The sequence below is a fragment of the Gordonia sp. 'Campus' genome (assembly GCF_022206305.1).
Taxonomy (GTDB): domain Bacteria; phylum Actinomycetota; class Actinomycetes; order Mycobacteriales; family Mycobacteriaceae; genus Gordonia.
This window is the reverse complement of sequence record NZ_JAKOIW010000013.1, coordinates 57672-115342: the sequence shown is the minus strand read 5'-3', so window position 1 is coordinate 115342 and position 57671 is coordinate 57672. Positions and strand designations below refer to the sequence as shown.

At 69.5% G+C, this 57671-nt stretch carries 53 protein-coding genes and 1 riboswitch (2 of these 54 cut by a window edge); of the genes, 18 read left to right on the top strand and 35 right to left on the bottom strand.

Translation table 11 applies throughout. From position 1 onward, the window contains the following. Both MAY35_RS15150 and bfr read left to right on the top strand, forming a co-directional pair. Positions 1–10 carry the 3' end of a bacterioferritin-associated ferredoxin gene (locus MAY35_RS15150; RefSeq protein WP_238422162.1) on the top strand. 173 nt of this gene lie to the left of the window's left edge, so only the last 10 of its 183 coding nucleotides appear in the window; its start codon lies beyond the left edge, outside the window; it ends in the stop codon at positions 8–10. Positions 11–108: 98 nt separating this feature from the next. Further along, positions 109–594 (top strand): bacterioferritin, encoded by a 486-nt coding sequence (gene bfr / locus MAY35_RS15145; protein ID WP_238422120.1) that lies wholly within the window; start codon positions 109–111, stop codon positions 592–594. A 71-nt stretch (positions 595–665) separates the two neighbouring features. Here the strand turns inward: bfr and MAY35_RS15140 are convergent, their stop codons facing one another. Both MAY35_RS15140 and MAY35_RS15135 read right to left on the bottom strand, forming a co-directional pair. Beyond that, a complete protein-coding gene (locus tag MAY35_RS15140; RefSeq protein ID WP_374237963.1) occupies positions 666–1883 on the bottom strand; it encodes an MFS transporter in 1218 nt (405 codons plus the stop codon). Positions 1884–2052: 169 nt separating this feature from the next. Further along, positions 2053–3843, bottom strand: coding sequence for a PE-PPE domain-containing protein (locus MAY35_RS15135; protein ID WP_238422118.1), 1791 nt, complete (start codon positions 3841–3843; stop codon positions 2053–2055). Positions 3844–4130: 287 nt separating this feature from the next. After that, positions 4131–4250: riboswitch (SAM riboswitch) on the top strand. A gap of 61 nt (positions 4251–4311) precedes the next feature. Between MAY35_RS15135 and MAY35_RS15130 the strand changes: the two genes are divergently transcribed. Next, positions 4312–5649, top strand: a complete 1338-nt coding sequence (locus MAY35_RS15130; RefSeq protein ID WP_238422117.1) for a bifunctional o-acetylhomoserine/o-acetylserine sulfhydrylase — start codon at positions 4312–4314, stop codon at positions 5647–5649. A gap of 16 nt (positions 5650–5665) precedes the next feature. Next, the gene (locus MAY35_RS15125) at positions 5666–6820 is read left to right on the top strand and encodes a homoserine O-acetyltransferase (protein ID WP_238422116.1); all 1155 of its coding nucleotides are present in this window, start codon (positions 5666–5668) and stop codon (positions 6818–6820) included. Between the two features lie 60 nt (positions 6821–6880). Here MAY35_RS15125 and MAY35_RS15120 read toward each other — a convergent pair whose 3' ends face one another. The 3 genes from MAY35_RS15120 to MAY35_RS15110 form a co-directional block, all read right to left on the bottom strand. After that, the gene (locus tag MAY35_RS15120) at positions 6881–8464 is read right to left on the bottom strand and encodes a hypothetical protein (protein WP_238422161.1); all 1584 of its coding nucleotides are present in this window, start codon (positions 8462–8464) and stop codon (positions 6881–6883) included. A 141-nt stretch (positions 8465–8605) separates the two neighbouring features. After that, positions 8606–8869 (bottom strand): DUF3017 domain-containing protein, encoded by a 264-nt coding sequence (locus tag MAY35_RS15115; RefSeq protein WP_238422160.1) that lies wholly within the window; start codon positions 8867–8869, stop codon positions 8606–8608. A 107-nt stretch (positions 8870–8976) separates the two neighbouring features. After that, entirely contained in the window at positions 8977–9849 is an 873-nt protein-coding gene (locus tag MAY35_RS15110) for a bifunctional methylenetetrahydrofolate dehydrogenase/methenyltetrahydrofolate cyclohydrolase (RefSeq protein ID WP_238422115.1), read from the bottom strand. 112 nt (positions 9850–9961) lie between these two features. Here MAY35_RS15110 and MAY35_RS15105 point away from each other — a divergent pair, with 112 nt between their 5' ends. Both MAY35_RS15105 and MAY35_RS15100 read left to right on the top strand, forming a co-directional pair. After that, complete coding sequence (locus MAY35_RS15105) at positions 9962–10900, top strand: serine/threonine dehydratase (RefSeq protein ID WP_374237961.1); 939 nt, start codon at positions 9962–9964, stop codon at positions 10898–10900. Between the two features lie 75 nt (positions 10901–10975). After that, entirely contained in the window at positions 10976–11440 is a 465-nt protein-coding gene (locus tag MAY35_RS15100; protein ID WP_238422114.1) for a tRNA (cytidine(34)-2'-O)-methyltransferase, read from the top strand. Positions 11441–11455: 15 nt separating this feature from the next. Here MAY35_RS15100 and MAY35_RS15095 read toward each other — a convergent pair whose 3' ends face one another. From MAY35_RS15095 to MAY35_RS15080, 4 genes are all read right to left on the bottom strand, one after another. Beyond that, entirely contained in the window at positions 11456–11683 is a 228-nt protein-coding gene (locus MAY35_RS15095) for a DUF167 domain-containing protein (RefSeq protein WP_238422158.1), read from the bottom strand. A 64-nt stretch (positions 11684–11747) separates the two neighbouring features. Beyond that, positions 11748–15035, bottom strand: coding sequence for an error-prone DNA polymerase (locus MAY35_RS15090; RefSeq protein ID WP_238422113.1), 3288 nt, complete (start codon positions 15033–15035; stop codon positions 11748–11750). Positions 15036–15094: 59 nt separating this feature from the next. Beyond that, positions 15095–15895, bottom strand: a complete 801-nt coding sequence (locus tag MAY35_RS15085) for an enoyl-CoA hydratase (RefSeq protein ID WP_238422112.1) — start codon at positions 15893–15895, stop codon at positions 15095–15097. A gap of 31 nt (positions 15896–15926) precedes the next feature. Next, the gene (locus MAY35_RS15080; RefSeq protein WP_238422111.1) at positions 15927–16286 is read right to left on the bottom strand and encodes a metalloregulator ArsR/SmtB family transcription factor; all 360 of its coding nucleotides are present in this window, start codon (positions 16284–16286) and stop codon (positions 15927–15929) included. A gap of 142 nt (positions 16287–16428) precedes the next feature. Between MAY35_RS15080 and MAY35_RS15075 the strand changes: the two genes are divergently transcribed. From MAY35_RS15075 to MAY35_RS15065, 3 genes are all read left to right on the top strand, one after another. Further along, complete coding sequence (locus tag MAY35_RS15075; RefSeq protein WP_238422157.1) at positions 16429–18315, top strand: heavy metal translocating P-type ATPase; 1887 nt, start codon at positions 16429–16431, stop codon at positions 18313–18315. 173 nt (positions 18316–18488) lie between these two features. Beyond that, positions 18489–20429 carry an SDR family oxidoreductase gene (locus tag MAY35_RS15070; protein ID WP_238422110.1) on the top strand — a complete coding sequence of 647 codons (1941 nt, stop codon included), beginning with the start codon at positions 18489–18491 and terminating at the stop codon, positions 20427–20429. Then, on the top strand, positions 20426–21535 hold the full coding sequence (locus MAY35_RS15065) for an alanine racemase (RefSeq protein WP_238422109.1): 1110 nt from the start codon (positions 20426–20428) through the stop codon (positions 21533–21535). Before MAY35_RS15070 ends, MAY35_RS15065 begins: the two co-directional genes overlap by 4 nt. A 9-nt stretch (positions 21536–21544) precedes the next feature. Here the strand turns inward: MAY35_RS15065 and MAY35_RS15060 are convergent, their stop codons facing one another. The 3 genes from MAY35_RS15060 to MAY35_RS15050 form a co-directional block, all read right to left on the bottom strand. Next, positions 21545–23224 (bottom strand): DNA polymerase Y family protein, encoded by a 1680-nt coding sequence (locus MAY35_RS15060; RefSeq protein WP_238422108.1) that lies wholly within the window; start codon positions 23222–23224, stop codon positions 21545–21547. Continuing rightward, positions 23224–23958, bottom strand: coding sequence for a hypothetical protein (locus tag MAY35_RS15055; protein WP_238422156.1), 735 nt, complete (start codon positions 23956–23958; stop codon positions 23224–23226). The genes MAY35_RS15060 and MAY35_RS15055 overlap by 1 nt, the downstream gene beginning before the upstream one ends. Before the next feature lie 407 nt (positions 23959–24365). Continuing rightward, the gene (locus MAY35_RS15050) at positions 24366–25391 is read right to left on the bottom strand and encodes an Rv2578c family radical SAM protein (protein ID WP_238422107.1); all 1026 of its coding nucleotides are present in this window, start codon (positions 25389–25391) and stop codon (positions 24366–24368) included. A 78-nt stretch (positions 25392–25469) separates the two neighbouring features. Here MAY35_RS15050 and MAY35_RS15045 point away from each other — a divergent pair, with 78 nt between their 5' ends. Next, on the top strand, positions 25470–26747 hold the full coding sequence (locus MAY35_RS15045; RefSeq protein WP_238422106.1) for a serine/threonine-protein kinase: 1278 nt from the start codon (positions 25470–25472) through the stop codon (positions 26745–26747). 12 nt (positions 26748–26759) lie between these two features. Here MAY35_RS15045 and MAY35_RS15040 read toward each other — a convergent pair whose 3' ends face one another. Both MAY35_RS15040 and MAY35_RS15035 read right to left on the bottom strand, forming a co-directional pair. After that, positions 26760–27479 (bottom strand): response regulator transcription factor, encoded by a 720-nt coding sequence (locus MAY35_RS15040; RefSeq protein ID WP_281063140.1) that lies wholly within the window; start codon positions 27477–27479, stop codon positions 26760–26762. An 8-nt stretch (positions 27480–27487) separates the two neighbouring features. After that, complete coding sequence (locus tag MAY35_RS15035; RefSeq protein WP_238422105.1) at positions 27488–28804, bottom strand: ATP-binding protein; 1317 nt, start codon at positions 28802–28804, stop codon at positions 27488–27490. Between the two features lie 178 nt (positions 28805–28982). Between MAY35_RS15035 and MAY35_RS15030 the strand changes: the two genes are divergently transcribed. Both MAY35_RS15030 and MAY35_RS15025 read left to right on the top strand, forming a co-directional pair. Further along, the gene (locus tag MAY35_RS15030) at positions 28983–30452 is read left to right on the top strand and encodes a PspC domain-containing protein (RefSeq protein WP_238422104.1); all 1470 of its coding nucleotides are present in this window, start codon (positions 28983–28985) and stop codon (positions 30450–30452) included. Then, a complete protein-coding gene (locus MAY35_RS15025; RefSeq protein ID WP_238422103.1) occupies positions 30449–30673 on the top strand; it encodes a hypothetical protein in 225 nt (74 codons plus the stop codon). Before MAY35_RS15030 ends, MAY35_RS15025 begins: the two co-directional genes overlap by 4 nt. A 79-nt stretch (positions 30674–30752) precedes the next feature. On the opposite strand, the gene guaA is transcribed toward MAY35_RS15025, so the two are convergent. Then, on the bottom strand, positions 30753–32345 hold the full coding sequence (gene guaA, locus MAY35_RS15020) for a glutamine-hydrolyzing GMP synthase (protein ID WP_238422102.1): 1593 nt from the start codon (positions 32343–32345) through the stop codon (positions 30753–30755). A 157-nt stretch (positions 32346–32502) separates the two neighbouring features. Here guaA and MAY35_RS15015 point away from each other — a divergent pair, with 157 nt between their 5' ends. Genes MAY35_RS15015 through MAY35_RS15005 form a run of 3 tightly spaced genes read left to right on the top strand, consistent with a single transcriptional unit; the run spans position 32503 to position 34430 of the window. Beyond that, positions 32503–33135 carry a biotin transporter BioY gene (locus MAY35_RS15015; RefSeq protein ID WP_238422101.1) on the top strand — a complete coding sequence of 211 codons (633 nt, stop codon included), beginning with the start codon at positions 32503–32505 and terminating at the stop codon, positions 33133–33135. Between the two features lie 21 nt (positions 33136–33156). After that, positions 33157–33831, top strand: coding sequence for an energy-coupling factor ABC transporter ATP-binding protein (locus tag MAY35_RS15010; protein WP_238422100.1), 675 nt, complete (start codon positions 33157–33159; stop codon positions 33829–33831). Continuing rightward, entirely contained in the window at positions 33828–34430 is a 603-nt protein-coding gene (locus MAY35_RS15005; RefSeq protein WP_238422099.1) for an energy-coupling factor transporter transmembrane protein EcfT, read from the top strand. The genes MAY35_RS15010 and MAY35_RS15005 overlap by 4 nt, the downstream gene beginning before the upstream one ends. Before the next feature lie 69 nt (positions 34431–34499). Here MAY35_RS15005 and MAY35_RS15000 read toward each other — a convergent pair whose 3' ends face one another. The 4 genes from MAY35_RS15000 to guaB form a co-directional block, all read right to left on the bottom strand. After that, the gene (locus MAY35_RS15000) at positions 34500–35444 is read right to left on the bottom strand and encodes an epimerase (RefSeq protein ID WP_238422098.1); all 945 of its coding nucleotides are present in this window, start codon (positions 35442–35444) and stop codon (positions 34500–34502) included. Between the two features lie 114 nt (positions 35445–35558). Then, positions 35559–37322 carry an FAD-dependent oxidoreductase gene (locus tag MAY35_RS14995; protein WP_238422097.1) on the bottom strand — a complete coding sequence of 588 codons (1764 nt, stop codon included), beginning with the start codon at positions 37320–37322 and terminating at the stop codon, positions 35559–35561. A 169-nt stretch (positions 37323–37491) separates the two neighbouring features. Next, entirely contained in the window at positions 37492–38649 is a 1158-nt protein-coding gene (locus MAY35_RS14990; RefSeq protein ID WP_238422096.1) for a GuaB3 family IMP dehydrogenase-related protein, read from the bottom strand. 100 nt (positions 38650–38749) lie between these two features. Further along, positions 38750–40261, bottom strand: a complete 1512-nt coding sequence (gene guaB, locus MAY35_RS14985) for an IMP dehydrogenase (protein WP_238422095.1) — start codon at positions 40259–40261, stop codon at positions 38750–38752. A gap of 147 nt (positions 40262–40408) precedes the next feature. Here guaB and MAY35_RS14980 point away from each other — a divergent pair, with 147 nt between their 5' ends. Beyond that, positions 40409–40798, top strand: a complete 390-nt coding sequence (locus MAY35_RS14980; RefSeq protein ID WP_238422094.1) for a DUF5319 domain-containing protein — start codon at positions 40409–40411, stop codon at positions 40796–40798. A 143-nt stretch (positions 40799–40941) separates the two neighbouring features. Here MAY35_RS14980 and MAY35_RS14975 read toward each other — a convergent pair whose 3' ends face one another. The 3 genes from MAY35_RS14975 to MAY35_RS14965 form a co-directional block, all read right to left on the bottom strand. Continuing rightward, a complete protein-coding gene (locus MAY35_RS14975; RefSeq protein WP_238422093.1) occupies positions 40942–42027 on the bottom strand; it encodes an anti-sigma-D factor RsdA in 1086 nt (361 codons plus the stop codon). Further along, entirely contained in the window at positions 42011–42598 is a 588-nt protein-coding gene (locus MAY35_RS14970) for a sigma-70 family RNA polymerase sigma factor (RefSeq protein WP_238422092.1), read from the bottom strand. The genes MAY35_RS14975 and MAY35_RS14970 overlap by 17 nt, the downstream gene beginning before the upstream one ends. Before the next feature lie 171 nt (positions 42599–42769). Further along, positions 42770–43681, bottom strand: coding sequence for a hypothetical protein (locus tag MAY35_RS14965; protein WP_308192462.1), 912 nt, complete (start codon positions 43679–43681; stop codon positions 42770–42772). Between the two features lie 474 nt (positions 43682–44155). Here MAY35_RS14965 and MAY35_RS14960 point away from each other — a divergent pair, with 474 nt between their 5' ends. Further along, positions 44156–44452 (top strand): WhiB family transcriptional regulator, encoded by a 297-nt coding sequence (locus tag MAY35_RS14960; RefSeq protein ID WP_238422091.1) that lies wholly within the window; start codon positions 44156–44158, stop codon positions 44450–44452. A gap of 96 nt (positions 44453–44548) precedes the next feature. Here MAY35_RS14960 and groL read toward each other — a convergent pair whose 3' ends face one another. The 8 genes from groL to alr all read right to left on the bottom strand — a co-directional run bounded on the left by groL (position 44549) and on the right by alr (position 51948). Further along, positions 44549–46165 (bottom strand): chaperonin GroEL, encoded by a 1617-nt coding sequence (gene groL / locus MAY35_RS14955; RefSeq protein ID WP_238422090.1) that lies wholly within the window; start codon positions 46163–46165, stop codon positions 44549–44551. A gap of 165 nt (positions 46166–46330) precedes the next feature. Next, positions 46331–46630, bottom strand: a complete 300-nt coding sequence (groES, locus tag MAY35_RS14950; protein ID WP_004019185.1) for a co-chaperone GroES — start codon at positions 46628–46630, stop codon at positions 46331–46333. Between the two features lie 193 nt (positions 46631–46823). Beyond that, positions 46824–47870 (bottom strand): tRNA (adenosine(37)-N6)-threonylcarbamoyltransferase complex transferase subunit TsaD, encoded by a 1047-nt coding sequence (tsaD, locus tag MAY35_RS14945; RefSeq protein WP_238422089.1) that lies wholly within the window; start codon positions 47868–47870, stop codon positions 46824–46826. Beyond that, positions 47867–48376, bottom strand: a complete 510-nt coding sequence (rimI, locus tag MAY35_RS14940) for a ribosomal protein S18-alanine N-acetyltransferase (protein WP_238422088.1) — start codon at positions 48374–48376, stop codon at positions 47867–47869. Before rimI ends, tsaD begins: the two co-directional genes overlap by 4 nt. After that, entirely contained in the window at positions 48373–49146 is a 774-nt protein-coding gene (tsaB, locus tag MAY35_RS14935; RefSeq protein WP_374237960.1) for a tRNA (adenosine(37)-N6)-threonylcarbamoyltransferase complex dimerization subunit type 1 TsaB, read from the bottom strand. The genes rimI and tsaB overlap by 4 nt, the downstream gene beginning before the upstream one ends. Beyond that, positions 49128–49634 carry a tRNA (adenosine(37)-N6)-threonylcarbamoyltransferase complex ATPase subunit type 1 TsaE gene (gene tsaE / locus MAY35_RS14930; protein WP_238422087.1) on the bottom strand — a complete coding sequence of 169 codons (507 nt, stop codon included), beginning with the start codon at positions 49632–49634 and terminating at the stop codon, positions 49128–49130. The genes tsaB and tsaE overlap by 19 nt, the downstream gene beginning before the upstream one ends. Beyond that, positions 49634–50770 carry an alpha/beta fold hydrolase gene (locus MAY35_RS14925; RefSeq protein ID WP_238422086.1) on the bottom strand — a complete coding sequence of 379 codons (1137 nt, stop codon included), beginning with the start codon at positions 50768–50770 and terminating at the stop codon, positions 49634–49636. The genes tsaE and MAY35_RS14925 overlap by 1 nt, the downstream gene beginning before the upstream one ends. After that, on the bottom strand, positions 50767–51948 hold the full coding sequence (alr, locus tag MAY35_RS14920) for an alanine racemase (protein WP_238422085.1): 1182 nt from the start codon (positions 51946–51948) through the stop codon (positions 50767–50769). Before alr ends, MAY35_RS14925 begins: the two co-directional genes overlap by 4 nt. Before the next feature lie 183 nt (positions 51949–52131). Here alr and MAY35_RS14915 point away from each other — a divergent pair, with 183 nt between their 5' ends. Next, positions 52132–52587 (top strand): hypothetical protein, encoded by a 456-nt coding sequence (locus MAY35_RS14915; protein WP_238422084.1) that lies wholly within the window; start codon positions 52132–52134, stop codon positions 52585–52587. Here the strand turns inward: MAY35_RS14915 and MAY35_RS14910 are convergent. The 5 genes from MAY35_RS14910 to MAY35_RS14890 all read right to left on the bottom strand — a co-directional run. Then, positions 52535–54004 carry an NAD(P)H-hydrate dehydratase gene (locus MAY35_RS14910; protein ID WP_238422083.1) on the bottom strand — a complete coding sequence of 490 codons (1470 nt, stop codon included), beginning with the start codon at positions 54002–54004 and terminating at the stop codon, positions 52535–52537. The two genes, MAY35_RS14915 and MAY35_RS14910, sit on opposite strands and share 53 nt — an antisense overlap. 10 nt (positions 54005–54014) lie before the next feature. Next, entirely contained in the window at positions 54015–55877 is a 1863-nt protein-coding gene (glmS, locus tag MAY35_RS14905; RefSeq protein WP_238422082.1) for a glutamine--fructose-6-phosphate transaminase (isomerizing), read from the bottom strand. Between the two features lie 100 nt (positions 55878–55977). Further along, on the bottom strand, positions 55978–56961 hold the full coding sequence (locus MAY35_RS14900) for an alpha/beta hydrolase (protein WP_238422081.1): 984 nt from the start codon (positions 56959–56961) through the stop codon (positions 55978–55980). A 10-nt stretch (positions 56962–56971) separates the two neighbouring features. Next, positions 56972–57232, bottom strand: coding sequence for a hypothetical protein (locus MAY35_RS14895; RefSeq protein WP_238422080.1), 261 nt, complete (start codon positions 57230–57232; stop codon positions 56972–56974). Next, on the bottom strand, positions 57229–57671 hold the 3' end of the coding sequence (locus tag MAY35_RS14890; protein WP_238422079.1) for a hypothetical protein. Its footprint extends 736 nt past the window's final position; the window shows 443 of its 1179 coding nt (coding positions 737–1179); its start codon lies beyond the right edge, outside the window; it ends in the stop codon at positions 57229–57231. The genes MAY35_RS14895 and MAY35_RS14890 overlap by 4 nt, the downstream gene beginning before the upstream one ends.

The window sequence follows — 57671 nt, the reverse complement described above, 5'->3', positions numbered from 1 at the left end:
CGCTGCATGATCTGACCCCGACCTTCCGACCTCGCGCGAGGACGCGCGCGGGGCTATTTGTCGTGTTACGGTTCGACCGGACATATACGGCGAACGGGAGGCTGTCACATGCGTGGCGACGACGAGGTCATCGAACTACTCAACGAGCAGCTCACCAGCGAGCTGACCGCGATCAACCAGTACTTCCTGCACGCGAAGATGCAGCAGAGCTGGGGTCTGACGGAGATCGCGGCCAAGACCCGCGCCGAGTCGATCGAGGAGATGACGCACGCGGAGCGGCTGACCGACCGCATCCTCTTCCTCGACGCACTCCCCAACTACCAGCGTCTGCTGCCCCTGCGCATCGGGCAGTCGATCCGTGAGCAGTTCGAATCCGACATGTCGATCGAGGTCGAGGTGGTCGAGCGACTCCGCCCCGGCATCGCGATGTGCCGGTCGAAGGGCGACATCACCAGCGCCAACCTCCTCGAGGAGATCCTCGCCGACGAGGAAGAGCACATCGACTACCTCGAGACGCAGCTCGAGCTGATCAACAAGCTGGGCGAGGCGCTCTACCTGTCGAAGACGATCGCGACGCCGCCCACAAACGCCTGAACAATCACGTAAGCACCACCGACGACGAGGGGCCGACCGGATTTCCGGTCGGCCCCTCGTCGTCGGTCTCGTCAGGCCCGACGCTTCGCCGCGACCAGGGCGACGCCGGTGACGGCGATACCCGCGAGGGCGAGGAACACGCCGACCACCGAAGGTGCGAGGTAGCCGTAGCCGGCGCTGACCACCACACCGCCGAGCAGCGCGCCGGCGGCGTTGGCGATGTTCAGAGCGGAGTGGTTCAGCGCCGCAGCGAGTGTCTGCGCGTCGGCGGCCACGTCCATCAGCCTGGTCTGCAACGCCGGGAGCATCGTCGAACCGGTCAGGGCCACCAGGTAGGTGAGGACGAGCGCGGCCCACGCATGTCCGGCGAACAGCGCGAATGCCCCGAGGCTGAGCGCGCTGGCCGTGAGGCCGCCGAGGATGGCCGCTGACACGTTGCGATCGGCGACGTAGCCGCCGACGAAGTTGCCGGTCACCATGCCGAGGCCGTACAGCATCAACGCGAACGGGACGATCGCGACCGACAAGCCGGTGTCTGTCGTCAGAGCCGAGTTCAGATACGTGTAGAACGCGAACATCCCGCCGAATCCGACGGTGCCGATGACGAGGGTGAACCACACCTGGGACCGCTTGAGCGCGCCGAGTTCGGTGAGGGGGTCGGTCGTCTTCATCCCGGTCAGGGCCGGCAATGCGCGCACCAGCGCGAACACCGTGGCCAGGCCGATGACGACGACGATCGCGAAGGCCGATCGCCAGCCGAAGGTCTCGCCGAGCCAGGCCGCGGCGGGCACCCCGAACACATTGGCCACCGACAGGCCGAGCATCACCTGACCCACCGCCTTCGCCCGGTTGCGCGGACCGGCCAGGTGGGCGGCGACGAGCGCCGCGACACCGAAGTACGCGCCGTGCGGCAGCCCGGCGACGAACCGAGCGACGAGCAGGAGTCCATAGTCCGGCGCCACGACGGTCAGGAAGTTGCCGACGGTGAACGCGACCATCAGGCCGATCAGCAGGGTGCGGCGCGACATCCGCGCGGTGAGCGCGGCGATGAGGGGCGCTCCGACGACGACGCCCATCGCGTAGGCGGAGATCACGTGGCCCGCGGTGGGCTCCGAGACACCCAGGGATCCCGCGATGTTGGGGAGCAGGCCCATCGCGACGAACTCCGTGGTACCGATCCCGAAGCCGCCGAGGGCGAGTGCCAGGATCGTCCAGCGTCGAATGCGGCGAGACACCCCGGAAGCGTCGACGGAACGGGCGGGGTCGACGGGAGCGGTGTGCGAGGACACGTCGTCCGCCGGTCGGCCCGAGAGAGTCAGGTCGTCCGGCGCATCGGTTGTGGTCGAGAGAGCATCAGGCACGATTCATGCCAACCCTGGCACGGCGTCGCCGATTCCCCGCTCGGTCGTGAGTTGACGCACAGGGTCCGGCGGAACCCTGCCCGGCGAGCGGAGTGGGTCAGGCGTCGGGCTCGCTGCCGGAGTGCTCGTCCGGGCCGGTGCCCGAGTCCTCTCCTGTTTCGGCATCCCTGCGCCCCGTGTCCTCGTCGGGTGCTTCGCTCTCGTCAAGTTCGCCGGGTACATCGCTCTCGGTGCCGGCGTCCGTACGCACGGGGTCCGGCCCCCCGTCCACCGGCTCTGGTTGTCCCGGCTCTGGTTGTCCCGGCTCTGGCTGATCCGGCTCTGGCTGAACCGATTCCGGTGGGTCGGTCGGTACGGACACGGGGCCATCCGCCGGCACGGTGCCCGCCCCCGGACCCGCGTCATCGGACTCGTCCGCGGAAGGCGTTGTCGCACCCGAGGATCGATCTTCGGCCCCGTTCACCGCGGCGTCGACGACCGGCTCGCCCGCCGCGTTGTCGGCGAGGCGGATCATCGACGCCCGTGACGGACCGGTGACATCCGAGACGACCGCGGTTCCCTGCTGCGGCACGGTGATCCGGGGCCCGACGAGCGCGCCGGTCCAGAACCGCACGAACCCGACCGGGAGGAGCACGATGCTCCGGACACTCGCCGCGAGAGCGGTCACCCCCTCGGCGAACCGCGCCGGGGACAACGTCACGATGCCGTGCAGGATGTCCTCGAACACGAAGAGATCCGGCAGATATGCGCCGTACCCGAGCCGCGGCAGCGGCGGGAGCAGTCCCTGGATGAGCCGGACCACAGGCTGCAGATTCGCCAGCTCGATCCCGAAGGGCACAGAGAGCGTCGGCCGTCCAGCGAGCACGTTGCCGAGGTCGCCGGTGATCCCGAGGTCGCGCACCCACCCCCGCACGAGTTCGGCGACGGCGGAGTCGGCGCCGACCGTGCACGTGGTCCCCGGGTCATCGCACTCCACCGGGCGGGTGGACCACTGCGACGACGGATCGCGCCACATGGCGTACGGGTACAGATTGTGCTTGGTGAAGTAGCCGAGAAGACCGTCCATCGCACCGATCGGGTCATGGAGCGGGTCCGGCAGGTCGCAGATCGGATCCCCCTCGACACAGACCGACACCACGTCGCCGTCGAGGACGCCGAAACCACGGTCGGTACCCGTCCCGGACCGGGGTCCCGACATCGTGAGACCCGGAATGATCCCGATCAGGGACAGTTCGATGCCCCGGCCGGTCTTGTCTCCGGCCTGGCGCGGGTCGGCGTACAGCTCGCCGGAGAGGTGCTCGATGCTGACGAGCACGTCGTCGGACGGATCGCCCGGCGTTCCGGCGACGTCGACGAGACGGAAGGCGCCGTCGGCGGTCTCGTTGCCCGCGGCGTCGACGGGAGTCGAGGTCCCGATGTCGGCGAGCACGTCGCCCGCCACCCGCGCTCCCTGCGAATATCCCGCTACCACAACGGGTTTGCCGCCACAGTCGGCCTGGTACGCCGAGATCGCACGGGCCGTCGAAGCGATGCCCTGAGCGGTGCTGTCGTCGTATCCGGCAGCACCGAGCGGCCAGATCGTCGTCGGATAGTCCGCGTGGACGACCCGGTAGCGTCCGGCCCCGGAGTACCTCGGGTCGTCGTCGGCGGTCCCGGCCCGGTTGTCGGGGCCGATACCGGTGTAGCGCTGCTCGACGCCGATCAGGTGCCGGGCCTCCGGGTCGTTGGTGCCGCCGACGATGAACACCGCACCGCCGCCGCAATCGAGGTCGTCACCCCGCGCGGGGGCCGTTCCCGACAGGCACAGCGCTCCCGCCACCGCGATCCCGGTGACCGACGCCGTCAGCACCGTGGCCCGGGGAGATCGGAGATGCGCCATCGCGGCCATGGGTGCTCCTCTGCGAACCCGGACCGTGAGGACCGAACCGGCACGACCGGCTCGACGACCGGCACCGCCGGGGCTGCCCCGAACCCTAGGTCTGCGACCCCGGATCGACCAGGACGCTGAGAGCTGCTAACGAACCTGACCAGGGCTTTCACTCTCCGGAAGTGTCGATTTCACCCGGTCGGGTGACACCGGAGATGTACCCGCCCGAGCAGGACTGCGCAGGGTTGCGGTCGCGGTGAACGGGAGGGTTCTCAGCCCCTCACATACGTGTTATATCCTTGTCGCCAGGTCATGAGTATCAGTGCGAAGCCCCGGCTGGCTGATCGGCAACCCTCCATCCGCGGTGGGGTGCTCCGGGTGATGACCGGGTTGTGGGATCGCCGTGCGATCCCCGGCAAGCGCGGGTCCGAAGGTCGGACCCCACCAGGGTCGATGTGCCCTGCCGACCGTAGAAAGTGATCAATCGTCATGTCTGACGCACCTACCGGCGAGTCCGCCGACGGCACCAATCCAGTCGACAACTGGAGCTTCGAGACCAAGCAGATCCACGCCGGCCAGGCCGCCGACGCGTCGACGAACGCCCGGGCGCTGCCGATCTACCAGACCACGTCGTATGTCTTCAACGACACCCAGCACGCGGCCAACCTCTTCGGTCTCGCCGAGCCGGGCAACATCTACACCCGCATCATGAATCCGACGCAGGACGCCGTCGAGCAGCGGGTTGCCGCACTCGAGGGCGGGGTCGCCGCGCTTCTCGTGGCGTCGGGTCAGGCCGCCGAGACCTACTCGATCCTCAACATCGTCGAGACCGGCGGTCACGTCGTGTCGAGCCCGCGCCTGTACGGCGGGACGTTCAACCTGTTCCACTACACCCTGCCGAAGCTGGGCGTCGAGGTCTCCTTCGTGGAAGACCCGGAAGACCCCGCGTCGTGGCAGGCCGCCGTGAAGGACAACACCCGCGCGTTCTTCGGTGAGTCGATCTCCAACCCCAACAACGAGATCCTCGACATCAAGGGCATCTCGGAGGTCGCGCACAGCAACGGCATCCCCCTGATCGTCGACAACACCGTCGCGACGCCGTACCTGATCAACCCGCTCGCCCACGGCGCCGACATCGTGGTGCACTCGGCCACCAAGTACATCGGCGGGCACGGCACCGCGATCGGCGGCGTCATCGTCGACGGCGGCACCTTCGACTGGCGCGTCCAGCGTGACGGGAAGGACCTCTTCCCCGGCTTCACCACCCCGGACCCCAGCTACCACGGCGCCGTCTTCGCCGACCTCGGCGCCCCGGCCTTCGCGCTGAAGGCCCGCGTCCAGTGGTTGCGCGACACCGGTGCGGCCATCGCGCCGTTCAACGCCTTCCTGCTCTCGCAGGGACTCGAGACCCTGAGCCTGCGCATCGAGCGCCACGTCGCCAACGCCCAGAAGGTCGCGGCGTTCCTGGAGAAGCACGCCCAGGTCGAGTCCGTCGCCTACGCGGGCCTCGAATCGTCGCGCTGGTACCAGCGCGGCCAGGAGCTGGCACCCAAGGGACAGGGCGCGATCGTCGCCTTCGAGATCGCCGGCGGCGTCGATGCGGGCAAGAAGTTCGTGGATGCCCTGAGTCTGCACAGCCATGTCGCCAACATCGGTGACGTGCGTTCGCTCGTCATCCACCCGGCGTCGACCACCCACAGCCAGCTGACCCCCGAGGAGCAGCTCGCCGCGGGTGTCACCCCGGGCCTCGTCCGCCTGGCCGTGGGCATCGAGGGGATCGACGACATCCTGGCCGACCTCGAACAGGGATTCGCGGCGGCCAAGTGACACAGGTGAGGCAGCATTGTCGGTGAGTATCGACCTGAACGCGACAGCGTCTGATCAGCCCGACTGGGAGTCACTCCCGGACGGGCAACTCGTCGGCATACCCATCGGCTCGCTGCCTCTCGACAGCGGTGAACGGATCGACGACGTCACCCTGGCGTTCCAGCGCTGGGGGACGTTGTCGCCGTCGCGCGACAACGTCATCCTCACGCTCCACGCACTGACGGGTGACTCGCACGTCACCGGACCGGCCGACGCCGGACATGATTCCGCGGGTTGGTGGGACGGTCTCATCGGCCCGGGTATGGCGATCGACACCGACGAGTGGTGTGTCATCTCCGCCAACGTCCTCGGCGGATGCAAGGGGTCGACCGGACCGGGTTCGCCTGCGCCGGACGGCCGTCCGTGGGGTTCGCGCTTCCCGCAGATCACCGTGCTCGACCAGGTTCGCGCCGAGGTGGCGCTGATGGATCGCCTCGGAATCCGAAGTGTCGGAGCGGTACTCGGCGGCTCGATGGGCGGGGCGCGCGCCCTGGAATGGGTGATCGAGTATCCCGACCGGGTACGCAGTGCACTGGTCCTCGCGGTCGGCGCACGTGCGACCGCCGATCAGATCGGCATCCAGTCCGCACAGATCGCCGCGATCAAGGCCGACCCGGACTGGTGTGGCGGAAACTACTACGAGACCGGCCGAATTCCGTTGCAGGGCATGGGTATCGCACGGCGGATCGCCCATCTCATGTACCGCAGCGAACCCGAGCTCGACGCGCGGTTCGCCAACCACGCCCAGGGCGACGACGACCCGCTGACCGGCGGGCGCTACGCGGTGCAGAGCTACCTCGACCACCAGGCGTCGAAGTTGATGGCGCGCTTCGATCCGGCGAGCTACGTCGTCCTGACCGAGGTCCTCAATCACCACGACGTCGGCCGGGGCCGGGGCGGGGTCGCGAAGGCGCTCAACGAGTGTTCCGTGCCCGTCATCGTCGGCGGTATCGACTCAGACCGGCTCTACCCCTTGCGTCTCCAGGTCGAGCTGGCCGAGGAACTCGGCAACTGCGTCGGCGGTCTGCAGGTCGTCCGGTCGGAGACCGGTCACGACGGCTTCCTCACCGAATTCGACGCCATCAGCGACCTGCTCAAGCGCACCGTCGATCTCGCGCGTCGCGACGCCTGATCAGCGGCGCCCGGAGACAAGACGGCTCCCAACATCAGGCCGTCCGGACGAAACCCTCTCTCAGCGCGCGGCTGACGCCGACGGCACCGGACTGCTCGGCGGCCCCCATTGCGACGGCGGGTTCGCTTGTCCGTCAATCGGTTTCCCCGGGTCTGACGGGGCAGGGACGGCGGTCACGCCGGCACGCGTGCTGCTCGGCCGGGCCTGGCCGCCGGGACGCGTCGTCGTTGTCGTCGAGTAGGTCGGCGGCGGCGGGGTGGGTGCCGCGGTCGGCGGACGGAGGCCGGGCGGCAACAGGTCCGGTGGGATCGTCGGGGTCGACCCGGGCGGGAAGGTCAGGTCCGGCCACGGGAACGGCGACAGGGTGCGGGTGCTGGTGCCCGTCGACGGACGCGTCGGCGGAAGCTCGGTGGTGGCCCAAGCCGGAGGGTCGCCCCAGCCCGCGTCGGGCGCCGGCTGTTGGGTGGGTGTCAGCGTCGGCGGGACCAACGTCGGCGGCAGCGGCGCCACCGGGGTCCGGGTCGAGGGTTCGGTGACGGCGGGAGTGGGGGCCGGACTGTCCTCGCTTGTCGCAGCCGCGGCGGGCACGCTGCTCACCGAGGGTTGCGGCGCCGGGACCTGACGGTCCGCGAACGACGAACTGACCGCGTAGATCGTCATCAGCGTCGCGGCGATGACCGCTCCGGCGACCGCGATCGGCGTCGCGGACAGCCACTCGCGCTGCGGTTTACCGCCGATGAAGGCCAGCCGCGTGGTGACCGAGTAGTCCTCGAGGGCGAGCAGCGCCGCACCGGTCGCCACGACGAGTTCTGGTGCCGCGGGGCTCACCATCTCCAGGTCGTGGCCTGTCGCGATGCTCCGCACGAGCGGGAGATTCGCCAGTCCGCCGACGAAGACCACCGCGTCCGGACGAACTCCGCGCGCTGCGATCGCCGCGACATACCGGGCAAAGACCTCTCGTGCGTCGCGGACCATCGGCTCGAGGGCCCGGTCGACGTGGGATGCGTTCAGAGCGACGCGGCCCAGGCTTCCCGACAGCGTCACCCCGGCGACGTCGGACACCGAGGTCCCGTAGGCGATCTCCTCTTTGGCGGTCCGGCACGCACTGCGGAGCTCACTGCGATCGGCACGTGTGCGCGACATCTCCCCCAGCGACGGATTGTCCGCGATCAGTTGCTCGGCGATCGCGCGATCGAGGCGGCGTCCACTGAGCACCGTGGAGTGCTCGGGATCGCTGACACGCCCGTCACGCGGGTCGACGGTGTAGAGCGACATGCCGGAATCACCGCAGTCGACGACGACGGCAGCGGAGAACCTGTCGATCTCACCGGTGTCGGTGAGGTAGGCGAGCACGGCCTCGTCCTCGCCGGCGAGCCGCACCTGACGGCGGGGCCCGGTGCCGCGAGAACGCAGCTGCCGGCGCTGCCCGGTGGTACGGGCGGCGACACCGATCGGGCCGACGCGCGTGCCGGTTTCCCGTGCTGCGGTGAGCATCACGTCGATGCCGGCGTTCACCCGTCCGGCGGTGTCGAGGCCGTCGGTCGGGTCGACGTCGATGACACGTGAGTCGACCACGCTACGTCCGAGGTCGTCACGCGTGAGCAGGACGTAATGAATCATGCCCGCGCCCGCGGACACGCCCATGGACGTCACTTCGCTGACGGAATCGTCGGTTGGTGATGCGGTGATACAAACTCCAGCGGTCGGTGTCGGCTGCCGAGCAGCAGAATGGTGCAGGTCACGCGACCATGTGGACTCAAGGTCACGCTCAGGTCTCTATTGTAATCAATCCGTGCCCAAAGAGTCGATCGACGCTGCCAGCCACAGCATCACGCCGCCGACGGTCGCCATCACCGATACATCGAATGCCTTGCCTCTGACCTGCAACAATCCCGCCTGCGACGACGGGATGAACGCCCGCAGGACCGCACCGACGATAAGTGCGGCACCGAAGACGAACGAGCCGCGTCGCCAGCGATCGAACATCACAAGGAGCGCGGCCGCCAGGACACCCAGCATGACCAGCAGATATGGGATCTGCATGAGCACGGCGCGGAGCCGTCGGTCATCCGCCGTCCCGGTCTTCGGCCCTCCGGCCGGGGCACCGTGATCGGCTACGTCGCTGTGAGCAGGCTCACTGTCGCGCTCGTCCGCTGTCACGAAGTGCCGCCGCCTCCGGCCGCCAGCATCTGCTCGGCACGCTCGACGACGTTGACCAGGAGAAAGGCCCGGGTCAGCGGTCCGACACCACCGGGGTTCGGGGACACATGACCGGCGACCTCCCAGACGTCGGGATGGACGTCGCCCACGAGGCCGGCGTCGGTCCGGCTGACGCCCACATCGACCACGGCGGCGCCGGGCTTGACCATGTCGGCGGTGATCAGGTGCGGGACGCCCGCAGCCGCGATCACGATGTCGGCGCGCTCGACCTCCGACCGGAGGTCGGCCGTTCCCGTGTGGCAGAGCGTCACGGTGGCGTTCTCACTGCGACGGGTGAGCAGCAGCCCGATGGGCCGGCCGATGGTCACACCGCGACCCACGACCGTGACGCGGGCACCCGCCAGCGGAACGTCGTAGCGGCGGAGCAGGTGAATGACGCCGCGCGGGGTGCAGGGCAGCGTCGACTCCTTGCCGAGCACCAGACGACCGAGATTGATCGGGTGCAGACCGTCGGCATCCTTCAGCGGGTCGATGCGTTCGAGGGCAGCGTTCTCGTCGAGATGCCGGGGCAACGGCAACTGCACGATGTACCCGGTACAGGCCGGGTTGGCATTGAGCTCGTCGATCGCCGCGTTGAGCTGTTCGGTGGTGGCGTCGGCGGGGAGGTCCTTGCGGAGCGAGGCCACCCCGATGCGTGCGCAGTCGGCGTGCTTGCCCTTCACATAGGATTGCGAACCCGGATCGTCGCCCACCAGCACGGTGCCGAGGCCGGGGGTGACGCCAGCCAGCCGGAGCTTCTCCACCCGCTCGGCCAGATCAGCGAAGATCTCGTCGCGCGTCGTCTTGCCATCGAGTCGTATCGCGGTCACGCCCGACATTCTTCCACTCGTCCACCCGGATTCCGTCATCGACGGACATCGTGCCCGTGTCGGTGCCGCCGGTCGGCCGTGATCGGGCGCGTGCGCGACTAGTGTCGGTGCCGTGACAGTGACGCCGACCGACGTTCAGCACGCGCACTCGGCGATCGCCCCGCTTCTCCGGCACACGCCGGTGTCGCGCGCGGTGCTCGACACCGCCAACGGCCCGGTCGACGTCGTGTTCAAGCACGAATACCTGCAGATCGGCGGCTGTTTCAAGCCTCGCGGCAGCTTGTGGGCGACCCTGCACGCCCGGGCTCGGGGAACGCTGACCGAGGCAGGTGTCCTCGTGGCCTCCGGCGGTAACGCCGCGATCGGCGCGGCATGGGCGGCGCGCATCGTCGACGTCCCGGTGACCGCCGTGATCCCGGAGAACGCACCGCAGGTGAAGGTCGACACCCTGCGGGCGATCGGTGCGCGTGTCCATCTCGTCGGCAACCGCTATCAGGAGGCTGCCGACGCCGCCGAACAACTCGCTCTCGAGACCGGGGCCCTGGCACTGCACGCCTACGACCGTCCCGACATCGTCGCCGGGGCCGGCACCATCGGTCTCGAACTCGCCGACGACGTGCCCGGACCACTCACGACGGTGGTCTGTGTCGGTGGTGGCGGCCTGCTCGCCGGCATCGCCGCCACCCTGCGACCCGGCGACCGTCTCGTCGGGGCCGAACCGATCGGCGCATCGTGTCTGCACCAGGCGCTCGCGGCCGGGACCCCCGTTCCCGTCGAACTCGAGAGCATCGCCGCCGATTCCCTCGGCGCCACCCGGGTGGGCGATCTGTGTTGGCAGACGGTCGCCGGCAATCCGGCGGTCGGCAGCGTGATCGTCGCCGACGACCAGATCATCGCCGCGCGACGCATGCTGTGGGAGTCGCACCGCGTCTTCGTCGAACACGGGACCGCCACTGCGGTCGCCGCGGTGGTCACCGGCGCCGTGACACCGCCACCCGATTCCACCCTGTGCATCGTGCTGTGTGGGGCGAACACCCCGTTGGCGCTCTGAGAAGACGCGCCGCGCCCCGGCGGGGACCGGAACCGAGCGGGGACCGGAACCGTTCGGCGCTACGCTGATCCCATCATGTTCCGAATCATGTTCTACCAGCCGTGCATCCCGCCGAACACCGGCAACGCGATCCGGTTGGCCGCCAACACCGGATGCGAACTCCACCTGATCGAACCGCTCGGGTTCTCCATGTCCGACGCGCAGGTCAAACGCGCCGGCCTCGACTATCACGAGATGGCCAACGTCACCGTGCATCCCAACCTGGTGACCGCCTTGACGACGCTGAAGCCCGAGCGCGTCTTCGCCTTCACCGCCCACGCCGAGCGGTATCACACCGACGTCGATTATCAGCCGGGCGACGTGCTGCTGTTCGGCCCGGAACCGACCGGGTTGCCGGCGGAGGTCCTCGACGAACCCGAGGTCACCGACCGGGTGCGCATCCCGATGCTCGCCGGTCGTCGATCACACAATCTGGCCAACGCCGCGAGCATCGTCGTCTACGAGGCCTGGCGCCAGCACGGCTTCACCGGTGCTGTCTGAGTCTGGGCCGTCTGGTCAGTCGACGCGGTAGCGCTTGGTGCGGGCCGTCGCGCCGCCGATGAGCGCCACCTTGCTCTTGGGGACACCGAGGTGGGCGGCGAGCAGTTCGGAGACCGCCTTGTTCGCCCGGCCCTCCGTCGCGGGTTCACGGACGTACACGGTGATCGCGCCGTCGGGCCCCGTCTCGACCAACGGACCCTTGCTGCTCTTCGGTTTGACGGTCACCACGACCTGGTGCGGCATCTGCTCTTCCTCGATCGGTTCTCTCACATCCGGCGATCCGTTCACGGGCACCGGCCCGCAGACGTCACTGCCAGTCCCTGGATCTGCTTCCCACGCGAAGATCCATGCGCTGCAAACGATCTGCGACGACGGTCACCGCCCCCTCGGCGTTCTGCACCCGTCCGCGGACGAGTAATGCGGGCGCCGTTTGTGCCAGTACACGGTACCGCGCCCACAGCCCGACCGAACACACCACGTTCACCATGCCGGTCTCGTCCTCGAGGTTGATGAAGGTCACCCCCGATGCGGTGGCGGGACGCTGACGGTGGGTCACCGCACCACCTACCAGCACGCGTGACCCGTCCCGCACCGCGAGCAGACGGTCGGCCGCCAGCACGCCCATGGCGTCGAGACGGGGACGGAGGAACTGGGTCGGATACGACGTCGGGGTGATTCCCGTCGCCCACGCGTCGGTGGCCGCCAGCTCGATGTCGGAAAGCCCGGGAAGCGTGGGGGTCTCGGTCGCCGAGCGCAAGGCCAGTTGATCATCGCGGACCGTCGCCGCTGCCCCCGCCTCCCACAGCGCCTGTCGCCTGCTGAGTCCGAAGCTGTCGAAGGCCCCGGCACCGGCGAGTCCCTCGAGTTCCTTGGCGCTCAGGCGGGCACGTCGGGACAGATCGGTGATGTCCCGGTACGGGCCGTCGGCCCGGTGGTCGACGATGCGCTGTGCCGCGTCGCCGCCGACCCCGCGGACACCGTCGAGGCCGAGCCGCACGTCGAGGCCCTCGTTCTCCAGCGTGGCGTGCGCCAGGGAGGCGTTGATGTCGGGACGATGCACCGCCACGCCGTGCCGCCGGGCGTCGGCGACAAGTGTCTGCGGCGAGTAGAAGCCCATCGGTTGCGCCCGGATCAGCGCGGCGCAGAACGCCGCCGGGTGATGCAGCTTGAACCACGAGGAATAGAACACCAACGACGCGAAGCTCTGCGAATGACTCTCCGGGAAACCGAAATTGGCGAACGCGGCCATCTTCTCGAAGATCCGGTCGGCGGCGTCCCCGGTGATGCCGTGCAGGTTTTCCATACCCTCGTAGAAGCGCTGCCGAAGCCGTTCCATCTTCTCCGGTGACCGCTTGGACCCCATCGCCCGGCGCAGCTGGTCGGCCTCGGAGGCATCGAAGCCCGCCACGTCAACCGCCAGTTGCATCAACTGCTCCTGGAACAGAGGCACCCCCAGGGTGCGCTCGAGTGCCTTGTTCATCGACGGATGCTCGACGGTCACCGCCTCGTCGCCGTTGCGCCGCTTGATGAACGGGTGTACCGAGCCGCCCTGGATGGGGCCGGGCCGGATGAGGGCGACCTCGACGACGAGGTCGTAGAAACAGCGCGGCTTCAGACGCGGAAGGGTCGCCATCTGGGCACGGGATTCCACCTGGAACACACCGACCGAGTCTGCGCGACAGAGCATCTCGTAGACGGCGGGTTCGCCGAGGTCGAGGGTGGCGAGGTCGACGTCGAGGCCCTTGTGTTCGGCGACCAGGTCGATCGCATAGTGCAGTGCCGAGAGCATGCCGAGGCCGAGCATGTCGAACTTGACCAGCCCGATGGCCGCGCAGTCGTCCTTGTCCCACTGCAGCACGCTCCGGTTCTCCATCCGCGCCCATTCCGTCGGACAGACGTCGGCGATCGGCCGGTCACAGATCACCATCCCGCCGGAATGGATACCCAGATGCCTTGGCATGCCGAGGATCTCACCGGCCAACTCGGCGACGTCAGCGGGAGCGGTGTCGGGCATCTTGGCCCAGGCGTCCTGCTGACCAGGGGCATACCCGAGCGCCCGGGCCATGTCCCGGATCGCCGACTTGCCGCGATAGGTGATGACGTTGGCGACCTGCGCGCTGCGGTCGCGACCGTAACGGCGGTAGACGTACTGGATGGCCTCTTCGCGGCGATCGGATTCGATGTCGACGTCGATGTCGGGCGGGCCGTCCCGCTCGGGTGCGAGGAAACGCTCGAAGAGCAGCTTGTTGGCGACGGGATCGACGTTGGTGATGCCCAGGGCGTAGCAGACCGCCGAGTTGGCCGCACTCCCCCGCCCCTGGCACAGGATGTCGTTGGCCTTGCAGAAGTCGACGATGTCGGCGACGACGAGGAAATAACCGGGGAAGGTGAGGGTTTCGATGATGGCGAGCTCGTGTTCGATCTGCCGGTAGGCCTGCGGATGTTCGGCGGCGGTGCCGTAGCGGCGCCGGGCGCGGGTCATGGTGAGTTCGCGCAACCAGCTCGCCTCGGTGTATCCCTCGGGTACGTCGAAGGGCGGCAGCTGCGGCGCGATCAGACCCAGGTGGAACGCACAGTCCGCGGCGATGCCGACCGCGTTGTCGATGGCGTCGGGATGCGCGGGCAGCAGCCGGGCCATCTCATCCCCGCTGCGCAGGTGCGCGCCGGCCACCCCCGGCATCCATCCGGCGATGGTGTCGATGTCGGTGCGCGCCCGGACGGCGGCCATGGCCATGGCCAGCCGGCGACGCCGAGGGGCGGCGAAATGTGCGCCGGTGGTGGCCACGGTCGGGAGTCCCGCCCGGGCGGCGATCCCGGCGAGCTGCGCGTTGCGCTCGTCGTCGTCGGCCATGCCCTGCGCGGTCAGTTCGACCACGACGTTGTCATGTCCGTACGTCTCGATCAGCTCACGCAGGGCGTGCTCGGCGGCCGGGACGCCGCCGCGGTCCAGAGCACGCCGGACCGCGCCCTTGCGGCAGCCGGTCATGATCAGCCAATGACCGCCACCGGCGCCCGCGAGGGCCTCGCGGTCGTAACGCAGGAGACCCTTCTCTCCCGCGACCATGTGGGCGTCGGCGATGGTCCGCGACAACCGGCGGTAGCCCTCCCCGTCCCGGGCGAGCACCAGCAGATGCTCCCCCGGGGGGTCGTTCTGGCCGGTTCGGGCGACGTCGGGCTCCAGCGACAACTCCGCGCCGAAGACCGTCGGCATGTCGAATTCCCTTGCCGCCTCGGAAAATCGCACGACCCCGTAGAAGCCGTCGTGGTCGGTGACCGCCAGGGCACGAAGACCGAGACGCTGGGCCTCCTCGACCAACTCCTCCGGCATCGAGGCACCGTCGAGAAAGCTGTACGAACTGTGCGCGTGGAGTTCGGCGTAGGGCACCGACGACGAGCCGAGGGAGATGTCATCGGCGTGATAGGCACCGCGTTTGCGGGACCACGCCGGGCTGTCACCACCGTCGCCCGGGAAGGGCGCCCACTCGCTGAGGTCGGGGCCGAACTCGGTGCCGGGCCGATCGGCCTCCCCCGGCGCACGACCGGAGAGCACCCGCTCCATCTCCGACCATGTCGGTGGTCCCTGATCCCAGCCCACCTCCGCAGTTTATCGAACATGAGTTCGATGCGACAGCGGGCGTCTCCCGCCACCGCGAGTCAGCTGTTGGCCCGGCCGCGTTCGACGATGCCGGACCGACGACCGGCCACCCGAGCGGGGTCGAAACCTGCCATCCACTCCACCGAGGTGGAGTGCTCGGCGTCGAGCGCCGGATCGACGAGATGCTGCTCGGCGCGCCGGTACGAGTCCAGCATGGTGCGGACCGCGAGTTGGTCACTCCCGGCGATGGACACCGCGAGGTCCATCGCCGAGTCCATCAGCCGCTCGTGTGTCACCACCTCGGTCACCAGACCGACCCGGAGCGCCGTCTGGGCATCGACGAACTCGCCGGACAAGCTCATGCGGCGCGCGAACCCTCGGCCGACCGCCTCCGGCAGTCGGGACGTCAGACCCCAGCCCGGCAACACCCCGACCCGCGAGTGGGTGTCGACGAAGCGGGCCCGTTCGGACGCGATCAGCACGTCGCACGCCAGGGCGATCTCCAGGCCGCCGGTGGCGGCGACTCCGTTGACCGCGCCGATGATCGGCTTCGAGATCGGGCGCCACGGATGCCCGAAGGGCACGTCCGCGTGATCGAGCAGCCGAGCGCTCTCGGTCGACGAGCCCAACTCGGCCAGATCCAGGCCGGCGCAGAACGCCGATCCCGCACCGGTGAGGATGACCACGTCGACGTCGTCGGCGCGGTCGGCATTCGCCAACTCGGTACGGAGAGCGTCGATCAGGCCGGAGCTGAGCGCATTCCGGACGTCCGGGCGGTTGAGAACCAGCGTTCGCACCCCTTCGGACTGCGCGGTCAACAGCAGCGGTTCCCCGGACGCGGACGTTCGATCACTGGTCATGCGGTGCCTTCCGTTCCTCAAGTGCCGCGGATCAGCCCGCCGATCGGGGCCGATCGGCGAGACCCAACCGCAGATGCTCGCTGTGATACACCGCCTCGTCGAGGAGCTGAGCGACGTGCGTGTCATAAAGGCTGTAGCTGATCGACCGCCCCGCCCGCGTTCCGGTGACCAATCCGAGATTCCGTAGCAGCCGGAGCTGGTGGGACACCGCGGACTGCTCCATGCCGACCGCATCGGCCAGATCGGTCACCGACCGCGGACCGGAGCGCAGCTCGGTGAGGATCAGCAGCCGGCTCGGGGTGGCGAGGGCCTGGAGCGTGGTGGCGACGTGCGCGGCGGAGTCCGGGTCGAGCCGCGCAGCGGGCCGCCCTGCCTCCATGCCGTGTCCCATGCAGCGGAATGCTACCGCGTCCGACTCATATGAAAGKCTCTTCATATGAACTGGTACCGTCCCATCAACGACTTCTCACAGGCGGGAGCAGACCGTGCGCACGGCACAGGAGCAGATCACCGATCGCGACACGACATCGGCGGTGACGGGATCGACGTCCCGGACCATCGCCCCCGCATCGATCTTCCGGACCGGGTTGCGACTCCCCGAGGTGCGCTGGGCGTTGGTCGCCCTTGCCCTGTTCCTCCTGGGATGGGCGCTTCAGCTCGCCGATGCACCTGAATGGTGCTGGTGGACCGCCTATCTCGCGTGCTACGCCACAGGTGGCTGGGACCCGGCGCGAGCCGGACTGGCCGAGCTGGCCGATCGGCGCCTCGACGTCGACCTGCTGATGATCGTCGCCGCCGTCGCCGCCGCTTCGATCGGACAGGTCTTCGACGGAGCGTTGCTCATCGTCATCTTCGCCACGTCCGGCGCCCTCGAGGTCGTCGTCACCCAGCGCACCGCCGACTCGGTGACCGCCCTCCTCGACCTGGCACCCGAACAGGCCACGCTGCGCGCCACCGACGGCACGACCCGCGTGGTGAACTGCCGGGATCTCGAGGTGGGCGAACACATCCTGGTCCGTCCCGGGGAACGGGTCGGCGCCGACGGAGTGGTCGTCGAGGGGCGCAGCGAGGTCGATCAGCAGGCGGTGACCGGCGAGTCGATCCCCGTGTCGCGGGCGGTGGGTGACGACGTGCTGTCCGGCACCGTGAACGGCACCGGCGCGCTCGTCGTCGAGGTCAGGCGCCCCGCCTCGGAGTCGGTGATCGCGCGGATCGCCGCACTGGTCGCCGAGGCATCCGAGACCAAGGCGCCGACCCAGCTGTTCATCGAGAAGGTCGAGCAGGCGTACTCGGTCACCGTCGTCATTGCGACACTACTCGTCCTCGGTGTACCGATGGTGTTGTCCGACAGCACCTTCGACGAGGCCCTGTTGCGCGCCATCGTGTTCATGATCGTCGCGTCCCCGTGTGCGGTGGTCCTGTCGACGATGCCGCCGCTGCTCGCCTCGATCGCGAACGCCGGCCGCAATGGGGTTCTGGTGAAGTCGGCCGCCGTGATGGAAGCGGTAGGCCGCACCACCGTCGTGGCCTTCGACAAGACCGGCACCCTGACCGAGGGACGCCCAGAGGTGGTCGATGTGAGCGCCGCCGACGATCGGACACCTGATGAGGTCCTGGCGCTCGCCGCGACCGTCGAACACCCCAGCGAGCACCCGCTGGGTCGCGCGATCGTCGCGGCCGCCACCGCCCGCGGTCTCGAGGTCGGCGCCGTCGAAGGATTCCGCGCACTTCCCGGGCTGGGGGTCACCGGGATCGTCGGGGACCAGCGCGTCACCGTCGAGCGTGCGGACACCCCCACGGCCGGCACCGTGGTCGGTGTCGCGGTGGACGACCTCGTGGTCGGCCGGATCGAACTCGTCGACCGGCTCCGCGACGAGGCCGTCGAGTCGGTACGACGAATCCGGGAGTTGACCACCGAGCCGGTCGTACTGCTGACCGGAGATCGGCATTCGGTGGCGGCCGAGGTCGCCGAGCAGACGGGCATCGACGCGGTTCATGCCGAGCTGATGCCCGAGGACAAGGTGCGCGCGGTCCGCGCCACGCGGGGTCACGTACTGGTCGTCGGTGACGGCATCAACGACGCGCCGGCCCTCGTGGCCGCGGACACCGGGATCGCGATGGGTCGGCGCGGATCGGACCTGGCCGTGCAGACCGCGGACGCGATCATCGCACGCGACGATCTGGCCGCCGTGCCCGCGCTCATCGGGCTGTCCCGCCTGGCACACCGCTACGTCGTGGCCAATCTGTGCATCGCGGCGACCATGATCATCGCGCTGGTCACCTGGGATCTGGCCGGGACACTCCCGCTCCCATTGGCCGTGGCCGGTCACGAGGGCTCTACCGTTCTCGTGGCCCTCAACGGTGCGCGGCTGCTCCGGAGATCCGCATGGTCGGGTTCTCGGGGTGCACAGTCGACGTAATCGGACGCACAGTCGACGTAATCGGGCGCACAGTCGACGCGCAACGCTGAACCAACGGAACCGTTGCCTTCCCCGCAGTTAAGTGTCACTCTGAGTACCAGACACTTCGCGGCCCTGTGGGACGCGGACATCCAGCGGGCCGTCGGACCCGCCCACATGATGGGATTCCTTCCATGACGAGCTACTTCATCACCGGAGGCAGCGGATTCATCGGACGCCGCGTTCTCGAGCGACTCCTGACCGTCTCCCCGGATGCGACGATCCACGCACTGGTCCGCGAGTCGTCGCGCGCCGCATTCGTCGCGATGATCGACGAACTCGGCGCAGGTGACCGGGTGACACCGGTCACCGGAGACCTCACCGCCCCCGGGCTCGGCGTCGACCCGGCCGCGGTTCCGGCGATCGATCACGTCGTCCACCTCGCCGCGATCTACGACATGGCCGCCGACGCCGACTCGCAGCGTGCCGCGAACGTCGTCGGCACCTCGCGCGCCGCCGACTTCGCGATCGCCCACGACGCCTTGTTCCACCACGTGTCCTCGATCGCGGTCGCCGGCGACCATCGCGGCCGCTTCACCGAGTTGGATTTCGAAGTCGGACAGGGTTTCCCGACGCCCTACCACCGCACGAAATTCGAAGCGGAGCGCGTCGTGCGCGAGCGCCAGGGCCTGCGGTGGCGTGTCTACCGCCCGTCGATCGTGGTCGGCGACTCTCGTACCGGTGAGATGGACAAGATCGACGGCCCGTACTACTTCTTCGGCCACCTCCGACAACTCGGCCGACTGCCCTCGATGCTGCGCCTCCCGATGCCCGATCTCGGCACGCTGAACATCGTCCCCGTCGACTATGTCGCCGAGGCGATGGTGGCGCTCATCGCCGTGAACCCCACGCGCAGCGGTCTGGTGTTCCACCTCGGTGATCCGCAGTCGATGTCGACTACCGAGCTGTACAACTCCCTGGCACCGGCGTTCGACGCACCACGCGGTTTCGACGCCATCCCCCGCGCCGCGATCGAACCCGTGATGGCGTTGTCGGGCATGGGGATCGCGCGTGTGGCGCGCGACCTCGTGGCCGCCCAGCAGGGCATCCCGGGCGCCCTGCTCGATGCGGTCACGGTACCCGTCGACTTCCGGTCGGACACGACCGTCGCCGTCCTGCACGATCTCGGCATCACCGTCCCCGACTTCGCCGAATACGCACCGCGGTTGTGGCGCTACTGGGCACGCCATCTCGATCGGTCCCGGAACCGCCGGCTCGATCCGCGGGGTCCGCTCGTGGGCAAGAACATCCTCATCACCGGCGGCTCGAGCGGTATCGGCAAGGCCACCGCCCGGATGTGCGTCGCACGGGGAGCCAACGTGTTCATCGTCGCGCGCAACGGAGACGAGCTGGATTCGGCTGCCGCGGAATTGAACTCGACGACCAGCAAGAAGGGGATCCCGCCGGGTCACGTGACCGCCTACCAGTGCGACATCACCGACGAGGAGTCGGTCAACGCCCTGGTGAAATCGGTCCTCGCCGAACACGGGCACGTGGATGTACTCGTCAACAATGCGGGCAGGTCGATCCGCCGGGCAACGCTGACATCGGTGAACCGGTCACACGACTATCACCGGGTGATGGCGGTCAACTACTTCGGGGCGGTCAATCTGGTTCTCGGCCTTCTGCCGCACATGGTGGACAGGCAGTCGGGTCACGTGGTGAACGTGACGTCGATCGCGGTGCAGTCGCGGGGTCCGCGCTTCGGTGCCTACGCGGCGTCGAAAGCGGCACTCGAGGCGTTCAGCGACGTGACCGGCACCGAGACGCTCTCAGATCACGTCACCTTCACCAATGTCCGCCTCCCCCTGGTGAAGACGCGGATGATCGCGCCCACGGAGGCGTATGACAATCAACCCGGTGCGTGGCATGTCGACCGGGCCGCGGCACGCGTGCTGCACGCGATCATCGACCGGCCCAAGCGCGTCGACTCCGTGGTCGGGATCGTCGCCGAGCTCGGCCACCGCGTCACCCCGCGCCTGACCACCCGCATCCTGCACCAGGAGTACCTCGTGTTCGGCGAATCCGCGGCAGCCCTGGGGCGCACGCGTGCCGGCGATGAGAACGACACGTGATCGACACCCCGTACCTCGAGGTCGACGTCGACCGGATGGAACGCAACCTCACCGGGGTCGCCGCCCTCGCACGGTCGGCCGGGGTCGACCTACGTCCGCACGCCAAGACCCACAAATGCGCCGAGATCGCGCGAGGGCAGATCGAGCGGGGCGCGGTGGGGCTGACCGTGGCCACCATCGGTGAGGCCGAGGCGTTCGCCGATGCCGCCGGGATCACCACGTGCACAGACATCTTCATCGCGTTCCCGCTGTGGCCGACCCCGGCGAAAGCCGCCCGGCTCTGCGCCCTGGCGGGCCGGGTGTCGTTGCGCGTGGGTGTCGACTCGGTCGAGGGCGCGCGTCATCTGGGCGCCCTGCTCGCCACCGCGTCCGCGTCGGCACCGGCACCGGTCCGGCGGATCGAGGCCGTCGTCGAGGTCGATTCCGGCCAGCATCGCACCGGAGTCGTGCCGGAGCGGGCCGGGGAGGTCGCCGTCGCCGGCACCGATGCGGGACTCGACGTGGCAGGCGTGTTCACCTTCCCCGGCCACGGCTACGGCCTCGGGGACACGCGGCAGCGAGCGGCCGCGCAGGAGGTGACCGCCCTCGGTGAGGCCGCGGCGAGCCTGCGGACCCGCGGCATCGAACCCCGAATCCGCAGCGGCGGCTCCACTCCCACCGTCGACTTCCTGGATCGGATGGGCCGTTCCGGAGTCCTCACCGAGATCCGGCCCGGTGTCTACCCGTTCAACGACGCCCAGCAGATCGAGATGGGGTCGTGCGGCTTCGACGAGGTGTCGTTGACCGCGGTGTCGACGGTCGTGCGCTCCGAGGGCAATCGGATCGTCCTCGACGCCGGCAGCAAGATCCTCGGTGCCGATCGCGCTCCCTGGGCCACCGGCCACGGCCGGCTCCTCGACCATCACGACGCCCGCATCGTGCTGCTGTCCGAACACCATGCCGTCGTCGAGTTCCCGCACGGCGCCGCGAACGTCCCCCGGCTCGGCGACATCGTGCGGGTGGTGCCCAACCACGTGTGCACCGCGGTGAACCTCGTCGACGAGCTGGTCGCCATCGACGGCTCGGACAGTCGTTGGCCGGTGATCGCGCGGGGCGCCAACAGCTGAATCGGCCACCTACTCATAGACGCCCTCGACGATCCACTCCCCGGCTCGATAACACAGCAGCAACGCCCGCGAATCGTCGAGCAACACCTGTGCCCGAGCGATCAGCCCGGGCTCGGCGGTGCCCTGCTCCGGCCGCTCGGCGGTACCCGTCGCCGACCGTGGGATGCTGCCGACCGGCCAGGGACCGGCCCACCAGCACAACCCCCAACTCGACCGTCTGCTCCGGGACGAGGCCAGCGCGACGGTCACCGGTTCGGCGGTGAAGGCCCCGCGGTCGGTCACCTTCACCGGTTGACCCAGCGCATCGAGCACGTGGATAGCGGTCTCCACCAGCAGCGTCGGGCTGGGCTGAGGGAGACGGCCGGGCCATGGCGCCGACGGGTCGCGACGCGGCGAGAGCTCATCGCCGAGAGAGACCATCGTGATGCGCTCGGCGGGTCCGCGTCCCCCGCTCAACACCGGGATGCGGACGGCATCGCCACCGAGCAACCCCTGTATCCGCACCAGCGAACGGCGCGCGCGTTCTTCTCCATCGGGTTCGCCGGCGAGTCCGCCCCGAGAGAGTTCGTCGGTGAGCTGATAGTGCAGGGCACCGGCCTCGACGACCTCGACCGGCTCGAGCCGTAGTCGCACGATCGGCGAGTCGGGACGGGAGTCCCGGGCGCCCGCGCCGCGTCCCGCTCTCCTCCCCTGGCGCGCCGGGCCGGTCAACCACCCTTCCAGCTGCCACCGGATACGGTCGGCGGTCGTCTCCGGGGTGAGCGGTTGTGCGCATCGCCAGGTACGTGAATGCTGTTGTCCGCGTTCGGTGGTCGCGATGATCGTCAACCGCGTACAGGCCACCGCGGCGTCGCGCAGGCGCCGGTGCAGGGCATCGGCGAGACTGCGGCCGATGAACGCCGCGACATCGATGCGATCGACGGGCGGGTCACAGGCGTGATCGACGTTCAGTTCCGCAGGCACCCCCCTGGTCGACGGTACTCGGCCCGGCAACGCGTTGGCGAGGCGGTGCGCTGTCACCGCATCCCTGGCGAACCGGGTGGCCACGTCGGTCACGGACATCTCCGCGAAGGCGCCGATCGTGCCGATACCCAAGCGCCGCAACAGATCCACGAGGTCGCCGCGCGAAGGATCACTCATACTGGGTTCGACGGCGAGATCGGCGACGGGCCGGCCGGCGAGGTAGTCGCGATCGCCCCCGGGCTCCACCTGGTGCCCGTGCCGGGCGGCGAGGACCGCGGTGAAGATCTCATCGGCCATACCCACCTGCGATTCGATGCCGCAGGCGGACACCACGTCGACGAGTTCCTCCGCCAGCGCCTCCATGCCGCCGAAGTAGCGCGCGGCGCGGTCACCGGAGATCACCAGAAGACCTGGCCGCAACACCTCGAGGGCGGGAATCACCTCGGCCACCGCGGCCACCACCGGTTCGAACAGCCGTCCGTCCCGGTGTTCGTCGGCAGCGACCACGGTCATCTCCGTGCACATCGCCTGGGCCTGGCGTTTGCGCATCCCGCGTCGGACCCCGGCAGCCCGGGCCGAGGCCGAACAGGCGACCACCCGGTTGGCCGACAGCACCGCCACCGGATGCAAGGGCGGCAGGTCGGCCTCCGCGGCGGCCGCCATCGCCGGCCAGTCCGGACACCAGAGCGCCAGGATCCGACGGGACCTCGTATCCGCGTCGGACATCAGTTCGCCACCGCCAGCGCTGGTCGTGCGCGCCGGGCCGCGACCATCTCGACGGTCCGGTCGGCGCCGTGGCCGCCCGTCAGCAACTCGACCTCGGCGCTCTCGGGCTGCCGGCCCCTGCTCGACGCCGTGACCTGCAACCGCATCCCGCCGATGCGGCCGTATCCGCTGCGCGCGGCGTCGAGGTCCGTGGCCGCCGCCAGGATCGGGCTGTGCCGATAGGTGAGGACGCGCGCCTCGACGGTCAGCTGGGCGCCGGGCCACATCCCACCGGTCACCAGCAACACCGCCGACTGTTTGCGCACGCGACCCATCACCACCCGGGCGCGCGACGGGGCCACCGCTTCACCGCGGGCATGCATCTGTTCACCGCCGCTCCCCAGATCGAGGACGACGAGATCCATGCCGTCGAGCAACACCGCCGCCACCTCGACCGGGTCGGGACCCGGTTCGGGAATCGTGGCGATGCGGGACAGGTCCGCACCCATCTCGGCCGCCGACAGCAGACTCAACCGCGGCAACCCGACGATCCCCACCTGACCTCCGGCGCGCGTCACCGACGCGATCATGGCGACCAGCACCGAGTGCGCGCCATCGAGGAGGGCAACGGTACCCCGGGGAATCCCTTTGTGTGGCAACACCTCCGACAACGCGTCCGGCACCGGGAGTACCGCCACGGACCGGTCACGGACCTCGACCGTGCGTTGATCGGGCCGCCCGGACATGGCTGCCATCCGCCGCCGCAGCCCGGCCAGCTCGTCGGCCCGGCCGGAGGCGTCCGCAGCGCCACGATCCGATCCGACCGCACGATCCGACCCGACTGCACGACCTGACACAGCAGCATGACGTGACAAATGCATGACACCCTCCAGTCGACATGTGGTACTCGAGCGAGCCGGGAAGGTGCGCGCCATCGTGGTCTCGAAACAGCCGTGCGAGTGATCCCGAGGGTGACCTCGTCCGCCGATCATTCGAACATTGTTTCGATGATCTGAGAGTAGAACCAACCACCGACAAGCGTCAACCGAAGGTGAATTCCGTTGGGACGCAGTAGATGATCGTCCGATCACGCCGAAACGCCGGTCACGGACAGAACCGCGGCCGAAGCCGACGATCTGCCCGCAACCGGCGAATCGGGAGGTCAGAACAGGGTGAGCGCGTGCTGCAGTTCGGGCTCGGCCACCGTCGACGACGCGTCGCGTCCCGACTGCCGCAGCCCACCGGAACCGGCGAGTCCATGACGGTGGACGAGGGGTTTCATGCGATCACGCAGCCAGGACGAATATTCGGGAGTGACATAGGCGCCACGCCCGTACAGCCCCCGGTATCGCCGGATGAGCGCCGGATGTTCCTCGGCGAGCCATTCGAGAAACCAGGGCTTGGTCGACGACCGCAGATGCATCGGGAAGGCCGTCACCCCGGCCGCCCCGGCATCGGCGAGCGCCTCGAGCAGAGCATCGAGATGGGCGGTCGAATCCGTCAGATACGGGATCACCGGGGCGACCATCACGTGCGGCACGATGCCGGCGTCGGCGAGCTCACGGATCACCGTGAGCCTCGCCTGCGGCGACGGCGTCCCGGGCTCGATCTTCTTCTGCAGGTCCGGGTCGAGGATCGCCAGCGAGATCCCCACGCTCACCGACACCTCGCCTGCCGCCTGGCGCAACAGCGACAGATCCCGCCGGATCAGCGTGCCCTTGGTGAGGATGGAGAACGGCGTCCGCGACTCGGCGAGCGCGGAGATCACCCCCGGCATGAGCCGATAACGCCCCTCGGCCCGCTGATAGGGGTCGGTGTTGGTCCCGAGCGCGACCGTCTCGCGGGTCCAGGACCGGCGGCGCAACTCCTTGCGGAGCACCGCCGCCACGTTCAGCTTGACCACCACCTGGGTGTCGAAATCGGTGCCGGCATCGAGATCGAGGTACTCGTGCGTCGGCCGGGCGAAGCAGTAGCGGCAGGCGTGGGTGCACCCGCGAAAAGTGTTGACGGTGAACTGGAACGGGAGCTGTGACGCCTCCGGGACGCGGTTGAGTGCGCTCTTCGCCAGCACCTCGTGGAACGTGACACCCTCGAAGTCGGGCGTGCGCACCGACCTGACCAGACCTGAGCGACTCAACCCGGGGAGCGCCCCGTCGTCGACCTCCACGGCCTGATCGGACCATCGCATGCAGCGAGTCGAACATATGTACGAGAGCACTGTCAAGTGCGGTGCCCACCCGGCAACCCGCGCCGCTATCATCGCCGTATGTCGACCAGCGCCGGAACCCATCATGCACCAGGTCCCCAGTACCTGGTGGCCGGCCGCTACCGCCTCAAGTCGCGGATCGGCGGCGGTGGCATGGGTACGGTCTGGCTGGCCCGCGATCAGCTCCTCGACCGCGATGTGGCGGTGAAACAGGTCGTCTCCACCGAGGGTCTCACCGAGGACTCCGCCGAGAACGTGCGCCGCCGGGCGATGCGCGAGGGTCGGATCGCGGCGAAGCTGTCACACCGCAACGCGATCGCCATGCACGATGTCGCCCTCGATCGCGGGGAGCCCTGGCTGGTGATGGAGTACCTCCCCTCCCGGAGCGTCGCCCAGATCCTGCATGCCACACAGACTCTCACCCCCGTCGAGGCGGCCCAGATCGGTGCCCAGGTGGCCGACGCGATGGTCGAGGCGCACGCGGCCGGGATCGTGCACCGCGACATCAAACCCGGGAACATCCTCATCGCCGAGGGCGGTCGCAATGCCGGGCTGGTCAAGATCACCGACTTCGGCATCTCGCGGGCCAAGGACGACGTGACGCTCACCCAGACCGGCGTGATCACCGGCACCCCGGCCTATTTCGCCCCCGAGGTCGCACGTGGCGCAGACCCGCAGGAGGCGTCGGACGTGTATTCCCTTGGTGCGACCGTCTACACGATGGTCGAGGGACAGCCGCCGTTCGGGATCGACGACAACTCGATCGCGCTGCTGCACAAGGTCGCCCGCGCCCGCATCAACCCGATGGAGCGTGCCGCCGAGCTCGAGCCGGTCCTGCTGCGTCTTCTCGAACCGAGTCCGACCAAGCGCCCCTCCATGGTCCAGGCCCGCGACCTGCTCGCCGCGTTCGCCGCCGGCTCGCGCGGTACGCGGGACCAGGTCCTCACCGGACTCATCACCCGCCCCGGCGCGGGGACGCCGGTGTGGTCACAACGAACCGGACGGGCGTCGACCACCGGGTCCCACCGCCCGGCCGCCGGACCGACACTGCCCCCGTATGCGCAGACGATGCCCGCCGATCGCGGCTCCCGCGACCTCACCCGCGAGGGCTTGTCCCCCACGCTGATGTCGACACCCCGACCCCAGTCCACACCGAGGTACTCATCCGATCCGGGATCACCGACACCACAGCAGAATTCGCAGCCGAGTCACCCGTCCGTCTACGGACCGCCACCCCGATCGTCGGCCACGTCGAGCACCGCACTCGCGGTGTCGGTCTTCGCCTTCTTCGCCGTGCTCGCGGTGATGGTCGTGCTCGCCATCGCCCTGTTGCGCTGAGCGGACCCCGGCTCAGCCGATGTGACGCGTCGCCGCCCAGCGGGTCAGCGCGTTGCGATTGGACTGCTGGGTCTTGCGCAGCACGTTCGAGGCGTGTGTCTCGACCGTCTTGATCGAGATGAACAGCTCCTCGGCGATCTCCCGATAGGTGTAACCGCGCGCGAGCAGTCGCAGGACCTCCAGTTCCCGACGGGTCAGGGAGTCCAGTTCGGGGTCGAGCGGCGGTTCGGGCGCCGTCGACTTGCCGGTGAAGGAATCCAGGACGAAGCCCGCGAGTCGCGGGCTGAACACCGCGTCGCCGTCGGCGACCCGACGGACCGCGTCGGCCAGTTCGGGTCCGGCGATCGTCTTCGTCACGTACCCGCGTGCACCCGCCCGGATCGTCGCGATGACGTCCTCGGCCGCATCGGAGACGCTGAGGGCCAGGAACACCGGTGTTCCCTTGTCCTGCATCCCCGTTCCGAGGCGGTCGACGACCCCGCGCAGTACCGCGACCCCGCCGCCGGCGGGCATGTGGACGTCGAGCAGGACCACATCAGGTGCGGCTGCCACGATTCCGTCGATCGCCTCCGCCACGGCGCCGGCCTCACCGACGACGCGCAGACCCGGCTCGTCGGCCAGTTCGGCCCGCACCCCGGAACGGAAGACCGCGTGATCGTCGACCAGATAGACGCTGTACGTCGACGGCATCGCGTCGGAATCGCTGTCGGATGTCGGGCCGGAACCGGTCATGCTCGGGGTCATCGCACCTTCCTGCGGTGGTCCGGCTGCTCCACAACCGGATGGGTGGCGGCGTCGCGGGCAGCGCCTGGGTCGCCGACGGCAGCGTCGGTGTCGTCGGTGACGGTGTCGGTGGGCGACTCGTCGTGCACGTCGTCGAGGGAACCGCCGTCTCCGCGTGGCATCACGAGACCGACGTTGGTACCGCGGCCGGGCGTCGAGGTGATGCGGACGCGACCGCCCATCCGCTCCACGCGGGCGCGGATCGAGCGGGTGATCCCCTGCCGGTCGTCGTCGACGACGGCGGGGTCGAACCCCACGCCGCGATCACGGACGAACACCTCGACCTCATCGTCGGTGACCTCCCCGTAGACGTCCACGGTGCGCTCGCCGGAGTGCTTGGCCGCGTTGACCAGCGCCTCGCGCGTGGCACCGACCAGGGCCGACCATCGCTTGGCATCCCGGGTGTTGCGCGGCCGCAGATCGCCGACGGTGATGACCTCCACCTCGATACCGTAGGCGTCCTCGACCTCGGCCCCGACGCTGCGCAACGCCGCGGCGAAGGACCCGCGTTCGGTGGCGGGGTCCCCGAAGAGCCAGGACCGCAGTTCGCGTTCCTGACTCCGCGCGAGCCGGGCCACCTCCTCGGGCCGGCCGGCCTTCTTCTGGATCAGCGCGAGGGTCTGCAGCACGGAGTCGTGCAGATGCGACGCGATCTCCTCCCGTTCGGCGTTGCGGATCCGGGCCGCCCGTTCCTCGTTGAGGGTCCGGAGCATTCGCATCCACAGCGGAACCGTCAGCAACACCACCCCGATGAGGGTCGCGCCGACCGCGAGGATCGTCGAGTTGAGCCCGCCGAAGCTGCGGTCGCCGGCCACGACGACCACGACCAGCCCCCCGACGACCAGGGCCACGCCGCCGATCAGGCGTGTCCAGGTCAGCAGAGGTGTGCGCGGCGCGCGGTGCGACGTGTCGAACTCGCGCCAGACGAGGCTCGCGCCGATGGCGATGAAGACGAACGGGACGAGGTACTCCGCGGGCGTGCCCGACGCCGCGAAACCCACCACGGCCATCGCGACGAGACCGATCATCGCCAGGCCCAGCGACTGCCTGCGTTCGCCGGGTGCCGGCGGTGCGGTGTCCTTGCCCACCGGGCAGAAGAACCAGAGGAGCCCGTAGGCGGCGACCCCGGCGCCGGCCAGGGCGGCCAGCACCACGAAGACGATCCGCACACGGAACACCTCGACCCCGAGATGGTCGGCCAGCCCGCCGGCGACACCGGCGACGACACGACCCCCGTCGCGGCGCACCAACCGCGGGACTGGCTCGACCTCCATTCGACTCACTCCTCGATCGTCCCATGACACCGATGCCGGGGCATCGGGGTCAACCCCGGTTTGCGGGCCACGGACTCAGGGTGTGTCAGGGTTCTACGGGGACCCGGCCGGGTTCTCGGGGGACAAATCAGGGGTTCACCCGATGTGACGGCCACGGTGCGGGCGGCACCATGTTCGCATGGACACCAAGGAGTTCCAGCAGCAGATCCAGGGGCTGTGGTCGACGCGCCCCTACCGCCCCGAGGGCCGGACCATCGCCGGAGTGTGTGCCGGCATCGCAGCGCGCTACCGGATCGATCCCACACTGGTGAAGGTCGCATTCGTGGTCGCGGCCTTCTTCGGGGGCAGCGGACTGTTGCTGTACCTCGCCGCCTGGGTCGCCTTCCCCGGCGCAGGCCGCGCCCGCGACGAGGCGCTCCTGGCCGGGCGCCGCACCTCGGACGACGCGCACGGGTCGTTGCACGGACTCGGCAACCCGCAGGTCATCCTGCTCGTCGTCCTCTCGATCGTCATCGTCACCTCCTTCGGCCCCAACCGGACATGGGGGTCGGGCGGACTGGTCGGGGCGATCCTCATGCTCGGCGGCTGGTACCTGCTGTACCTGCGCACCCCGACACCGCCGGCCGGGACCAGCGTCGACACCGCGGCCGTCACCGACATCGTCGTGCCGCCCCCGGCCGCCGGCCAGTTCGAACGCTGGGTACCGCGCGCCATGACCGGCACCGGCGGCCCGGCGGACCCGCCGACCGCCATCGCTGGTACCCCGACACCAGGAGCTCCCATGCCCTCGACATCACCGGACGTCACACCATCGACCGCCACACCACCCCATCTGGCCGACGACCATCCGGCGACACCCGAGCCACGGGTCGATCTCGCCAAGGCGACGCCGGGGCACGTCGACGCCGACTCGGACACCGACACGGGCCCCGCCACCGGGGCGACCATCGAACTGAGTCCACCGGCCTGGGACCCGCTCGGAGCAGCTCGGTTCGCGTGGGACCTGCCCGAACCGGCGGCCCCCGAAGCACCGGTCGTCGTACGGCGCAGGCGGTCACCGCTGACCCTGATCGTCGTGGGACTCGCGATCATCGTGGGAGCCGCGGGAGCCGCACTGCACCAGGCCGGGGTCGACTGGTTCACCGCGCCGCACATCCTCTCGCTGTGCCTGGCCGTCGTGGGTGCCGGACTCCTCGTCGCGGCGTTCGTACGTCGACGCACCGGCGAACACAGCACCGGTCTCGTACCCATCGCCATCGCACTCGGGGTCGCCGTCGTCGCCACGACCGTGGTGTCCGGGGTCAGCGGCATCACCGGACCGCTGCCCTCCGGAGGCGCCGGAGAACGCAACTGGACACCGTTGAGCGAGAACGACATCCAGTCCCAGTACTCGCTGGGGGCCGGTGAGATGACCTTGGACCTGCGCCAGGTGGACCTCACCGCCGACCGCACGGTGAAGCTCGAGAACGGCGTCGGTGTCATCCGGGTCCTCGTCCCCGACACCATGAACGTCCGTGCGCAGTGCCAGACGGGCATCGGCGACTACACATGCCCCACCGGACTCGACGGTGGGCGCGACGGCACCGACGGGCCGGTCCTCGAGATCGACGCCCGCACCGGGATGGGAGAGGTGGAGGTTCTCCGATGACCATTCACGACGACGACACCGCCCCCGGCAACGCCTGCCGGTCCGGCCATCGTGCCCCGGGCCTGGGATTCCTCGGAATTCTTGCCCTCGCGGTGGCCGGATGGGGGCTCGCCGACGGCCCCACCCTGCCCGACGCCGCCGACCTCGGATGGGTCGCGGTCGGCGTCGGTCTGCTGATCGGGCTCGTGCTGATCGTGTCCGGGGCGCGCACGCGGCGCTGACCCGGGGCCGACGCTTCGACGACGACGGCCGGTGGCTTCTGCCACCGGCCGTCGTCACGCCTCGATCACCCTCGGGCGGTCACTCCCACTCGATGGTGCCCGGCGGCTTGCTCGTCACGTCGAGCACGACACGGTTGACCTCGGCCACCTCGTTGGTGATGCGGGTCGAGATGATCTCCAGGACCTCGTAGGGCACGCGCGTCCAGTCCGCGGTCATCGCGTCCTCGCTGGACACCGGCCGCAGCACGATGGGATGACCGTAGGTGCGGCCGTCGCCCTGCACGCCCACGCTGCGGACGTCGGCGAGCAACACCACCGGACACTGCCAGATCTGCGAGTCGAGTCCGGCCGCGGTGAGTTCCTCGCGGGCGATCAGGTCGGCCTTGCGCAGCAACTCCAGGCGGTCGCCGGTCACCTCGCCGACGATGCGGATCGCGAGGCCCGGGCCGGGGAACGGCTGACGCGCCACGATCTCCTCGGGTAGTCCGAGTTCGCGGCCGACGGCGCGGACCTCGTCCTTGAACAGCAACCGCAGGGGCTCGACCAGGCTGAACTCCAGATCGTCTGGCAGGCCGCCCACGTTGTGGTGGCTCTTGATGTTCGCGGTGCCGCTGCCACCGCCGGATTCGACGACATCGGGGTAGAGCGTGCCCTGCACGAGGAACTCGACCTTCTCCCCCGATTCGGCCTCCTCGCCGAGCACCTCGCTGACCGCGCCCTCGAACGACCGGATGAACTCCCGGCCGATGATCTTGCGCTTGGTCTCCGGGTCGCTGACGCCGGACAGCTCGCGCAGGAACGTGTCGGCAGCGTCGACCGTCACCAGCTTGGCACCGGTCGCACCGACGAAATCGTGCTGCACCTGTTCGCGCTCACCGGCTCGCAGAAGACCGTGATCGACGAAGACGCAGGTGAGACGATCGCCGATGGCGCGCTGCACCAGCGCGGCGGCGACCGCTGAGTCCACGCCACCGGACAATCCGCAGATGGCCCGTCCGTCGCCGATCTGATCGGCGACGGCGTCGATGAGCGCGTCGGCGATGTTGGCCGCCGTCCAGGTGGCCTCCAGCCCGGCGATCTCGTAGAGGAAGCGGGTGAGGATCTGCTGACCGTGCGGCGTGTGCAGCACCTCGGGGTGGTACTGCACACCGGCCATGCGGCGCTTGAGGTTCTCGAACGACGCGACGGGCGCGCCCGGCGTGGACCCGGTGACGGTGAAGCCCTCCGGCGGCGCCTGCACGGCGTCGTTGTGGCTCATCCACACCGGCTGTGTGTCCGAGAGGCCCTGATGCAGAACACCTTCGCCGTTGACGGTCAGCGTGGTGCGGCCGAACTCGCGGCCACCGGTGTTGGCGACCTCGCCACCGAGCTTGTCGGCCATCGCCTGGAATCCGTAGCAGATGCCGAACACCGGGACGTCGAGGTCGAAGAGGGCCGGATCGAGATCGGGCGCGTCTTCGGCGTACACCGACGACGGACCACCCGACAGGATGATCGCAACCGGATCCTTCTCCTGGATCTTCTCCAGCGGGGCGTCGTGGGAGATCACCTCGGAGTAGATCCGGGCCTCGCGAACCCTGCGGGCGATCAGCTGCGCGTACTGCGCACCGAAGTCGACGACGAGAACCGGCCGGGGGCCCTCGAGGAAATCCTCACCAGAAGAGTCTGTCACCGGGTCGAGTCTAGTGGGCCGATTCCGGTGAGCACCGCACCGGTCTCTCCTGCTCACCCGGCCGACGGCGGGCCGTCGTGGCCCGAGGCACATCGGGCCCGCGGGTGCGGCCTGCACCGAGGGCTTCCGGACCGACGTGAAATACTCCGCAATCGACATGACTGCATCGCCGGAAACCCCCCATCGCTGGTCGCTGAGCATCGGCGACCTCACCCAGGCCGCCGTGTTCGCCGCGCTGATCGCCGCGCTCGGACTCCCCGGGACCATCAACATCGGCTCCAGCGGTGTGCCGATCACCCTCCAGTCGCTCGGCGTCATCCTCGCCGGTGCGGTTCTCGGCCCCAAGAAGGGGACCCTCGCGGTCGTGCTCTTCATGGTGCTCGCGATCGCCGGACTGCCGATCCTCGCCGGCGGCCGGAACGGCTACACCTCGCTCTCCTCGCCCACCGCGGGCTTCTTCATCGGGTTCCTGCCCGCCGTCATCGTGATCGGCGTGTTGACCGCGATGATGCTCGGTGTCGGCACCACCCCGCGCTACCGCGTGCTCTGGGGCATCGGCATCAACGTGCTCGGCGGGATCGTCGTGCTCTACGTGTTCGGGATCGTCGGGATGCTCCTGCGCACCGACCTGACGGTGTGGGCGGCGTTGTCCGCCAACGGCCCGTTCATCCCGGGTGACATCGCGAAGGCCGTGGTCGCCGCGCTGGTCGCCGCCCAGGTCCATCGCGGGCGGCCCGGACTCATCGCACCGATGCGACTGTCGCGGCGCGCCGCCGTCGCCGACAGCTGACGCGGCGGTGACCCGAGCCGGATGATCGAGTTCGAGAACGTCTCGCACGCCTACGACGGTCGTGTCGTGCTGCGTGACGTCTCGCTCACGTTGTCGGAGAACCGCATCGGGATCGTCGGTGCCAACGGCAGCGGTAAGTCGACGCTGGCGCGGATGATCAACGCGCTCGTCGTCCCCGACTCGGGGACCGTCACCGTCGACGGCCTGCCGGTCGCGAAGAACAAGCGCGAGGTCCGCCGACGGGTGGGGTTCATCTTCTCCGACCCCGACCGCCAGATCATCATGCCGACGGTGCTGGAGGACATCGAACTGTCCCTCCGCCGGACCGATCTCGACAAAGCGGCGCGCGCCGACCGCGCCCGCGAGGTGCTCGCGCGATTCGGACTCGCCGCCCACGCCGACCATCCCGCCCAGCGACTGTCCGGTGGGCAGAAGCAACTCCTCGCCCTCGCGTCGATCTTCGTGACCGACCCGGCGATCATCGTCGCCGACGAGCCCACCACCCTGCTCGACCTGCGCAACACCCGCATGCTCACCAGGGTCTTCGACACCCTCGACGAACAGCTCGTCGTCGTCAGCCACGATCTCGACATCCTCGCCGGCTTCGACCGGGTGATCGCCATCGACGAGGGCCGGGTCGTCGCCGATGATTCGCCCGGCCCCGCACTCGCGGCGTACCGCAGGCTGATGTCATGAACGTGCTCGGCGTCTACCGGCCCGGCAACACCCTCGTGCATCGCCTGCCCGCCGGATTCAAGTTCCTCGCGATGGGCGTGCTCATCCTCGTGCTGTCGCTGACCGTGCGGTCGTTGCCGGCGCTCGGGATCGCGACCCTCGGCGTCGCGGTGATCTACGCGCTGGCCGGGATCGGCCCCCTCGAGGCGTGGCGGCAGCTGCGCCCGCTGCTGTGGCTGCTGCTGTTCATCTTCGCGTTCCAGGTCGTGTTCACCGATTGGCGACGCGCCGTGGTGATCTGCGGGGTCCTCGCGCTGTCGGTCGCGCTCGCCGCCGTCGTCTCGCTGACCACGCGCACCACGGACATGCTCGACACGATCGTCCGAGCACTGGGGCCGCTGGCCCGCTTCGGTGTGCGCGTGGACCTGATCGCGATCGCGTTGGCCCTCACCATCCGTGCGATCCCGCTGATGGTCGAGGTGGTGCGCGAGGTCGACGAGGCCCGCAAGGCCCGCGGGTTGCGTCCCGGGCCGCGCATCCTCGTCGCACCGGTGGTGCTGGCAGCCCTGCGCACCGCGGACGGATTCGCCGACACCCTCACCGCACGTGGCCTGGACTGAGCCGACGGTACCGACCATTCAGGGCCGACCGTTCGGGGTCGACCTTTCGGGGTCGATCTTTCGGGGCCGTCAGGACCCGACGAGGTCGGCGAGAGCGGCATCGAGGTCGGGGAAGCGGAATTCGAAACCTGCGTCCGCCAGCACATCTGATCGCGCACGCCGCCCCGTGAGCCCGAGCGCGGGGTCGGTGCGCAGCGCGACTGCCCCCAGTTTCAGCAGGACTCCCGGCGTCGGCGGTGCCGGCGGCCGGTGGAGGACCTTCCGCAACTGCGCCATGAGCTCGGCGTTGCGGACCGGATTCGGTGCGGCGGCCACGAGGACACCATCGGGCAGCATCGTCGGACCGTCCACGCCCAGCGCCATCCGGGCGATCGCCAGCCAGTCGTCGACGTGAATCCAGCTGAACCACTGCCGTCCGTCGCCGATGCGTCCACCCAGTCCGGCGCTGGTGAGGCCGGCCAGTCGTCGCATCGCCGGTGCGTCGGCGTCCAGGACGATCGACGTCCGCAGGACGGTGAGGTGCTCGGTGTTCGCCCCGTCGACCGCGGCTTCCCAGGGCTGCGCGACACCGGTCATCTGCGGTAGGCCCGGTTCCGGTACAGGGGTGGCCTCGGTGCACCACTGCTCGCCGGCATCACTCCAGATGGCCGTGGTGCTCGACTGCAGCCAGTGCGAAATCGGCGTCCTCCGCATCCGGGAAGCGACGACGAGAGCTCGCGTCGCGTCCACCCGGCTGTCCCGCAGTGCGGCGATGTTGGCCGTGGTGGGCCGGCAGTCCACCAGCTTGCCCGCGAGGTTCACGACCGCTGTCGGACGGTCCGCCGTGACGACATCCACCCAGTCCCCCTGGGTCCGGCCGTCCCAGACTACCTGCTCGAAGGGCGACGACGGGTCGACGCGCCGCGTCAGGATGATCGGGTGGTGTCCACGTGAGAGCAGGTCATGCGCGAGATGTGTTCCGAGCGCGCCGCTTCCGCCGGCGAGAATGACGGTCGACGATGTCTGCTGTGCCATGGTGCCCCCGGTGTCTCGGCTCGTGGAGGCGACAGTACCCGCGGAAACCCGCGGCACCTATGACGCGATCCACACCCCGCGTCACCCCATCGTGCAACCGGCCAGACGGCGTCGTCAGGCCGTGGCGGCAGGCGCTACCGGCGTGATGGGCAAGCGCAGTGCACCCGGAGCCTCGGCGGGGACCACCGGCGAGGCCGGCGGGGTCGGGGTGATCCGCCGGTACGGCTCGCCCTGACCGGGCCGGCGATCGTCCTCACCCTTGTTCGGCCACAGTGCGGCCGCACGTTCGGCCTGCGCGCAGATCGTCAGGGACGGGTTGACGCCGAGGTTCGCCGACACCGATGCGCCGTCGGCGATGTGCAGGGTCGGGTAGTTCCAGACGCGCTGGTAGGGATCGATCACGCCGCTCGCGGGGTCGTCGGAGATCGCGCAGCCGCCGAGGTAGTGCGCGGTCAGCGGCATGTTGACGATGTCGCCCCAGGTGCCGCCTGCCACACCGTCGTTCAGCTTCGCGGCGATCCGTCGCGTCGCCTCGTTGCCCGCGGGGATCCAGGTCGGGTTCGGTTCACCGTGCCCCTGCTTGCTCGTGACGTACCGCAACGGCCCGCGTTTGCGCACGAAGGTGGTCAGCGAGTTGTTGTTGTTCTGCATGACCAGGGCGATGACGGTCCGCTCGCTCCACTGGCGCACGACCAGCAACCGCACCAGCAGGAACGGATTGCGCGCCACCTGACGAAGGAACTGACCCAGCCGGTGGCGACGTGTGCCACCATCGGTCAGCAGCGTCTGCAGATAAGCGATCGCGTTGGAGCCCTTGCCGTATCGCACCGGTTCGATGTGGGTGTTCGGCTCCGGATAGAACGACGAGGTGATCGCGACCCCGCGCGAGTAGTCGTTCTCCGGGTCGATACGCGAGCCCATCGCACCGAGGATCGACTCCGAATTCGTTCGCGTGAGCCGGCCCATCGCGTCCGAGATGCGGGGCAGCGTACCGAGTTTCGCGTGGTGCAGCAGACGCTGGGTGTTGAACGTGCCGGCGGCCAGGATCACCTGCCCCGCGGTGAACGTCCGCCGACGCCTGCCCACCGGACCCCACGACGACGAATGGTGCGTGCCGACCTCCCACACGCCGTCTTCGCGCTGCCGCAACGAGTCCACCGTGGTGCGGTCGATGATCGTGGCGCCGTTGCGTTCCGCGAGCCCGAGGTAGTTCTTCAGCAGGGTGTTCTTCGCGCCGACGCGGCACCCGGTCATGCATGCGCCACATTCGGTGCATGCGGTTCGCTCCGGCCCGGCACCCCCGAAGTACGGGTCCGCGACCGTCTCGCCCGGTGCCCCGGCCAGACCCGTCTTCGCGCCGAAGAACACGCCGACCGGCGTGGGCGTCACGGTGTCCCCGGCACCCATCTCGGCGGCCACCTCGGCCACCACCCGGTCCGACGCGGTCACGGTCGGATTGGTGACGACGCCGAGCATGCGCCGGGCCTGGTCATAGTAGGGGGAGAGTTCGTCCTCCCAGTCGGTGATGTGGTTCCACTGAGGGTCGGTGAAGAACGGCGTCGGTGGTTTGTACAGCGTGTTCGCGTAGTTCAGTGATCCGCCGCCGACCCCGGCGCCCGCGAGGATCATCACGTCCTTGAGCGCGTGGATGCGCTGGATGCCGTAGAGGCCGAGCTTCGGAGCCCACAGCCAACGGTTCAACCGCCAGCTGGTCTTCGCGAACTCGTCGTCCTCGAATCGGCGACCCGCCTCGACGACGGCGACCCGATAGCCCTTCTCCACCAGCCGCAGTGCACTCACACTGCCTCCGAAACCCGACCCGACGATCACCACGTCGTAATCGGTGGTGTCGCGGTCGCCTCGCCTGTCAGAACCCATGCGAACATGCTAACGCGCATTGTCACATAAGATGACCCAGGTCACCCTAAGTCCGATCGCGTCCGACGAAAAACGCCCTCCAGAGCCGGGCCGTCGACCATATATCGTCGGCCTGCCTCAGGAGGGCGTATTTCAGGGGCGGATGTCGGGGCGGCGTCGGCCCATCGCCTCAGGCGCGGACGGACAGCCCCACGCGCTGGAATTCCTTGAGATCGCAGTAGCCGGCCTTGGCCATGGCCCGGCGCAGGCCGCCCACCACGTTCAGCTCACCGTAGGGATCGTCGGACGGGCCGTTGAGGACCCGCTCGAGACTGGGGCGCTCCTCGCCGGCAGCCACCTGCAGCAGGGCGCCGCGCGGGGTGTCGGGGTGCGCGGCGGCCGACGGCCAGTACCAGCCGTCACCCGGCGCCGAACTCGTTGCCGCGAGGGTGGTTCCGAGTACCGCGGCATCCGCGCCGCAGGCGATCGCCTTGACCAGGTCGCCCGAGCTGTGGATGTCGCCGTCGGCGATGACGTGAACGTAGCGCCCACCGGTCTCGTCGAGGTAGTCACGACGCGCCGCGGCCGCATCCGCGATCGCGGTGGCCATCGGTACGCCGATGCCGAGGACCTCACCGGTCGTCGTCGCGCCTGTCGCCGACCCATAGCCGACGATGACGCCCGCGGCGCCGGTCCGCATCAGGTGCAGGGCCGTGCGGTGGTCGTGGACACCGCCGGCGATGACCGGCACGTCGAGGTCGGCGATGAAGGTCTTGAGATTCAGCGGTTCGCGCTGGGCGCCGTCGGCGTCGACCTGCGCCACGTGCTCGGCCGAGATGATCGTGCCGTGCACCACCAGGATCTCGACCCCGGCTGCCAGGAGTGCGGGGGTGAGCTCGGGCGCGTGCTGCGGACTCACGCGCACCGCGGTGGTCACTCCGGCCTCGCGGACCTGGGCCACCGCCTCGGCGAGCAGTCCGCTGTCCAGAGGTGCGGAGTGCAACCGCTGCAGATGGCGGACCGCGGCATAGGGGTCGGGGTCGTTCGCCGCGATCGAGACGAGTTCGGCGATCTTCGCCTCGACGTCGCGGTGGCGCGCCCAGAGACCCTCGCCGTTGAGGACACCCAGCGCGCCCAGCTTGCCCAGTTCGATCGCGGCCGCCGGCGACACCAGCGCATCGGTCGGATGACTCAGGATCGGTGACTCGAAGCGGTAGGCGTCGATCTGCCAGGCCGTGGAGACATCCTTGGACGAGCGGGTCCGACGGGACGGGACGATGCTGACGTCGTCCAGTTCGTAGGTCCGTCGGGCCGTCCGGCCCATGCCGATTTCGACGAGGTCACGCACCACTGCGCCTTTCTGCGGAGTTCAGCTGCACACCGACCCTACGGCGTCGCCCGCCGGGCACACCCGGCGGGAACGACGGAGGGACACTACAACGGGGGTGTCAGCGGGAATAGTAGTTGGGAGCCTCGGCGGTCAGCGTGATGTCGTGCGGATGCGATTCCTTGAGCCCGGCCGCGGTGATCTGGACGAACCGCGCCGTCTGCAGGTCGGCGATCGTCGATGCCCCGGTGTAGCCCATCGCGGCACGCAGACCGCCGACCAGTTGGTGGATCACCTGCGCGAGCGGACCGCGGAACGGCACGCGTCCCTCGATGCCCTCCGGGACCAGCTTCTCCTCCTTGAGGACGTCGTCCTGGAAGTAGCGGTCCTTCGAGTACGACTTGGCCTGACCGCGGCCCTGCATCGCGCCGAGCGACCCCATGCCGCGGTAGCTCTTGAACTGCTTGCCGTTGACCAGGACCAGCTCGCCCGGGGCCTCGGCGGTGCCCGCGAGCAACGAGCCGAGCATCGCGGTGGATGCGCCGGCCGCGAGTGCCTTCGCGATGTCACCGGAGTACTGCAGGCCACCGTCGGCGATGACCGGCACACCGGCCTTCTGACAGACCGCGACGGCCTCGAGGATCGCGGTGATCTGCGGGGCGCCGACACCGGCGACCACGCGAGTCGTGCAGATCGAGCCGGGTCCGACGCCGACCTTCACCGCGTCCGCACCGGCGTCGATGAGGGCCTGGGCGGCCTCACGGGTCGCGACGTTGCCGCCGACCACGTCGACGCGCTCGCCGACCTCGGCCTTGAGCTTGGCGACCATGTCGAGCACCAGCCGGTTGTGGGCATGGGCGGTGTCGACGATGATGACGTCGGCGCCGGCATCGGCCAGCGCCATGGCGCGGTCCCACTGCGGGCCACCGGTACCGACCGCGGCACCGACGAGCAGACGGCCGTCGGAGTCCTTGGTGGCGAGCGGGTGCTGCTCGGTCTTCACGAAGTCCTTGACGGTGATCAGACCGGTGAGGCGGCCGTTGCCGTCGACGATGGGCAGCTTCTCGACCTTGTTGCGCCGCAGCAGCCCGAGCGCGGCCTCGGCGGACACGCCCTCCTGGGCGGTGATGAGCGGAGCCTTGGTCATCACTTCGGCGACCGGGCGGCTCTGATCGACCTCGAAGCGCATGTCGCGGTTGGTGATGATGCCGACCAGTTCGCCCTTGTCGTCGACGACCGGCAGTCCGGAGATGCGGTAGCGCGCGCACATCGCATCCACCTCGGCGAGGGTGTGCGACGGCGTGCAGGTGACCGGGTCGGTCACCATGCCCGCCTCGGACCGCTTGACGGTCTCGACCTGGCCGGCCTGCTCCTCGATGGAGAGGTTGCGATGGAGGACGCCCATGCCGCCGGCGCGGGCCATGGCGATCGCCATCCGCGACTCGGTCACGGTGTCCATCGCCGAGCTCACCAGGGGCACACGCAGCGTCACGTTCTTGGTCACCCGCGACGAGGTGTCGACCTCGCTGGGGATCACGTCCGAGGCCGAGGGCAGCAACAGGACGTCGTCGAAGGTCAGGCCGAGCATCGCGACCTTGCCGGGATCGTCTCCACCGGTACGAACATGCGTCATCGGACCATCGTATCGACTGCCCCGGTGCGGCGATCGTCACACAGGCGTCTTTGCGCCGGTAGGCCGCGCGAAGGCGCGTGTTCGGTGTCCGGGCGAGGCGGTGAATGCGTGCGGCGCAGGCGCCTCACGATCGGCTACGGTGGTGATGTGCGTGACCACCTGCCACCCGGCCTCCCGCCGGACCCGTTCGCCGACGACCCCAGCGACCCCGCTTCCGCCCTGGACAGCGTGGAGCCGGGTATCCCGCTGGACGAGAACGAGCGGCTCGCGGTGGAGGAAGATCTCGCCGACCTCGCACTCTACGAGGCGCTGCTGGCACATCGCGGCGTACGCGGCCTCGTCGTCGTCTGCGAAGACTGCCACGAAGACCATTACCACGACTGGGACATGTTGCGCGCCAACCTGATCCAGCTTCTCATCGACGGTACCGTGCGTCCGCACGAGCCGGCGGTCGACCCGCGGCCCGATTCCTACGTCACCTGGGATTACTGCCGCGGTTACGCCGATGCGCGCAGCCACATCGACGAAGGTCGCTGACCGGCTCCACTCCGGCTTCGCGTGGCCGGTGCCCCGTGCCCGATCCAGCCGCGTCGACACGACGCCGCGCACCACCCCACGAGGAAGGCCCCGTACCGACTCGGTACGGGGCCTTCCTCGTGGTCACGACGGAGACGGGAACGTCAGCCGATCGGCCGACCCGAGGCGTCCACACCGGGCGGCGGCGTCCACGGGATCTCGGGGAACTCCGCGGGAAAGCGCGTCACCTTGGTGCTCGACGTCGGCGCCGACGGTTGTGCGGGTCCGGTCGACGGCGAGTCCGACGACGGGACCGGCTCCTCGCTGGGCACCTCCGGCAGCGTCGTGGGGTTGTCGGACTCCTCACCCGGAGGAGGCGTCGAGCCATCGGCGGGCGACGGCTTGTCGCCGCTCTCACGCAGGTCGGGACGCGTCGGCTCGATCGTCGTCGGCTGCTCACTCCCCGACGGCAATGGCAGCGAGGTCACGTCGGGCAGACCGGCCCCCGCCCGCAGGCGGTTCAGCCATTCGGTCATCTCGTCGCGCATCTCGTTGTCGCGCATCGGACCCATGCGTTCGGACGCCTCGGCGAGCAGGCTCGCCGCGGTGCCCGGGTCACCGGCGGCGATGGCCGCCTCGGCACGCTCGAGGTTGTTGCGCACGTCGTGGGCGGCCTGCGTCTGAGACGCCGCCTCGGCGAACACGACCTGCTTGATGCCCCAGAGCGGATCGCCGGGCTGCGAACCCTCCGACAGCACGGTGAGGCCCGCGGCGGCGACGATGACGATGGCGGCGGCACCCGACACGACGCGCAGGTGGCGCACCATCCGGCGTCCCCGGCTCGCCCGTTCGGTGGTACCGATGGCGCGCTCGACGTCGTCGACGGAGATGAGCCGCTCGGCCGGCTTCGACACGACCTCGGACTTCCAGCCCGAGAGCAGTTCGGCCAGCTCGTACTCGGCCGCGTCACGTGTCGGCACGGGTACATCGCGCGTGAGGGCGTCGAGGAAGTTCTCGTCGAACCCGACCTCGGAGAGGTTCGGGGCGCCGTCTGCCACCGGGTCGACGTCATGGTCGAGGTCACGGTGACTCACGTCCGGGGAGATCGGCTCGACCGGTCGTGGACCGGGTCCGGCAGGCGCTGGCCCGCTCGGTCCGGGCGCGCGTCGATGCGCGGGCGGTTGACCGGGTCGATTCGGCTGGTCACCGCCGGTGACACGGCGTCGACGCCAATCAGACTGTCCGCTCATCGTGACCTCCTGTCCGTCTCAACTCGTCTTTCAATCTCGCCAGCGCCCGGTGCTGGGCGACGCGCACGGCGCCCGCGGTGCTGCCGATCGCCTGGGCTGTCTCCTCGGCCGACATCCCCACGATCAGCCTCAGGACCAGCACCTCGCGCTGCTTCTCGGGCAGGACCGCCAGGAGCGAGCGCATACGTCTGCTGCCGTCGGCGTCGATCGCGAACTGCTCGGGACCGCCCGCGGCGTGCGATACCTCGGGGAGCTCATCGACCGGGTCGGACTTGACCCGTGCGGCCACCCGCATCGCGTCGGCGACCTTGTGCGAGGCGATCCCATACACGAAAGCCATGAACGGTTTACCCTGGTCCCGGTAACGGGGCAGTGCGGTCATCACCGCCATCAATGCCTCCTGCGCGATGTCGTCGGCGGAGAACAGATGACGTTCCCCGACCCCGATGCGTCCTCGGCAGTAGCGCAGGATCGGTTCCTGCACGCTCTCGAGAACTGACGTGAGAGCAGCACGATCGCCCTGGCCTGCGGCCCGGACGGCGTCGTTCAACTCACCACCTGTCAACTTCATCGCGTGTAGGAATCCCCGTGTTACAGATCGGCCAACCGGCCTCGCCAGTCCTGTCGCGGGCCCCGGCACATTGCCGGCCCCGCTCGTGAGCGTTCTGCGGTGCGGCTACAGCAGCATCACAGGACGTCATTCGGCGGCGACGACGTGGCAGACCCCAACACACCTTAGCCATCACCCCTCCGGTTCCAGCGCCATGCCCTTGCCCACGAGCGTGGCGCGAAGCCGGCGGTGTCGCCGCACCTCGTCGTCGGACGCCTCCCCGGTGCCCAGCAGAAGACTCGTGGCCGCCCACTCCAGCGGCCCCAGTCCGTGCCGGCGGGCGTCGCGGACGACGTCCCGGGCCACCGAGGCGGCACCGCCCGGATCGCCGGCGCCCAGGGTCGCGGCGGCCGCGATCAAAGTGGTCTTCACCCGGTGGCGGGTCGGTGTCTTGAGGCCCGCGGCCTCCCGCTCGCGGATGAGCTCCGCGCCCGCCCGGGCGTGCTCGAGTCCGGCGGCGATGTCGCCGCGGTACAGCCCGAGTTCGGCGCTCACCCACTCCCAGCGCAGACGGCATCTCGTCGAGGTCGCCCACTCCCCCTGTGCCGCGCCCCGGCTCCACGCGCCGATCACGGAACCGCTCTCCTGTGGGTCGAGAACACAGAATGCCCGATCAAGGAGGCGTCGAGCGGCGTCGAAGCGCAGCAGGCCCAGGTTGTCGGCGGCCAGGCCGACGAGGGCGTCGGCGGCTGCCGCCCGCGTGAGCGAGTGCCGGGCCGGGTCTCGAGCACCCACCTGCTCGATGGGGATGCCGGCCCGCGCGACCGCGGCGAGCGCCCGGCCGTCGAGGACATGCGCCCGACGATGACGACCGGCCTGCCGGAACAGGGAGGCCCGGGTGCTCCGAGACAGGGACAGCAATGCCGCTGCGTCGGGAGACCACGGCCCACCGCCCTGCGCGAGGGTCTGTTCGAGTCGGGCGAGTGCGGTCAGCGCGGATGCGTACTCCCCTCGACCGCCGGATTCGACCGCACGGTGCCAGGTGTCCGACGGAGTCGTCGGTGTCATCACGGGCGGCCGACCGATCCGGTGAAACGAGGCCATGAGGGCCGTCCCCGCAGTTCAGGGCCGCGCCCGCGCGCGATCGAGGTGTTCTTGGTCACTGCAACTTTTCTGGTTTGCATGAATTTAACGAACGATTCCCAACGTTAATTCTCCGGTCAGATCACGCGTGCATCATCGAAAGATTTCTGGTGTGTAAATCGGGTCGGTCGGCCTCACCGCAACCGAGGTGGGCCGCCGAAGCGGAATGATAGGTGAAGTTCTCGAACAATCGCAGCTCACGCATGGTTTCAAACCATCTGTCAGGGGGTACTGGGAGGGAGTTCGACCATTGTGCTATTGCCGTGTACCCAGCTAACCCGCCGTTAACATTATCGAGACTTTTCGGACCTTCTCGTCCCATTCGAGGGCTATTGACGCGATTTCTCAGGTCCGCTTAATGTGAGTCCAGCGTTGTAGGAAATCGACGTTTCTTCACCGAGCACCTCGGTGCGGCCCAGACAAGGAGTAGCTGCCATGCCTCAGCCCAATCATCTCCCCGGCCCCAACGCAGACATCTGGGACTGGCAGATGTCAGGACTCTGCCGCGGCGTCGAGTCGTCGATGTTCTTCCATCCCGACGGCGAACGTGGACGTGCGCGCGCCCAGCGTGAACGTCGCGCCAAGGAGATGTGCCACCAGTGCCCCGTGATCGCCCAGTGCCGCGAACACGCTCTCGCAGTGGCCGAACCCTACGGCATCTGGGGCGGACTGTCGGAGTCCGAGCGCAGCATCCTGATGAAGCGCGGGGTCGGGCGCCGGATGGCGAGCTGACGCACCTGAGGCCTCTCGGACGTCACCGCACGACCGAGAAAGAGCCGGGCATCCTCGTAGAGGATGCCCGGCTCTTCCCGTTTCAGCTCGAACGCGTCAGTGGGCGTGGCCGTGACCGGCGTGGCCGGCCGGCTCCTCCGCCGGCTGATCGACGACCGCGGTCTCGGTCGTCAGCACCATCCGGGCGACCGACGCGGCGTTGACGACCGCGGAGCGGGTCACCTTCACCGGGTCGATGATGCCCTCGGCGACGAGGTCGCCGTACGACAGGCTCGCGGCGTTGAAGCCCTTGCCCTGATCGGCGGACGAGACCTTGTCGACCACGACGGCGCCGTCGAGACCCGCGTTGGCCGCGATCCAGAACAGCGGCGCCTTCGCCGCATCCCGCACCACGCGGACGCCGAGCGCTTCGTCACCGGTCAACGAGTCGGCGAGCGCGTCGAGCTTGTTCGCCGCCTGCACGATGGCCGAGCCACCGCCGGGGATGATGCCCTCCTCGACCGCGGCCTTGGCTGCGGCGACGGCGTCCTCGACGCGGTGCTTGCGCTCCTTGAGGGCGGTCTCGGTGGCCGCACCCACGCGGATGACCGCGACGCCGCCGGCGAGCTTCGCGAGCCGCTCGGCGAGCTTCTCCTTGTCCCAGTCCGAGTCCGACTGCTCGATCTCGCGACGCAGCTGCGCCGAACGATCGGCGATGGCCTCCTTGGTGCCGGCGCCCTCGACCAGGGTCGTGGCGTCCTTGGTGACGACGACGCGACGGACCGAACCGAGGACCTCGAGCCCGACGGTCGGCAGGCTGAGGCCGATGTCGGTGGAGACGACGGTGCCACCGGTGACCACGGCCAGGTCCTCCAGGAACGCCTTGCGACGGTCACCGAAGAACGGCGCCTTGACCGCGACGGCGCGGATCGTCTTGCGGATCGAGTTGACGACCAGGGTCGACAGCGGCTCGCCCTCGACGTCCTCGGCGACGATGAGCAGCGACTTGCCTGCCTCGACGACCTTCTCCAGCAACGGCAGGAAGTCCGGCAGCGAGCTGATCTTGTCGCGATACAGCAGCACGAGGGCGTCCTCGAGAACGGCTTCCTGGCTGTCGATGTCGGTGACGAAGTACGGCGAGAGGAATCCCTTGTCGAACTGAACGCCCTCGGTGATCTCGAGATCGGTGCTGACACCCGAGCTCTCCTCGACGGTGACGACCCCGTCGGCACCGACGGCGGTCATCGCCTTGCCGACCATCTCACCGATCTCCTCGTCGCGCGAGGACACGGTTGCGATCTGGGCGATGGCCTGCTCACCGGCGACCGGCGTGGCGGCCTCGAGCAGCGCGTCGCTGAGGGCCTCGGCGGCCTTGCTGATCCCCTGCCCGAGGGCGATGGGATTCGACCCGGCGGCGACGTTGCGCAGGCCGGCCTTGACCATCGCCTGCGCGAGAACGGTTGCGGTGGTGGTGCCGTCGCCTGCGACGTCATTGGTCTTGGTCGCGACCGACTTCACCAGCTGCGCACCGAGGTTCTCGAACGGGTCGTCGAGGTCGATGTCGCGCGCGATGGTGACGCCGTCGTTGGTGACACTCGGTCCGCCGAATGCCTTGGCGAGCACCACATGTCGACCGCGCGGGCCGAGGGTGACCTTGACGGTGTCGGCGAGTTGGTCGATACCTCGCTCGAGCGCCCGTCGCGCGGTTTCGTTGAATTCAATCTGCTTGGCCATGAATCACTTTCTTCAACGGGAGCCGGTCGGCGCAACGCACATCGCCCCGGTACCCCTGCACGGGGCGCCGGGGCGATGTGAGACGCGAAACCGACTCACGGGGCTTTACTCGGCCGGTTGTCGGTACTGCGTGGCGGTACCGCTCAGCGGTACTGCCCGGGGGTCCTACTTGCCGATGACGGCGAGGACGTCGCGTGCCGAGAGGATCAGGTACTCCTCGCCGGCGTACTTGATCTCGGTGCCGCCGTACTTGCTGTAGATGACGGTGTCACCTTCCTTGACGTCGACGGGGACGCGGTTGCCCTGCTCGGTGACCCGACCCTCGCCGACGGCGATGACGGTGCCTTCCTGCGGCTTCTCCTTGGCGGAGTCCGGGATGACCAGGCCCGAGGCGGTGGTCGTCTCGGCCTCGACGGCCTGCACCAGGATCTTGTCCTCAAGCGGCTTGATGTTCACGCTCGCCACGATGTGAGTCCTCAACTTTCGTACTGAGAAAGAATCTGCACGTTCACGGCCCTGTGAAACCTCGTCGTCGCGGGTATCCGAGGCTTCGCTCAGCGCCAACTAGCACTCTATACATGCGAGTGCCAGCACTCAAGGGCACAGGGTGCGAAAGTCCCGTGTTCGCTCAGCGCGATCGTCGACCCACGGGGCGGGGTCAGAGCTGACTGACCCGCACCGACATGGCCGGGTCCGACGCCACGGTCAGCGGCGACGGCTGCGCACCGCCGCCGATGACATGCGCGCCGAGGGTCGCGATCATGACCCCGTTGTCGGTACACAGGCGGGGCCTGGGGACTCGCAGGGTGATTCCCGCGGCGTCGCAGCGTTCCTGCGCCAGCGACCGGATCCGCGAGTTGGCCGTCGCTCCCCCGCCGAGTACCAGGGTCTCCACGTCGAGGTCGGTGCAGGCCCGCACCGCCTTCATCGTCAACACGTCGGCGACCGCCTCCTGGAACGATGCGGCCACGTCGGCGACGGGGACGGGCGTCCCGTCCCGTTCGCACCTCTCGACGTGGCGGGCGACGGCGGTCTTGAGCCCGCTGAACGAGAAGTCATGCCGGGAGTCGCGGGGACCGGTCATGCCGCGTGGGAACGCGATCGCGGTGGGATCTCCGTCTTGCGCGGCCCGGTCGAGCGCCGGCCCGCCCGGGAATCCGAGCCCCAGCAGTCGCGCCACCTTGTCGAAGGCCTCACCCGCCGCGTCGTCGACCGTGGTGCCGAGTTCGGCGATGGGCCGGGAGAGATCGGTGACATGCAACAGATGCGTGTGTCCGCCGGAGACGAGCAAGGCGACGCATTCGGGCATCGGCCCGTGCTCCAGGGTGTCCACGGCGACATGCCCACCGAGGTGGTTCATGGCGTACAGCGGCACATCCCACGCGAGGGCATACGCCTTGGCGGCCGCGACGCCGACGAGCAGCGCCCCGGCCAGACCGGGTCCGATGGTGACCGCGATGGCATCCGGTCGATCGATACCGGCGGCCTCCCGCGCGCGGCGCATCGTCGGCACGATGGCCTCCAGATGTGCGCGCGAGGCGATCTCGGGTACGACGCCGCCGAACCGGGCGTGTTCGTCCACGCTGGACGCGACCTCGTCGGCGAGCAGCGTCGCGAAACCCGGGGTGTCCCCGTCGGCAGGCGTCCACCGGACGATGCCGACACCCGTTTCGTCACACGAACTCTCGATACCCATGACGATCACGCGGGGCCCTCCTCCGGTTCGAGCGGCCGTCCCGACACCGGGAGCCGCAACATGGTGTAGGCGTCGGCACCGGACGGCTGGTAGTAGTTCCGCCGGATCCCGGCGGTGGAGAACCCGTGCCGGGAGTACAGGGCGATCGCGACCTCGTTGTCGGTACGCACCTCGAGGAAGACCGGTGCGTCGTTCTCGTCGGCGACGACCAGCATCGCCTCCAGCAGCGCACGGCCGATCCCCCGCCCGCGATGGTCCGGATCGACCGCGATGGTGTGGATCTCGCATTCGTAGGCGTCCGGCTGACCCAGGGTCGAGATCCCGGCGTAGCCGACGACGTCGGCGCCGACTCGTTCGCGCGCCGCGAAGTACGTGTTGTACGGCGCGTTGAGCTCGGCCCGGAAGGCAGCGGCCGGCCACGGCGAGTCGTCGGCGAACATCTGCTTCTCCAACGCCGCACACCGGGGGATGTCGCCGTAGGTGAGGGCGTCGATCACCGGTTCCGGCGTCGTCATGGCCGAACGCCTGACCGTCGATCCTTCTGCTCCACCGCGTCGGGACGACGGAGATACAGTGGCACAAGCGGTTCCGGGTCGAGTCCGGCGACGATGTCCGGTCCGGCAACAGCGACGAGGCCCCGTACCGTCGGGACGGTGACCGCCGGCGGCGCACCGGTCCAGCCGACCAGATCGAGATGAGGCGCCGACCCCGCGGCCGCGCCGAAGCGTCCGGCAGCCAGATCCGCGGCCAGTTCGTCGGCCACCACGGCGGGTGCGGTCACCTCGGGGCCGCGTCGACGACGGTCGTTGTCGTAGACCGCCCAGTACACCTCGCGCCGACGGGCGTCGGTCACCACCAGCGTCCGGGGCGCAGGGTCATCCGACTCGGGGTCGTCGGTCTCGGGGTCGCTCGACTCGTGGGCGAGCGCGTCGAGCGAACACACGCCGTGGGCGGGGATGCCCAGCGCGTCGGCGAAGCCGGACCCGGTCGCCATGCCCACCCGCAGACCGGTGAACGGGCCGGGCCCGCATCCGACGACGACCGCGGTGAGATCGTCTCGCGCACATCCCGATTCGGCAAGCGACTCGGCGATGAGCGTGGTCAGCAACTCGGCGTGCCTGCGGTGGTCGGCGACCACCCGTTCGGCCAGGACCCGGACCTCGCCGCCGGCCAGCTCCGCGATGCCGGTCACCACCGAGTCGGTCGCGGTGTCCACCGCGAGCACCACCTGTCCACCCGTCGGACCCCGACCACTCCCGACCCGGCTCATTCGTCGCTCACCCATTCCCATTCCGCATGCCGCACATCGGTGTCCACGTCCCGTCGAAGTCTGACGACGAGATGCCGGTCGGCCAGTCGCTCGGCCACGCCCTCGCCCCACTCGACCACGATGACCGCGTCCTCCAGGTCGGAGTCCAGATCCAGAGCGTCGAGTTCGTCCAGGACACCCGTGCCGCCGCCCGCACCGCCCAGCCGGTAGGCGTCGACGTGGACCATCGCCGGCCCTCCCGGACGCCCTGGCCGATGCTCGCGGGCGATGATGAAGGTGGGGGACGTGACGCGGCCGACGATGCCGAGGCCCGCACCGATCCCCCGGGCCAGTGCCGTCTTGCCTGCGCCCAACGGTCCGTCGAGGATCACCACGTCACCGGCCGCGAGGATCGATGCCAGTTCTCGGCCGAAGGCCTCCGTGTCGGCGACGTCGGGCAGCGTACGGGCGCCGCTCCGGGCGTCGATGCCGCGAGGCTCGACCGTGTTCGGTTCCCCGGACATCAGCGCCCCCGCTTCCACCAGCGGCGCCGAGGTGCCGGCAGCGCGACCCGTGCCCGATCCACCAGTTCGACGATCGCGTCGGTCACCAGCTGCGGCTCCTCCATCTGGACCATGTGCCCGGCGCCCTTGGCGACCACGAGGCGCGAATCCGTACCGAGCTGGGAGTACATCCGCACCGAATTGCGCAGCGGTGTCAGGCGGTCGCGGTCACCGCACACGACGGTGGTCGGCACCTGCGCGATGACCGGCAGCGCGGTCGATTCGTCGTGGATCTCCAAGGCGTGCAGGAAGTTCACGATCGTCTCGATCGGCGTGCTCTGGATCATCTTGTCCACCGCGCTGCCCAGCGCGGGACTGTAGAACGTCGGCCCGAAGCTCGCCGCCACCAGGACCGGTTCGAGTGCCGACCTGGTGAGCCCCCGCCCGGCCTGCACCAGGCGCGGGGCACGGCGCACGCTCATCCGGAACGCGTCGACCACCGGATTCCGCAGTCCCTCACCGAGTCCCGCGTCGGTGAGACCGCGCGAGGCGGTGGCCACGAGTCCCACACCGGCAACCGGACCGTGCGTGGAGAACAGCGCCGGGTGCCTGCGGGCCAGACCCATGAGCGTCATACCGCCCATCGAATGACCCACCAGCACAACGGGTCCCGTCGGCACGGTCGCCCGGATCACCGATGCCGCGTCGTCTGCCAGCTGCRCGATCGTGCAGGTCTCGGTGGGCGCGGGGTCACTCTCGCCGTGCCCGCGATGATCGAAGAAGACCATGCGGTAGTTGCGATCACGCCACTCCTCGGCCAGTTGCTCTCGCTGGAAGTGCCAGCTGGACAGCCGCAGACTGAAGCCGTGGACGAAGACGATGGTGAGGTCGGGCGTGGTGTCCGCGGACACCTCGCCGAGGTCGACGATGCGCACCGCGAGCTCGAGTCCGTCGTCGGTGGTGACGGTCCGCGCCCGCTCGCCGTAGAGCGCGGTCAGGTCGACGTCGGCATGCGGATCCGCCTTGCCGACAACACTCTTGCGCGCGATGTTGCGGGCCGCGCCGACCGCGGCCATCCCGCCGAGGGCAGCGATGCCCGCCACCCCGGCCAACAGCCCGACGCGTTGGGAATCGTCCACCAGTGCCACCCCGCTCACCGTTCGGTCACCGCGCCGTCGCGACCCTCGCCGTCACCGGCAGTGTTCACCCGAACCGGGTCGACGTAGCGTCGAACCACCCGGGTGCCGATCTGCGACACGATCTCGTAGTCGATCGTGCCGATGGCATCGGCCCAGTCCTTGGCGGTCGGTCCCCCCGTCCGACCGGTTCCGAAGAGTTCGGCCTCGTCACCCTCGCGGACGCCCGCACCGTCGGGCCCGAGATCGACGACGAGCTGATCCATACAGATCCGGCCCACGCCGTCGAACAACCGGTCCCCGATGCGTACCCGGAGCCGTCCCGACAACAGCCGCGGCACACCGTCGGCATAGCCGGCGGGCACCACGGCGACGACGGTGTCGCGTGGCGCGATCCACGTCTCGCTGTAGGAGACCCCCTGCCCCGCGGCGACCTTCTTCACCAGCGCGATCCGCGCGGTCAGCGTCATGGCCGGGATCAGGCCGAAGTCACCGCGGGCAGGAACGGGTGTGCGTCCGTAGACGGCGATCCCGGGGCGAACCATGTCTCGCGAGAGATCCGGCCGGGTCAGCGCTGCCGGCGAATTGGACATGTGCACCATCTGCGGCGCCGCACCGAGGCGGGCCAGATCGGCCACGGCGCGGTCGAGGCGGGCGGCCTGCTCGTCGTTCAGCGGATGGTCGGGTTCGTCACCGCGCGCGAGGTGACACATCGCGGCACGCAGCTGGACCGACCCGTCGACGTGGGCCTTCGCGACGCGTTCGGCGAAGTCGTCCCACTCGTCGACGGCGACCCCGCTGCGATTGAGACCGGTGTCGACCTTGACCGTGACGGTGGCCGGGGTCCCGGTCTCCTGCGCGGCGGCGATCACCGCGTCGAGTTGCCAGATCGACGACAATGCGATGTCCACGTCGTCGGTGATCGCGCCGGCGAAATCGGCCCCCGGTGCGTGCAGCCACGCGGTGATCGGCGCGCTGATCCCGGCCGCACGGAGGGCTCGCGCTTCGGTGATGTGCGCCACGCCGAGTTCCGCGGCCCCGGACTCCAGGGCCGTTCGGGCGACGGGCAGTGCGCCGTGACCGTAGGCGTCGGCCTTCACGACGGCCATGACGGCGGCACCCGAGGCGGCGCGGATCACGCCGACGTTGTGGGCGATCGCGCCGAGGTCGACGGTCGCGGTCAGAGCAGGGGAAGTCATCGCCGACCATTGTCCCAGATCGACGCCGAGGCCTCGTTCCGGCCGGGTGTGACGCGCCATGCGTCGTATCGCGGTCGGCGACTGAGTAGTCCCACCGATGTGGCAGGCGTCGGATCCCGGTTGAGTGGAGTGCACGCCACGTCGCACCACCGCCCGTGTCGCTCCGCTCCCACGAAGGTCGCCATGTACGCCATCACCGCCCCGCACCACGCCGGCCCGGACGGTTTCTCGCCCGTGCATCCCGACGGCATGCCCGCCATCGACCCTGCCGGCTTTCCGGTCGGCGCACCGTCCCCACGTCCTGGCCTGCGCCCTTCCTTGGTGTCCTGGGCGGCGAACACGGTCGCATGGGTGGGCTTCGTCGTCGCCACGGTGCTCCTCGTGATCGCCTTCGCGCGGGCGCTGGCCGGGGAACCCGCCGACGCCTACGGGGTGGCGGCTCTCGCGGTGTTCGGCGTCGCCGTCCTCGCCACGATCGGCGCATGCGTGGGTCTGGCGGTGTCGTGGATCGCCCGGATCAAGGAGGGCGAATTGCGGCGGCCGGGCCCGGTGGCCGACCTCGTCGTGTTGTCGTCGGTGACCTTGTTCACCGTGCTGACGGCGTGCTATCCGCTCGTGTTCGTGGTGATGGCCTGGTAAATCGGCGGATCGCCGGTCTCAGAGCCGCCAGCAGGTCCGACGCCCCGATGGGCGCGCCGCGGCTCGCCAGTTCGGCCGCGCGGGCGTGCACGCGTGCCGCCGCGACACCCGCGGCCTGAGGGGATCGTCCGGCCGCGAGGAGCGCGCCGGCCACCCCCGACAACACATCCCCGGCCCCGGCGGTCGCCGCCCACGAGGAGCCCGCATCGTTGCCCACGACGTCTCCGGACGGATCGGCGACCAGCGTGATGCGGCCCTTGAGAAGGACCGTCACACCCCACCGCGACGCCAGATCGGCGACCGCCGCGAGACGGTCGGCGCCCAGGTCGGCGCCGGTCAACCGCGCGAACTCGCCGGCGTGCGGGGTGAGGAGTGTCGGCGCGGACCGTCCGTCGACGAGACCGGGGTGGCGTGCGATGAGGGTGAGTGCGTCGGCGTCGGCGAGGACCGGGACGTCGTCGGCGAGCACCGAGCGCAGCGTCGTCAGAGCCGCGTCGTCGGTTCCCATGCCGGGTCCGATCACCCAGGCCTGCACGCGTCCGGCGTCGGCGAGGTCAGGCGTCGCGACGACCTCCGGCCGATGCGCGACCACCTCGGCATGTGCCGATCCGACGAACCGCGTCATCCCCGACGTCGCGGTCACCGCCGCACCGGTGGCCAGGATCGCCGCACCGGGATAGCGGTGCGATCCGGCGATCACGCCGACGACGCCCTGGGTGTACTTGTCGTCGGCGGGACCCGGTACGGGCCAATCGATTTCGTCGTCGGACCAGGACGACAACCGTGGCCCCTCCGTCGCGCCGGTCGCCGGTTGTCCGAGACCGATGTCGACCACCACGACCCGCCCACATCGCGGCGCGGCCAGCAGGTGCGCCCGTCGGAGCACCCCGAACGTGACCGTGATGTCGGCCCGCACCGAAGGGGTGTGGACCTCACCGGTGTCGGCGTCGATCCCGGACGGCAGGTCCACGGACACGATGCAGGTCCCGGAGTCCAGTGCGTCGAAGATCTCGGCGGCTGCCGGGCGGAGCGGACCACGCCCGCCGATGCCCACCACGCCGTCGAGCACCACGTCGAGTCCCTCGGGAAGGTCGTCGACGACCCGGCCACCGGATGCCACGAACGCCTGCAACGCCGCCGGGTGCGCCTTGTCCGGCGCCAACAGGACCGCGTGGACGCGCACGCCGCGTCGCGCCAGTTGGGCCCCGGCGAAGAGCGCATCGCCACCGTTGTCACCGGCGCCGACGACCACTCCGACCGCGCGCCCGTAACATCCGCCGGTCCGGTTCAACTCCCCCACCACGGCCTGCGCGACGCCGTGCGCGGCACGACGCATCAGGGTGCCGTTGTCGAGCAGTTTCCCCGTGGCGCGCTCGGCAGCGCGGACCTCGTCGGCGGTCAGGTAGCGGGTCGGCATCCGCGCACCGCTATTCGACGGTCACCGATTTCGCGAGGTTCCGCGGTTTGTCGACGTCGTAACCGCGCGCCTGGGCGACGCTGGCGGCGAACACCTGCAGCGGGACGGTCGAGACCAGCGGCTGCAGCAGGGTCGGTGTCTTCGGGATCGGGATGAATTCGTCGGCCACCGCCCGGGCGGCCACATCGTCGGGTTCGGCGATGACGATCGTGCGCGCCCCGCGCGCCTGGATCTCGCGGATGTTGCTGACCATCTTGGAGTGCAGCATCGCGCGTCCCTCGGGCGAGGGCATCACGGTGATCACCGGCAACCCGTCCTCGATGAGGGCGATCGGACCGTGCTTGAGCTCGCCGGCCGCGAAACCCTCCGCGTGCATGTAGGCCAGTTCCTTGAGTTTGAGCGCCCCCTCGAGCGCCACCGGGTAGCCCACATGCCGGCCGATGAACAACACGGTGTTGTGGTGCGACAGCGACCGTGCGAGCTCGCGGACCGGTTCCATCGTCTCCAGGACCTCGGCCACGGAGTCGGCCATCGCCTCGATCGCGGCGAATTCGCGCGCCACCTCGTCGGCGTACTTGGTGCCGCGGGCCTGCGCGAGCGCGAGACCCACCAGGTAGGCGGCGACGATCTGGGCGAGGAAGCACTTCGTGGACGCGACACCGATCTCCGGCCCGGCGTGGGTGTAGAGCACCGCATCGGACTCGCGCGGGATCTGGGCGCCGTTGGTGTTGCAGATCGCGAGCACGCGCGCCTTCTGGTCCTTGGCGTGCCGCACCGCCTCGAGGGTGTCCGCGGTCTCTCCCGACTGCGAGATGGCCACCACCAGGGTCGACCGGTCCAGGACCGGGTCGCGGTAGCGGAATTCGCTGGCGAGTTCGATCTCGACGGGCAGTCGCGTCCAGTGCTCGATCGCATATTTGGCGAGGAGGCCTGCGTGGTAGGCGGTTCCGCAGGCGACGACGAAGACCTTGTCGACATCACGCAGGTCGTCGTCGGTCAGGCGCTGCTCGTCGAGCACGATGCGCCCGTTCTGCAGATGGCCGAGCAGGGTGTCGGCGATGGCGCGCGGCTGCTCGGCGATCTCCTTGAGCATGAAGAAGTCGTAGCCGCCCTTCTCCGCGGCGGCGAGATCCCAGTCGATGTGGAACGGCTTGCCCACCCGCGGGTTCTGATCGAAATCGGTGATCGTGTACGAGTCGGCGGTGATCACCACGACCTCGTCCTGGCCCAGTTCCACCGCGTCGCGGGTGTGCTCGATGAACGCCGTCACATCGGAACCGACGAACATCTCGCCCTGACCCACGCCCACCACGAGCGGCGTGGAACGCCGGGCCGCGACGATCGTGTCCGCGTGGTCGGCATGGGTGAACACCAGCGTGAACGCGCCTTCGAGGCGGCGGAGCGCGGCGTAGGCGCTCGCCACGAAGTCGCCGGCCGTGGGGCCGAACGCGTAGTACTTCGAGACCAGGTGCACCGCGGTCTCGGTGTCGGTCTCGGAACCGAATTCGACGCTGTCGTTCTCGAGTTCAGCGCGCAGCTCGGCGTAGTTCTCGATGATGCCGTTGTGCACGACGGCGATCTTGCCGTCGTCACTGGCGTGCGGGTGCGCATTGCGGTCGGTCGGTTTGCCGTGCGTGGCCCATCGCGTGTGACCCATGCCGGTGGTTCCCGACAGCGCGTCGCGGCCGACCGTTGCGATCTGCTTGTCCAGGTTCTCCATGCGGAGAGCCTTCTTCTGGATGGCGGTGTTGCCCGCGCCGTCGAGGATCGCGACGCCCGCCGAGTCGTACCCCCGATACTCCATCCGTCGCAGCGCGTCGACGACGATGTCCAGGGCATCGCGGCGCCCCACGTATCCCACGATTCCACACATAGCTAGTCAGCGTACCTGCGCGGCGGGCGTCGACGGCGTCACACGTCCGCTCGCCCGCCCGGGTCACCGGCAGGGTGCCGACCAGGCGCGGGACACCATCTCACTCGATGGTGTCGGGCACCACCACGTTGGGGGCTCCGGCCGGGACCGGCCCCGCGGCGCGACGCCGCTTGCGTTCCTTCGCGCCCAGCAGTTTGGCGATCTTGTCCTGGATCTCCGGCGGGTCGTCGAGGTCGACGGCCGGGACCTTCCCCAGCACGGTGTCGGCGTCGGCGAACGCCGCGTACTGCTCGTCCTCGTCGAGCGTGTGCAGGAAGAAGCCGGTGAGCATCGCCCGCACCGCGGAGTGGGTCTTCTTGTCCGCCCCGTTGCTGCCGAGCAGGGCTTTGATCGAGCGGTGCTCGACGAGCCCGCGCGACGACGCGGCGGGTGGGATACGCAACACCACCGGCGCGGAGTCGTCGCCGAGGTCGGAGCCGTAGGTCTGCGCCAACGGCAGCGCGTTGCTGTCGATGCTGTCGAGTTCGCCGATGGCCGACACGAGGAGTCCCGGAGCCGCGACCCGGCGAGCGGCGGGCAGGAGCGCGGCGGTGGTGGGTGCGGGGAACAGTGCCGCCACACCGCGAACCGGGAGATGGTCCTGTCCGTGCAGGCGTCCCGGGGCGGCGGCGATGATCGCGGCCGCACCGCCGAAACCGTGCCCGGCGAATCCGATCTTGCGTGGGTCGACCGTGATGTCGCCGAAGCCGAGGGGGACGCGCGTCACGATCGACAGCGCCGATCGCAGATCGGCGGCCAACGCGTCGTCCGAGGCGAGCACACCCCGTTGCCCGGCCGGGACGGCGACGACGATGCCCCACGACGCGAGATGCTGGCAGAGATCCTTGTAGCGATCCGGCGACGTCATCCATCCGTGGCCGAACGCGATCGCCGGAAGGCGCGACCCCCCGGCGGGCGTGTAGACGACCCCCGGTGTCCCCACGATCCCGAGGTCACCGCGGAGAACACGGTGAGGGCCGCGGCGGGCGAGCGCGGACATCAGTTTCGCGGGCGACTGCGGCTTCTGACGCTTCTTCCCTGGCACAGCAGACAGCCTATGTGGTCGTCGGCGGCAGATGTGGACTGGCGTCGGCCACGTCGGCGGGCAGCATGATCCCCGGGGTGGCGTCCGCCGCCTCCGCGGCGTTCTCGAGTTCCTCCCGAAGGCGCTCGGTCTCCGAACGCACCGAGTTGCGGAGATGATCCGCCATCGCGAGGTCGAGGTCGCGTTGCCGTGCGGAGAACCGGTGCGAGGCGCCCGCCACATCGGCCGTGGCACTGCGCGCCAGGGCCTCGATCTGGTCGGCGAGATTCACTGGTCACCCGCCAGTGCCAGATCCCCAGACGAGGCCAGGTCACCGGAGGAGCGGCCCGACGGGTTCGTCCGGTCCGGCGGGTCCGGCGGGTCCGGATCGGCGTCGGGTGTGGTGCGAGCCGTGTCGGCAACGGCACGGGCCGTCGTCGTCGACTGCTGGTGTGCTCCCTCGGATCCGGGCTGAACGGACGCAGGGTTGCCGGATGCGACCTGATCGGATTCGGGTGCCCCGGCGAGGCCGCGCAAGCGGAAGGGGACGTCGACGTCGTCCTCACTCCCGCGGGTGCTGCCCGCGGTCTCGGCCGGCGCGGCTGGGCGGGCGGCTTCGGGACCGGGTGAACCGGAGAGTGCCGCTGAACCGTCGGCCGGGAGATGCTCGGTCGTCGATTCGGAGAGCCACGGTCGGAGTGATGAGGGATCCGGCGCGCCCGCCGTGAGCC

Excerpts from the sequence above, each read along its gene's own strand:
- MAY35_RS15085 (WP_238422112.1), bottom strand. The coding sequence starts at position 15,895 with ATGACCAGTGATCGAACGTCCGCGTCCGGGGAACCGCTGCTGTTGACC.
- alr (WP_238422085.1), bottom strand. The coding sequence starts at position 51,948 with ATGACTTCCCCTGCTCTGACCGCGACCGTCGACCTCGGCGCGATCGCC.
- MAY35_RS14970 (WP_238422092.1), bottom strand. The coding sequence starts at position 42,598 with ATGAAGTTGACAGGTGGTGAGTTGAACGACGCCGTCCGGGCCGCAGGC.
- MAY35_RS14915 (WP_238422084.1), top strand. The coding sequence starts at position 52,132 with ATGTACGCCATCACCGCCCCGCACCACGCCGGCCCGGACGGTTTCTCG.
- MAY35_RS15015 (WP_238422101.1), top strand. The coding sequence starts at position 32,503 with ATGACTGCATCGCCGGAAACCCCCCATCGCTGGTCGCTGAGCATCGGC.
- MAY35_RS14975 (WP_238422093.1), bottom strand. The coding sequence starts at position 42,027 with ATGAGCGGACAGTCTGATTGGCGTCGACGCCGTGTCACCGGCGGTGAC.
- MAY35_RS15050 (WP_238422107.1), bottom strand. The coding sequence starts at position 25,391 with ATGCGATGGTCCGATCAGGCCGTGGAGGTCGACGACGGGGCGCTCCCC.
- MAY35_RS15130 (WP_238422117.1), top strand. The coding sequence starts at position 4,312 with ATGTCTGACGCACCTACCGGCGAGTCCGCCGACGGCACCAATCCAGTC.
- MAY35_RS14995 (WP_238422097.1), bottom strand. The coding sequence starts at position 37,322 with ATGGGTTCTGACAGGCGAGGCGACCGCGACACCACCGATTACGACGTG.
- groL (WP_238422090.1), bottom strand. The coding sequence starts at position 46,165 with ATGGCCAAGCAGATTGAATTCAACGAAACCGCGCGACGGGCGCTCGAG.
- MAY35_RS15080 (WP_238422111.1), bottom strand. The coding sequence starts at position 16,286 with ATGGGACACGGCATGGAGGCAGGGCGGCCCGCTGCGCGGCTCGACCCG.
- MAY35_RS15095 (WP_238422158.1), bottom strand. The coding sequence starts at position 11,683 with ATGCCGCACCAGGTCGTGGTGACCGTCAAACCGAAGAGCAGCAAGGGT.
- rimI (WP_238422088.1), bottom strand. The coding sequence starts at position 48,376 with ATGACGACGCCGGAACCGGTGATCGACGCCCTCACCTACGGCGACATC.
- tsaE (WP_238422087.1), bottom strand. The coding sequence starts at position 49,634 with ATGTCCGGGGAACCGAACACGGTCGAGCCTCGCGGCATCGACGCCCGG.
- MAY35_RS15040 (WP_281063140.1), bottom strand. The coding sequence starts at position 27,479 with ATGACCGGTTCCGGCCCGACATCCGACAGCGATTCCGACGCGATGCCG.
- MAY35_RS15010 (WP_238422100.1), top strand. The coding sequence starts at position 33,157 with ATGATCGAGTTCGAGAACGTCTCGCACGCCTACGACGGTCGTGTCGTG.
- MAY35_RS14910 (WP_238422083.1), bottom strand. The coding sequence starts at position 54,004 with ATGCCGACCCGCTACCTGACCGCCGACGAGGTCCGCGCTGCCGAGCGC.
- guaB (WP_238422095.1), bottom strand. The coding sequence starts at position 40,261 with ATGACGCATGTTCGTACCGGTGGAGACGATCCCGGCAAGGTCGCGATG.
- glmS (WP_238422082.1), bottom strand. The coding sequence starts at position 55,877 with ATGTGTGGAATCGTGGGATACGTGGGGCGCCGCGATGCCCTGGACATC.
- MAY35_RS15070 (WP_238422110.1), top strand. The coding sequence starts at position 18,489 with ATGACGAGCTACTTCATCACCGGAGGCAGCGGATTCATCGGACGCCGC.
- MAY35_RS14960 (WP_238422091.1), top strand. The coding sequence starts at position 44,156 with ATGCCTCAGCCCAATCATCTCCCCGGCCCCAACGCAGACATCTGGGAC.
- MAY35_RS15000 (WP_238422098.1), bottom strand. The coding sequence starts at position 35,444 with ATGGCACAGCAGACATCGTCGACCGTCATTCTCGCCGGCGGAAGCGGC.
- MAY35_RS15135 (WP_238422118.1), bottom strand. The coding sequence starts at position 3,843 with ATGGCCGCGATGGCGCATCTCCGATCTCCCCGGGCCACGGTGCTGACG.
- MAY35_RS14965 (WP_308192462.1), bottom strand. The coding sequence starts at position 43,681 with ATGGCCTCGTTTCACCGGATCGGTCGGCCGCCCGTGATGACACCGACG.
- bfr (WP_238422120.1), top strand. The coding sequence starts at position 109 with ATGCGTGGCGACGACGAGGTCATCGAACTACTCAACGAGCAGCTCACC.
- MAY35_RS15060 (WP_238422108.1), bottom strand. The coding sequence starts at position 23,224 with ATGTCCGACGCGGATACGAGGTCCCGTCGGATCCTGGCGCTCTGGTGT.
- MAY35_RS15035 (WP_238422105.1), bottom strand. The coding sequence starts at position 28,804 with ATGGAGGTCGAGCCAGTCCCGCGGTTGGTGCGCCGCGACGGGGGTCGT.
- MAY35_RS15100 (WP_238422114.1), top strand. The coding sequence starts at position 10,976 with ATGTTCCGAATCATGTTCTACCAGCCGTGCATCCCGCCGAACACCGGC.
- MAY35_RS15045 (WP_238422106.1), top strand. The coding sequence starts at position 25,470 with ATGTCGACCAGCGCCGGAACCCATCATGCACCAGGTCCCCAGTACCTG.
- MAY35_RS15030 (WP_238422104.1), top strand. The coding sequence starts at position 28,983 with ATGGACACCAAGGAGTTCCAGCAGCAGATCCAGGGGCTGTGGTCGACG.
- MAY35_RS15025 (WP_238422103.1), top strand. The coding sequence starts at position 30,449 with ATGACCATTCACGACGACGACACCGCCCCCGGCAACGCCTGCCGGTCC.
- tsaB (WP_374237960.1), bottom strand. The coding sequence starts at position 49,146 with ATGGGTGAGCGACGAATGAGCCGGGTCGGGAGTGGTCGGGGTCCGACG.
- MAY35_RS15120 (WP_238422161.1), bottom strand. The coding sequence starts at position 8,464 with ATGGGCGTGTCCGCGGGCGCGGGCATGATTCATTACGTCCTGCTCACG.
- MAY35_RS15055 (WP_238422156.1), bottom strand. The coding sequence starts at position 23,958 with ATGGCAGCCATGTCCGGGCGGCCCGATCAACGCACGGTCGAGGTCCGT.
- MAY35_RS15005 (WP_238422099.1), top strand. The coding sequence starts at position 33,828 with ATGAACGTGCTCGGCGTCTACCGGCCCGGCAACACCCTCGTGCATCGC.